Raw genomic sequence first — 54,670 nt, forward strand, 5'->3', positions numbered from 1 at the left:
TGAGCGACGTGTTGCGGCAACGCGCCTGGGAGATCGCCGAACGGCTCGCCGAGGCGGGCGGCGGGGAGGCCAGGCTGACCGTCATCCCGGACGGCTAACGCGTCGAACTACGGATCTTCCGGCCCGAGGACGGCTCCCCCAGCCCCGAGGACCACCTGGCCGTCCTCAAAGCCCTCGCCCTGGGCGACCGCTGGGGACACCGCTACTCCCCGCCCTCCCGCAACAACGGCACCGCCCGCGAACTCGTCTGGAGCGAAGTCCACACCCCGCCCGACCAGAACGACCGGGCGGACAGCTAGCACCGGGCCGGGCGGGCTCGGGTTCTGACGGTCCTCGCAACACAGCCTGGCGTGGGAGACCGTTGAGTTCCTGGGTGACGTGTTGCAGATCTGCGCTGCAGCAGCCGGGCAGGGCGCGTGGAGGGATGCGCCGACGGGCCCGGCACGCCCGGCCGGGTGACGGGAAGACGGTGGCGTTCGTGTCGGCGGCCGTTCGTGGTTGCACCGTGCTTAGCGTCGGGCCGGAACGGGTGCCTGGCGGAGGGCGGACGGCGATGCGGCGGAGCGTGGCGGCGGTCTGGGCGGTCCTGGTGCTGCTGGCCACCTGTTGGTCCTGGTCCTGGCCCGCGACGGCCGGGGCGGTGCCGCCGCAGGCGCCGTTCGCCGCCTACCAGTACGGCACCGACGGCTGCCTGGAAGTCGGCGCCCGGGACGGGCAGCCCAAACCGTACGCCGCGCCCGCCGGGTACGACCCGACAGCCGGCTACCCGGCGTTCGGCTACGACCCGGCCGCGCTCGGGTTCACCGCCACCGGCGGCACCAACGCCTGCCGGTACAAGTTCTACGACAAGAACCCGCGCACCGACCCGAGCGCCGTGGTCATCGCCACCGGCTACTGCGTGCAGTACGCCGCCGGGCAGCTCTCCGGCACCGGCTACGACCCGCAGGACGCCGCACCCGTCCGCGACGCCGGCTACGTCCGGCGGATCCTCGCCACCTACTGGCCCAACAGCGACCTGCCCACCGTGCCCGGCACCAACGCCACCGTGATCAACCGGCAGCGCTCCGGGGCCGTCGCGATGGCGATCCACTGGTTCACCGACGGCATCGCGATGCCGCCCGACTACCAGGTGCCCGCGCTGTACGACTCGGTCAAGCAGGTCGTCGACGGCGCCCTCGCCGCCGGGCCGCTCGACCCGCCCGCCGACCCGACGCCGACCATCGACGGACCCGGCGGCGGCGACGCGCAGACCCTGGTCGGGCCGTACACCGTCGGCGCGAACGCGCTCGGGCCGGTCACCGTCCGGATCGACGGCGCGGGCGTCGACGCGTACACCGACGCCGCCGGGACGGTGCCCTTCACCAGCGGCGACGCCCTCCCGCTCGGCGGGCGGCTGTGGCTGCGCGGGCCCGCCGGACAGGTCGTGCTGCACGCCGAGGGGCCCGTGCAGGCCGCCATCGGGACGTACATGGCGGGGGACCCGGCGGTACGGGTGCAGTCGATGATGCTCGCCACCGCCGTACCGCTGACGGGCAAGACCGAACGGACCCTGACCCTGGTACCCGGAGACCCGCCGCGCCTCACCAGCCAGGTCTCCACGGCCGTGCTCACCAGCGGCGCCCCCGTCTCCGACAGCTTCGACGTCACCGGCCTGCGCGGGCCCGCCACGCTCACCGCCACGCTGTACGGGCCGCTGCCCGTCCCCGGCTCCGGGGATTGCGGGCAGGCCGGGTGGGACGGTGCCGGGCTGCCCGTCGAGGCGGTCTACGACCCCGTCCCGCTCACCGGCGACGGCCGGGTCACCCTCCCCGACCGGACCACCGGCGAACCCGGCTGCTACTCCTTCGGGGCCCGGCTGCAACCCGAAGCCACCGACCCCGTCGACCTCCCGCCCGGCGACCCCGCCGAGACCCTCCGGGTCGACCCGCGCCCCGTGCCGCCCGTCCTGACCCTCACCACCCGGGCCTCGGCGAGCACCCTCCCGGCCGGCCGGGAGGCCACCGACACCCTCACCGTCACCGGCATCACCCCCGGCCGCACCGTCCACCTCGAACCCACCCTGTACGGCCCGCTGCCCCCCGCCGCCGACGGCGGCTGCGCCGGGCTCGACTGGACCGCCCCCGACCTCCCCGTCACCGCCCGGCTCGCTCCGCACGACCTCACCGCCGACGGCTCCGTCACCACCGAGGCGGTCCGGCTCGCGGCGGCCGGCTGCTACAGCTTCGGGACGGTGATGACGCACGACGTGCTGACGGGCGGCCAGGAACCGGTCGAACACGGGCTGGGCGACCCGGAGGAGACCCTCCTGGTGACGCCCTCGCCCTCCCCGTCCCCGTCCCCGTCCCCCTCCCCGTCCCCCTCCCCATCCCCCTCGCCGTCGCCCTCCCCGTCCGGAACGCCCACGCCCTCCCCCAGCGCGAGTGCGACGGCAAGGCCGGTGCCCCCACTGCCCGACACCGGGACGGACGAGACCGAAGCGGTGCTGGCCGGCGCGCTCGCGTTGCTGGTACTGGGCTCGGCCGCCCTGGCCGTCACCCGGCGCAAGTGATCACGCCGCCCCGCTCCCCACTGCCGCGACCCGGCCCACACGTCGATACGGCAGTGCGATGGTGAACCCCGACCTGCTGGGCGGCCTCCCGCCGTTCGGGCGCGGACCCGGCGGGTCGGCGAGCACAATGCCCGGGTGAAGCCCTGGAGAGACAGCCTCCCGCAGATCCCCTTCGCCTACCGGGCGCTCCCGCCGGACGGTGCCTGGATGACCCGGGAGGAGGCGGCTGCCTGCCTGGGGATCGGGGAGTTCCACTTCAACTCGCTGATGACCAACACCCATCGCATCGATCCGGTCCGCACCACCGACCGGCAACTGGCCGTCACCCGCGCCAGCGTGGAGGCGGAGCAGCACTGGCGCGCCACCGCTCCCCGCCGCCGCAAGGCCCTGCGCCTGCTCAAGGACATCGCCCGCTCGTTCTGACCTTCCCGCGCGGTGGAGCGCCCGGCCCGGTTCCGCGAGATTGGATACAGTGGGGGTGGCGCCGGGGATCGCGGATTCCCGGAAGTCGTGGAGCCAGGTGACCTGGGGCAGACCGGGAGCCTGGCTCGGCGCTTTTCCGGGCGCGGTCAGCAGTCCGTGACGACGTCCACTTCCACGGCCGAGTCCCCGAAGCGCTGCCAGTACTCGTCGCGCCCGAACTGCGCGAACCGCCGGGCACCGGCTACGACGTCGGCGATCCACAGCAGCGGCTCGTTCCCGCCGTGGACGTGTTCCACCCGGAAAGCGCTGCCCGTGGGCAGCGTGCGACGTGCTGCCATGACCGTCCGCACGTCGCGTTCGTTCAGCGACGGTTCCCGGGCCTCGACGTACAGACGGTCCACCCCTAACCCGTGCAGCCCGGCCACCAACTCGGCGAGGCACTTCGCCCGGGCCCGCTCCTGGCGCCGCACCGGGACCGGGGCGCCGAACGTCACCACGTGCAGTCCTTGCAGGGACGCCACCGCCCGGGCCGCGTCCGTTCGCTGGCGGTGGTCCATCTCCGTCCAGTGCAACTTGCGGTCCGCTCGACCGCCCCGGCACCGGAGGGCCCGCATCGTGTCGCGTGCCCCTTCTTCCGCGCCGGGCTCGATCACCGCAGCGGCGATGATGTAGAAGCCCGACGAGTTCTCCTCCTGGAACGACTCGTCGGACCACGCGGTCCGGTTCCGGGCGTCGGGGCTCATCACCGTCCCTCTCGGCGGGCCGGGGCGTCAGGCCGCCCGGGCGCGGTGGAGGGCCTCGCGGGCCAGGGCGGCGCCGGTGCCGGGGGTGACGGGGGCGGGTGGCGGGGCCTGGGTGCAGGGCGGGCAGATGCCGGGGCGGGGGACGGGGTCGTGGCAGGTGGCGCAGGTGGGGGCGGGGGCGGGTGGGGCGAAGGTGGCGGGGAGCTTGTCGGTCAGGCGGCGGCGCAGGAACCCGGCGGGGGAGTGGACGTGGTCCGGGAGGCCGGGGAGCAGTGCGGCGGCGAGGTCGGCGGGGGTGCTGCCCCGGTCGATCCAGTGGACGACCAGCGGGGCGAGGCGGGCGGCCTCGGCCTCGCCGATCCGCAGGCGGGGTTCGCGGCGGACGACGCGCAGCAGGGCGTCGGCGGCGGTGCGGGCCCGGCCGTCGAGGACGGGCGCGGGGGCGGGCGGGCGCGGTGCGGTCCGGGTGCGCTGGCGCGGGATCGCGGGCGGTTTGGCGGGCGGCGCCGCAGGCGGTTCGGGAGGGAGGGGAGGGAGGGGGGTTTCTTGCTCTTGTTTCTTTGTCTTTAGGGACCCCCCGTGACCGGATTCCGGTTTCCCCGCAGTCGGTGCGACCTGCAGCGATGGGAACTTCCAGGCGACGTCGGTGACGTGCTGCACGGAGATGATGCGGCCCTTGGCGATCCGGAGCGGGCGGACGACGTAGTAGCCGGCCTCGGTCAGCTCGCGCAGCCACTTGCGGACGGCGGTGGAGGTGTCGCCGGAGCGGCGGGCCATCTCCGGGGCGGGCATCCACTGGCCGTCGGGGAGGGAGAGCAGGAAGCAGAGCAGGCCCCGGGGTCCGTGGCGGAGGCCGGAGTTCTGCAGGATCTCGTTCGGGAGGATCGTGAAGTTGCCCGTGTGCGGGCTACGATTGATGCGCATGGGAGGTCTTGCTCCTGTGCCATGCCCCGGGGTGTTGGCGCACCGCCGGGGCGAAACTTTTCCTTCGACTGCTGCGGAACGTAACACGCCGACTACGCTCCGCGCCAAGCGATCGACGGGCAGTCACATTCCGACGATCTGATGCCCGAAAAGCCATCAACTCCGTTCAGGGTCAGCGCACAGCACGCACCAGCAGGGTCTCCGCGCTGCGGCCCCCGGGCACGGCGGGCGCGACCCGCTCGGTGCTGACGGCGCTGAACCCGGCCGCGTCCAGGGCCTTCGCCCAGACCTGCTCCTGGAGGACCCAGCGGCGCATCGTCGCGGCCGCACCCCCGGGCGTCCTGGCCGGAATGTCGGCGGGCACCACGTCCGCCTCCGCCGGGGCCCCGCCGAGGTAGTGGCCGAGCGTCGAGGCGACGAGCAGCCCACCGGGCCGCAGGGCGCTCGCGGCGGCCGGAAGCAGCTCGGCCGGGTCGGTGAAGTCGAGGCTGCCGAAGACGGAGTACAGCACGTCGTACGCGCCGGGGTGGCCCAGGAGGTGCCCGACGGCCTCGGAGCGGACCAGCCGCAGCCGGGGCGCGAGGAAGCCGTACAGGTCTTCGGCCATGGCGCACTGGGCGGGCGAGGCGTCCACGGCGTCGACCCGGGCCGGACGGTGGTGCACGACGAGGTGCGCGGCGTGCCGGCCGGAGCCGGAACCGAGGTCGCCGATCGTCAACCCGCCGAGGTCGCCCCCGAGGAGCTCCGCCCCGGGCCCGCAGTCCTGCCCCCACGTCCAGGCGAAGCCACCGGGAACGCCCCGATCGGTCCCGGCCCGGCCACGGCCGTAGTGGTGCCAGAGGTCTGCCGCCGCCCGGACGGCCGAGGTGTCGGTCACCCGCGCCATCCTCGCGCCCCACCGGCGCGGAGGCCCGTCGCCACGGCAACGCGGGGTGGCGGGGGCGGTCCCGATACGGTGTGGGGCATGGCGGACACCACCTGCGGCCTGCACCTGTTCTGGGACGAGGCAGAGACCGGATACGACTTCGGGCCGGGGCACCCGATGGACCCGACGCGGCTCGCGCTGACGATGCGGCTGGTCGAGTCGCTCGGGCTGACGAAGCGGCCGTCGGTGACGGTGCGTTCGGCGCCGCCGGCCGGGGAGTCGACGCTGCGGCTGGTGCACACCGCCGAGTACCTGGCGGCGGTGAAGCGGGCCGCCGCCGACCCGTCCGCCGTGGACGACGCGCACGGGCTGGGGACGGACGACAACTGGGCGTTCCCGGGGCTGCACACCGCCTCCGCGCTGATCGCCGGGCAGTCGGTGGCCGCCGCCGAGGCGGTGTGGCGCGGCGAGACGCCGCACGCCGTCAACTTCGCGGGCGGGCTGCACCACGCGCTGCCCGGCCGGGCGTCCGGGTTCTGCGTCTACAACGACCCGGCGCTGGCCATCGCCCGGCTGCTCGAACTCGGCGCCGAGCGGGTCGCCTACGTCGACGTGGACGTCCACCACGGCGACGGCGTGCAGCAGGCGTTCTGGAACGACCCCCGGGTGCTGACCGTCTCGCTGCACGAGAGCCCCGCCACGCTGTTCCCGCAGACCGGCTGGGCCACCGAGACCGGCGGCCCGGACGCCGAGGGCAGCGCCGCCAACCTGCCGCTGCCCGCCGGGACGGGCGACGCCGGGTGGCTGCGGGCCTTCCACGCCCTGGTGCCGGAACTGCTGGCAGCGTTCCGCCCGCAGGTGATCGTCAGCCAGCACGGCGCCGACACCCACGTCGAGGACCCGCTCGCGCACTTCGCCGTCACCGTCGACGCCCAGCGGATCATCGCCGAGGCCGTCCACCGCCTCGCCCACGAGCACGCCGACGGCCGCTGGATCGCCACCGGCGGCGGCGGGTACGCGGTGGTCGACGTGGTGCCCCGCACCTGGACGCACCTGGTCGCCACCGCCGCCGGACACCCCGTCGACCCGGCCACCGAGACCCCCGAGGAGTGGCGCGCCGAGACCTACCGGCTCACCCGCCGCCCCGCCCCGCTGCGGATGACCGACGGCGCCACCCCGCACTGGTCCGACTTCCACGACGGCGGCTACGACCCCGCCGACCGCCTCGACCAGGCGATCCTGGCCGCCCGCCGGGCCGTCCTGCCGCACCACGGGCTGATCCCGTGACCGCCCGGCCCGCCCGGATCGACCGCGGGGAACTGCGCGACTACCTGGTCAAGCACCGGCTGGCCGGACCCGAGGTCCCGACGCCCCGGCAGAACAACCTCCGGCACTACCGGCTGTTCGCCCAGGGCGACCCCAGGACGCTGATGGGCCTCGACCCGCTGCCCCGCCGCGACGAGGCCGCCGTGCTGGCGCTGATGGCCGACCGGGTCGGCGTGAACCCCGACCCGCGCCACCTCCAGGGCCCGGACTCGATCGACCCCGACCGCACCCTCGACGCCCTGGACCGGCTCGCCGCCCTGCTGCGCCGCACCGCCGACCGGCGCGGCAGCGTGCTGGCCGGCACCGGGCACCCCACCAAGCTGGCCGACTTCCACCGCGCGCTGTCCGAGGCGCTCGAAGCAGCCGGTTGCACCGTGCACACCCCCGCGCGGGGCACGCGCTTCCGCGAGCCCACCCCCGAGGGCGAGCGTCCCCGCCACATCGACGTGCTCGACGGCGTCCTGGTGGTGCGCGCCCTGGACGGCCCCGACGGCCCCGGCCGCCCCGGCCCCGGCGACCTCGCGCACACCCACTCCCCGCTGCCCGTCCGGCTCGCCCTGGCCGCCCTCGCCGACGCCGGCCACCGCCCGCCCGACCTGGTGCTGGGCGACCACGGCTGGCTGTGCGGCGCGGGCCGCCTCGGCATCCCCGCCGGGGGCGTCGCGGACTGCAACGACGTCGCCCCGTTCGCCGCCGAGGCGGACGGCCTGGTCGAGGTGGTCGTCCCGCTGGAGGACGGCTCCGCGCCCAGCTGCTACGTTCCGCTGAGCGACTACGTACTGCAACGGGCGGATCTCGCACCGTACAACAGGTGACGGCCCCCCTCTTCCCACCCGTACCACGCATAACTACTCTGGGGATACACGTGTGCCGGTGGAGTCACCGGAGGGGAAGCCGGTGCCTTGCACACGGGTAAGGGTCGGGTGATGGGTCATGAGTTCCGGCGAGCGTCCCCTGCAGGATGTCGTCTTCCTGACCGTGGCCGAGGTCGCCTCGGTGATGCGGGTGTCGAAGATGACGGTCTACCGCCTCGTGCACAGCGGAGAGCTTCCGGCCATCAGGGTCGGACGCTCCTTCCGGGTGCCCGAGCAGAAGGTGCACGAGTACCTCCAGGAGTCCTACGTGCGGCTCGAAAGCGCGTAGGCCGGAGCCCCACCGGGGCACCGATTACGGCAAACGCGAGGTGGACGGTAGGCTAGGGCCTCCGTCAGTCGTATGGACTCCCGGCTCTCACGGGCGCGGGTCCGAGTGAGCGAGGAAATTCCGTGGGCTCTGTCATCAAGAAGCGTCGCAAGCGTATGGCCAAGAAGAAGCACCGCAAGCTTCTGAAGAGGACCAGGGTCCAGCGTCGCAACAAGAAGTAACACCGGTCGGCGCCGTCCCCGCTCGCGCGGGGGTCAGCCACGGACTCGCTTTCAGCGTCGCAGGAAGAACTGGCGCCGGTGGTGTACCACTGCCCGTCCCAGGGAGAAATCCCCGGGGCGGGCAGTGGCGTTTCAGCCCCCGTCCGCTCCGCGCGGTACGGTGCACACCAGGGTGGGCATCCAGGGAGGTCGGGGCATCGTGGGCAAGGTCGTGCTCGTCACCGGCGTGGCGCGTCCGCTCGGCGCGCGGTTCGCCGAACGGATCTCCGAACACCCCGAGGTGGACCGGGTGGTGGGCGTCGACGCCGCCCCGCCGCCGGCCGACCTGCCGTTCGGCGTCCGCTACGCCCAGGTCGACCCGCGCCGCCCGGCGATCGCCCGGGTGATCGCCGAGCACGAGGTCGACACCGTCGTGCACCTCAACGTCACCGCGCTCGGCCACGGCGGCCGCACGGCGGTGAAGGAGAGCAACGTCATCGGCAGCATGCAGCTGCTCGGCGCCTGCCAGCAGGCCCCCGGACTGCGCCGCCTGGTCGTCAAGTCCACCACCGCCGTCTACGGCTCCGCGCCCCGCGACCCGGCCGTGTTCGGCGAACGCACCCAGCCCAAGGCGCTGCCCCCCGGCGGCTTCGCCCGGGACGCCGCCGAGGTCGAGGGCTACGTCCGCGGCTTCGCCCGCCGCCGCCCCGACGTCGCGGTCACCGTGCTGCGCTTCGCCAACATCCTCGGCCCGGACGGCGACACCCCGCTCGCCGCGTACTTCCGGCTCCCGGTGCTGCCCACCGCGTTCGGCCACGACCCCCGGCTGCAGTTCGTCCACGAGGAGGACGCCCTGGAGGTGCTCCGGCGCGCCGCCCTCGGCGCGCCCCCCGGCACCTACAACGTCGCCGGGGACGGCGTCCTGCTGCTCTCCCAGTGCGCCCGCCGGCTCGGCCGCCCCACCGTCCCGCTGCTGCGGCCCGCCCTCGGCCTGGTCGCCCGGCTGGCCCGCCGACTGGCCGCCCCCGCGGACCGGGCGTTCTCCCAGGAACAGCTCCAACTCCTCACCCACGGACGGGTGGTCGACACCGTCCGGCTCCGCGAGGAGTTCGGCCACACCCCGCGCTGGACCACCGCCGAGACCTTCGCCGACTTCGTCGCGCACACCTCCGCCGGCCCCCTGCCGCCCGAGCGGCTCACCGCCGTCACCGACCGGCTGGCCGGCCTGCTCGGCGACCACCCCCCGGCCGGCCACCGGCCCACCGGCCACCACCCCACCGAGAACCACGAATCGAGGCCGCGATGACAGCCGCCCGGGAACCCGCCGACCCGGCGGCCAAGGTCATCCCGATCGAATCCGCCCCCAGCTGGAACGGCCCCGAACCCCGTCCCGGCCTCGCCGACCGGATCGCCGACGGCGTCGGCGCCGCCCTCGCCGGACAGCTCGGCGCCACCGCCACCCGGGTCCTCGGCAAGGGCTGGGAGGAACGCGCCGCCCACGGCCTCGGCTTCCTGCGCCGCCGGCTCACCGGCGACTACGAGGTCGACGACTTCGGCTTCGACGAGGAACTCACCGAGGAGGTCTTCCTCGCCCTGCTGCGGCCGCTCGCCGAGAAGTACTTCCGGATCGAGGTCCGCGGCACCGAGCACATCCCCGCCGAGGGCGGCGTGCTGATCGTCGCCAACCACTCCGGCACCATCCCGCTGGACGCCCTGATGACCCAGGTCGCCGTCCACGACCACGCCGACCGGCACCTGCGGATGCTCGCCGCCGACCTGGTCTTCGTCCTGCCCGTGGTCAACGAACTCGCCCGCAAGGCCGGACACACCCTGGCCTGCAACGAGGACGCCCAGACCCTGCTGGAGCGCGGCGAGGTGGTCGGCGTCTGGCCCGAGGGCTTCAAGGGCATCGGCAAGCCCTTCTCCGAGCGCTACAAGCTCCAGCGCTTCGGCCGCGGCGGCTTCGTCGCCTCCGCGCTGCGGGCCGGCGTCCCGATCGTGCCCTGCTCGATCGTCGGCGCCGAGGAGACCTACCCGATGATCGGCAACTTCAAGACCCTGGCCCGGCTGCTCGGCCTGCCCTACGTCCCGATCACGCCCACCTTCCCCTGGCTCGGCCCGCTCGGCGCGATCCCGCTGCCCACCAAGTGGACCATCCAGTTCGGCGAGCCCATCCCGACCGACGGCTACCCCAAGGACGCGGCGGACGACCCGATGCTGGTCTTCAACCTCACCGACCAGGTCCGGGAGACCATCCAGCACACGCTGTACAAGCTGCTGGTGCAGCGGCGCTCGGTCTTCGGCTGAGACGGGACCAGGGGCGCGGTTCCCCGCGCCCCTGTCAGGACCGCTAGTTGAGCGTCAGCCCCGGCAGCAGGCCCGGGATGAGCGGCGGGATGGTGATGCCCTGGCCGCCGTCCGCCGGGGGTGCCGTCGGGGAGCCGGAGGGGGCGGGGGTGCCGCCCGTCGCCGGGGTGGCGGAGCCGGAGGGCGCGGGAGAGGCGCCGGAGCCGGTCAGGCCGGTCAGCAGGTCGCCGAGGCCGCCCGCGGTGGGGGCGCCGGGCGTCGCGCTGGCCCGGCCGGACGGCGCGGTGGCCGGGGCGTGGCCGCCGCCGGTGCCGGCCGAGCTGCCGGTGCCCGGGAGCAGCGGCTGCCGGCCGGTGCCCGGGTCCGTGCCGGTGGCCCCGCCCGAGGTGCCGGTCTCGCCGGTGGCCGCTCCGCTGCCGCCGCTACCGCTGTCGCCGCTGCCGCCCTGGCCGGTGACCTGCTCCAGCCGGAGCGGCGCGACGTCCTCGCTTATGTCGTCGAAGAGCCGGTCGACCTTGGACGCCTGGGTGCTCAGCCCGGACGGCAGCTTGGACTGCAGGGCCGACCAGCGCTGGTCCTCCCCGGCGAAGCCGGCGAGCTGGCGCATCGGGGTGAGCGAGCCGTTGGTGCGGTAGACGGCGCGCAGCAGGTCGCGGCCGCGCAGCGCCTCGGCGTGCATGTCGTCGAGCGCGCGGCGGACCTGGTCGACCGTGGCGGGGCTGAGCGAGGTCGGGCTGTCGGCGCGGCCGAGCAGGCTCTGCGCCTCGTCGAGGCGGGTGGACGCCTGCTGGAGGAGCAGCGCGCCGCGCTCGGTGTCGTTGTCGGCCCAGTCGAGCCGGAGCCCTTCGAGACCGCGCTTCATGCCGTACAGGGCGTCCCCGGGGAGGGCGTTGGTGGACGCGGCGGCCGCTCCGGCGAACCCGCCCACGGCCACGCCGGCGACCAGGCCGCCGATCGCCAGGCGGCGGCCCCAGCGGACCCGGCCGACCCGCCGGTCGCGCTGGACGGGGAGGACCGCGGTGGGTGCGCCGCCGGCCCACTCCTGCTCGAACGCGGCCATCAGTCGGGCGCGTTGGACCGTCCGCGTCTCGGCGGCGAGCTCGGGGGCGGGGGCCGCACCGAGGGCGTCGGCCATCGCGAGGAGCTCGGTCATGGCGGCGGAGCCGGCCCGGTGCGAGCCGCCGCTCCGGTGGTCACTCTGGTGGGCCTCCAGCGCCTCGGCGAAGGACTTCGCCCGCCGGTGCTCAAGCACGTTTGCCGTCACGGGCCACACCTCCCTTCGTCGTTTTCGACACCGTGGCCAGCCGGTTGGTTGTCCCGACAGGCCGAAACCACACCATCGGGTGACAGCTTGGGTTCCCACTTGACTGCGGGCCCGGTGGCGGATTGCACGCTGGCCAACGAGCGGTGTCGGGAGTCGGTTACGCACGACCCCCCTGGCGTATTAAGCAGAGCAGATGACCGCCCCGTCACCCGGACGTGGTCGCGCCCGGGGCGGGTTGACGGTCCGTCGGTCGCCGGGGGCGGCGACGACGGTCTGTGGGCTATCGCGTCCACGGCCGGCGGGTCACCTGGCGTCCGGCGGCAGCAGGCGGGCCAGCGTGCGCACCGCCCGGTACTGCAGCGTCTTGATGGCGCCCTCGTTCTTGCCCATGATCCGGGCCGTCTCGGCGACCGAGAGGCCCTGCAGGAAGCGCAGCGTCACGCACTCCTGCTGCTGCGGGTTGAGCCGGCGCACCGCGTCCAGCAGGGCGGCGTTGGAGAGCGACTCCAGCACCGACTCCTCGGGGCTGCGCTCGCACTCGTTGGAGTCCAGCATCTCGCCGGTGGTGACCTCCAGCCGGAACCGGCTGGACTTGAAGTGGTCGGCCACCAGGTTGCGGGCGATGGTCACCAGCCAGGCGCCGAAGTCGCGGCCCTGCCAGGTGAAGGTGCCGATCCGGCGCAGCGCGCGCAGGAAGGTCTCGCTGGTCAGGTCCTCGGCGGTGGCCCGGCTGCCGACCCGGTAGTAGATGTACCGGTACACGGTGTCGGCGTAGTGGTCGTAGAGCCGCCCGAAGGCTTCGCTCTCGCCGTTCTGGGCCCGCTCGACCAGCTCCACCACCGGGTTGTGCTCGGTGTCGTAGCCGGGGCCGGCGGGCGCGCTGCGGGACCGGCCGCGGGTGCCGGGGGCGGGCACGGTGCGGCCGCGGCCGCCGGTGGCCGGAGCGCCGCCCGCGGCGGGTCCGGTGGTCGGGCCGGCGGCGGAGCCGGTGGTGGTCGAGCGCAGCAGCGGCGCGGCGAAGGCCGCGGGGGCGGGGGCGGCGAACGCGGCCCCGGCCACTGCGGGCTGCGGCACGGGGACGATCAGTTCGAACTCGCGGATCGCGGCCCACAGCCGTTCCAGGCGCACACCGCGGCGCAGAGTGGCGGTCGACGGGCGGGAGGTGGCTGGCGCGTCGTTCCGGACGGGTGGGTACACGGGACTCCCAGAGGCAGAACTGTGGACGGATCACCTCCGCCTGTGCGGAGAGCACGCCGCACTGGCCACCCGTCACGGGGACGTTCGGGTGGGGTGCATCCAGGAGAGAATAACGCTTTGTGCAATGACAGCTACACCGCGTGGTCGAAGTGGTCGGTTGAGGTCCACTTCTTGCGCATATTCACCTGTCGGTGACCGGAGTTGGCGCCATCCGTCCGGCTCAATGTGACCACTTGTGCACGTCAGGTGACCGAACACCGGTGCGCGGGCCCGGTTTCCCCGCTAACCGCGGTCCCAACCCACGACTTTGCCCGACTGGCGAACGATCAGTTCCGGTCAGGGCCGGACGTTCTCGAACCGTCCGCCGTCCCGGGCGGGTTCACCCCCGCTGACGTGCCACGACCACCCGCCGGAGGGCGTGTCGGCGGTGCCGGGTTGACGGCCCCGCCCGGACGCGGGCGTCAGGCCCGCTGCCGCCGGTGCACCGCGACCGCCGCCGCGGCCGCCCCTGCCAGCACGCCCAGCCCGGCCGCCGCCGGGACGCCGATCCGGGCCGCCTTCCGCCCGGTCCGGAAGTCCCGCACCCGCCAGCCCATCGCTCGCGCGTGCCGGCGCAGCGCCCCGTCCGGGTTGATCACGTACGGGTGGCCGACCAGGCTCAGCATCGGGATGTCGTTGGCCGAGTCGCTGAACGCCGCGCAGCGCGCCAGGTCCAACTGCTCGCGCCGGGCGAGCGCCTGCACCGCGGCCGCCTTGGCCGGGCCGTGCAGCATCCCGCCGACCAGCCGGCCGGTGTACTCGCCGTCCCGGGTCTCCGCGACGGTGCCCAGCGCGCCGGTCATGCCCAGCCGGCGCGCGATCAGCCGGGCCACCTCCTGCGGCGCGGCCGTCACCAGCCACACCCGCTGCCCGGCGTCCAGGTGCATCTGCACCAGCGCCCGCGTCCCCGGCCAGACCTTCTCGGCCAGCACCGGCTCGAAGATCTCCTCGCAGATCCGCTCCAGGTCCGCGGTGCGCTTGCCCGCGACCAGGCCCAGCGCGCTGTCCCGGGCGTCGGCGATGTGGTCCGGGTTCTCCGAGCCGCGCAGCCGGAACGCGGCCTGCTGCCAGGCGAACCGGGCCAGGTCGCGGCGGGAGAAGAAGCGCCGCCGGTACAGCCCGACCCCGAGGTAGAAGATCGCCGCCCCGCGCAGGATGGTGTTGTCGCAGTCGAAGAACGCGGCCGCCCGGACGTCCCCGGGCACCGGCGTGTGGTCGCCCTCGGGCGCCTTCCGCTCCTCCGGCGGGAGCGCGCCCTCCGCGGCGTCGGCCGCGGCCTCGCCCGCCAGGGCGGTCCGATCGTCGGTGGAACGCCTTGACTGGGTGAGCCTTCGCAGCGCGGCCATGTGCCGAGCATAGTCAGCCCGGCCGACCGAACCCGTGTCGGCGGAGTGCCCCCGCAGTGAACGCGCGGCGGCACAATGAACCGGTGAGCCTGCTGCGACGCACCAAGAAGAACCCCGCCGAGACCACCGTCACCCTGATCGGCAAGCCCGGCTGCCACCTCTGCGAGGACGCCCGCGAGGTGGTGCTCAGGGTCACCGCCGAACTGGGCGCGGCCTTCGAGGAGAAGGACATCCTCCAGGACCCGGCCCTGTACGAGCAGTACGCCGAGCAGATCCCGGTGACCCTGATCGACGGCCGCCAGCACGACTTCTGGCGGGTGGACGAGACGCGGCTGCGCAAGGCGCTGGGCGCTTAAGCCTTCCAGGGGCCCGGGGAACTGTCGGCGGACGAGCAAGCACCACCAGGGGCCCGGGGAACGGCGGGGCCGTGCCGCTGGTGGCCGGAGCCCATCGAAGGTTCGTGCTGCTGCGTGCCGTGAACAGAACCGGAAGCCGATGCGCTGGGCGGCAGTGAACCTCGCGCAGACCCGTGCTCGCCGTTCCCCGAGCCCCTGGTTTCGCTCCCGCAGGGCATTGCTTCGTGAACGTTCGATGAAGATCGCCCTAGGAGTTCGCTCACTTCTCGGCTTACGATCGAACGGTTTTCCGTGTCCGCCGGGGGCTGTGCAGAGGAGGGCGCGATGAACGGCTACGCCGTCGTCGACGTCGAGGCCACCGGTCGTAGCCCCTGGCGGCACCGGGTGGTCGAGGTCGCCGTGGTGCAGTTGGACGCCGGGCTGCGGATCGAGCGCGAGTTCACCACGCTGGTGGACCCGGGCGGGCCGGTCGGGCCGACGCACGTGCACGGGATAGCGCAGGAGGACGTGCTCGGGGCGCCGCGGTTCCGGCAGATCGCGCCGTGGCTGCTGGAGCTGCTGGCCGGCCGGGTGCTGGTCGGCCACCACGTGACCTGTGACCGGGCGTTCCTGGAGCGGGAGTTCGCGCGGATCGGGGTGGCGCTGCCCCCGGTGCCGCTGCTGTGCACGATGCGGATGGCCCGCCGACTGCTGCCGGAGGCGGGCGGGTTCGGCCTGTCCGCGTGCGTGGACGCGGCCGGGCTGGGCTGGTTCCCGGCGCACACCGCGCTGGGGGACGCGCTGGCGACGGTGGAGCTGCTGCGGCACTGCCGGCGGACCGGCTGCACCGAGGTGCCGCTGCCGGTGCGGCCGGTGGTGCCGTGGCCGCGGCTGGGCCCGGCCCGGTCGGGGCGTTCCGGGGAGGGCGCCCCGCTGCTGCGCCGGGTGGCGCCGCTGGGGCCCTGGCCGGCCGGGGTGGAGGGCCCGCGGGCGCTGATCGGTTCGGCGGGATACGAGTGATGCGTGTCACTGTTCGGGGACAAATCGGACACCATCTTTGTGCACACGTTCACAAACGCATAGCCTGGCGGTTCAAGCCCAGCTTCACCCGCAGGAGCAACGTGGCAATCGGCCGACCCTCACCCAGCAGTTCGCAGACGCCCGACCCGGGTGCCGCGCGCAGGTCCTCGCGTGCGCGGGGCATCCCGGAGGCCACCGTCGCCCGCCTCCCGCTCTACCTGCGGGCGTTGACCGCGCTCTCCGAGCGCTCGGTCCCCACCGTCTCCTCCGAGGAGCTGGCCGCGGCCGCCGGGGTGAACTCCGCGAAGCTCCGCAAGGACTTCTCCTACCTCGGCTCCTACGGCACCCGCGGCGTCGGGTACGACGTGGAGTACCTCGTCTACCAGATCTCCCGCGAGCTGGGCCTCACCCAGGACTGGCCGGTCGTCATCGTCGGCATCGGCAACCTGGGCCACGCCCTCGCCAACTACGGCGGTTTCGCCTCCCGCGGCTTCCGGGTAGCCGCCCTGCTGGACGCCGACCCCAACGTGGTCGGCAGCACCGCCGCGGGCCTGCCCGTGCGGCACATGGACGAGCTGGAGGAGATCGTCGCCACCCAGCACGTCTCCATCGGCGTGATCACCACCCCGCCCGGTGCCGCCCAGCAGGTCTGCGACCGGCTGGTGGAGGCGGGCGTGACCAGCATCCTGAACTTCGCCCCGACCGTGCTGACCGTGCCGGACGGGGTCGACGTGCGCAAGGTCGACCTGTCGATAGAGCTGCAGATCCTCGCCTTCCACGAGCAGCGCAAGGCCGGCGACGAGCCGTCCGCGGGCGACTCGGTGCTCGACCGCGCCCCCGGGCCGGTCCGGGCCGCGGCCGCCAAGCTGCGCCGGGCCGCCGGCGGCAAGGCCGAGCCGGCGAAGGCCGCGCCGACCGCCAAGGGCGGCCCGGACGACGACCTGTCCGCGGTGATGCCGGCGTGAGCACGAACATCCGTCACGACGAGGTGGGGGCATGAGTCTTCTGGTAGTCGGTCTGAGCCACCGGACCGCGCCGGTCGGCGTGCTGGAGCGCGCCGCGCTCACCGGCGACAGCCCGACCAGGGTGCTGCACGACGCGGCCGCCTCGGCGACCGTCGGCGAGGCCGCGCTGGTCAACACCTGCAACCGGATCGAGCTGTACGCCGACGTGGACAAGTTCCACGCGGGCGTCGCCGAGCTGTCCCAGCTGCTCGCCGGGCACAGCGGCGTCGACCTGGACGAGCTCACCCCCCACCTGTACGTGCACTACGAGGACCGCGCCGTCCACCACCTGTTCTCGGTGGCCTGCGGCCTGGACTCGATGGTCGTCGGCGAGGGCCAGATCCTCGGCCAGCTGCGCGACGCACTGGCCAAGGCGCAGGAGGAGCACACCGCGGGCCGCGGCCTGAACGAGCTGTTCCAGCAGGCCCTGCGGGTCGGCAAGCGGGCCCACAGCGAGACCGGCATCGACAAGGCCGGCCAGTCGCTGGTCACCTTCGGCCTGGAGCAGGTCGCCGCCGGGGCCGGCCCGATCGCGGGCAAGCGCGCCCTGGTGGTCGGCGCGGGCTCGATGAGCTCGCTGGCCGCCGCCACCCTGGTCCGCTCCGGCGTCACCGACCTGCTGGTCGCCAACCGCACCCCGGCCCGCGCCGAGCGGCTGGCGGAGATCCTCGGCGGCACCGCCCGCACCCTGGACCTCGCCGCGGTCCCGCAGGCGCTCGCCGACGTCGACCTGGTGATCTCCTGCACCGGCGCGGCCGGCACCGTGATCGACGCCCCCGAGGTCGCCGCCGCGCTCGCCCTCCGCACCGCGTCCCAGCCCCTCGCCTTCCTCGACCTGGCCATGCCCCGGGACGTCGACCACGCCGTGCACGCCCTCGACGGCGCGCTGCTGGTCGACCTGGAGAGCCTCTCGCACGCGCACGCCGCCACCCCCGGCGCCGGCGACGTGGACGCCGTCTCCACCATCGTCGCGGACGAGGTCACCGCCTTCGGCCAGGCGCAGCGCGCCGCCCGGATCGCCCCGACCGTGGTCGCCCTGCGCGCCATGGCCTCCGAGGTGGTCAGCGGCGAGCTCGCCCGCCTCACCTCCCGGCTGCCGGACCTGGACGAGCGCTCCAGCGCGGAGATCTCGCAGACCGTGCGCCGGGTGGTCGACAAGCTGCTGCACGCCCCCACCGTCAAGGTCAAGCAGCTCGCCGCCGAACCCGGCGGGGCCTCCTACGCGGAGGCCCTGCGCGAACTGTTCGACTTGGACCCGGCGGCAGTGCACGCTGTCTCCGGCACCCCGATCGGCGCCCAGGCGGGGTCCTCGATCCCGCCGGGCGGCATCCCCGCCGCCCAGGCCGCCGTCACCCAGGCCCCCACCGACCGGGCCGCAGCAGTCCCGCCCGCCGGAGCAACCAGATGAACACCCCGTCAGCCCCCCAGCACGACCAGGACGATCACCTCATGAATGGTCAAGAGACAGTGACGCCGCTGCGCCTCGGCACCCGCCGCAGCGCTCTCGCCATGGCCCAGTCGGGCATGGTCGCGGAGGAGGTGGCCGAGGTCACCGGCCGCCGGGTCGAGCTGGTCGAGATCACCACGTACGGGGACGTCTCCCGCGAGTCGCTGGCCCAGATCGGCGGCACCGGGGTGTTCGTCTCCGCCCTGCGCGACGCCCTGCTGGAGGGCCGGATCGACCTGGCCGTCCACTCGCTCAAGGACCTGCCCACCGCCGCCCCCGCCGGGCTGCTGCTGGCCGCCGTCCCCGAGCGCGAGGACGTCCGGGACGCGCTGGTCGCCCGCGACGGCCTGACCCTGGCCGAGCTGGTCGACAAGTCCGCCGGCCGCACCGTCAGGGTCGGCACCGGCTCCCCGCGCCGGATGGCCCAGCTGAACGCCTGGGCCCGCGCCCGCGGCGCCGACCTGGAGACCGTGCCGATCCGCGGCAACGTCGACACCCGGATCAACCACGTCACCTCCGGCGAACTCGACGCCGTGGTGCTGGCCACCGCCGGACTCAACCGGCTCGGCCGCTCCGCCGAGATCACCGAGCACCTCGACACCGCGCTGATGCTGCCCGCCCCCGGGCAGGGCGCGCTCGCCGTCGAGTGCGTCGACCCGACCCTGGCCGCCGTCCTGGCCCGGCTCGACCACCGCCCCACCCGGGCCGCCGTGGTCGCCGAACGCGCCCTGCTCGCCACCCTGGAGGCCGGCTGCTCCGCCCCGGTCGCCGCGCTGGCGACCTGGGCCGGCACCGAACTGCGCCTGGACGGCGTGGTCGGCACCACCGACGGCGTCGAACTGCTCAACATGACCGCCACCGGCCCGCTCGTCCCCGACGAGACCGCCGAGGAGCAGGCCGCGGCCCTGGGCCGCGCCCTGGCCACCAGGCTGCTCGACACCGGAGCGGCCGACCTGATGGGGGAGCGCGCCCGATGACCGCCGCCGGATTCCACCCGCCCGCAGGGCGCTGCACCTTCCTCGGCGCCGGCCCCGGCGACCCCGGACTGCTCACCCTGCGCGCCGTCGACGTGCTCGGCACCGCCGACGTACTGATCGCCGACCCGCTGACCGCCGCCGCGGTCCGCACCCACTGTCCCCACGGCGTCCAGGTCATCGACCCGGCCGACGCGGGCAAGGAGCTCGCCGACCTGGCCGCCGACGCGGTCAAGGCCGGCCGCCACCTGGTCCGCACCGTCGACGGCGACCCCGGCCTGGACGGCTGCGCCGCCCAGGAGATGCTGCGCTGCGCCCAGGCCGGCGTGCCGTTCGAGGTCGTCCCGGGCGTCGCCCAGTCGGTGGGCGTGCCCGCCTACGCGGGCGTGCCGCTGCGCGGCGGCCAGGGCGCGGACGTCCGTTTCGTGGACGCCGAGGCGCTGCTGGCCGGCCAGGTCGTCGACCTGGGCGCGCCGGAGACCACCCTGGTGGTGCGCACCACCCTGGGCCAGCTGCCCGCGACCGCCAACTCGCTGGTGGCGCACGGCCGCAAGCCCGACGCGGCGCTCTCCGCGACGCTCTCGGGCACCACCACCCGGCAGCGCACCTTCACCTCCACGCTGTCCGCCATCGCCGCCGACCTGAAGGCCGCCCGGGTGCTGCCCTCGCCGGTCTCCGCCCCGGTGGACCCGGCGACCTCGGTGATAGCCGTGGTGGGCGAGCAGGTCGCCCACCGCGCCTCGCACTCGTGGTTCGAGACCAAGCCGCTGTTCGGCTGGAACGTCCTCGTGCCGCGCACCAAGGAGCAGGCCCACGGCCTGTCCGAGCAGCTGCGCTCGTACGGCGCGGTGCCGCAGGAGGTGCCGACCATCGCGGTCGAGCCGCCGCGCACCCCGCAGCAGATGGAGCGGGCGATCAAGGGCCTGGTCACCGGCCGCTACGAGTGGATCGCCTTCACCTCGGTCAACGCCGTCAAGGCCGTCCGGGAGAAGTTCGAGGAGTACGGCCTGGACGCCCGGGCGTTCGCCGGGATCAAGGTCGCGGCGGTCGGCGAGACCACCGCGCAGGCCCTGGTCGACTTCGGCGTCAAGCCCGACCTGGTGCCCTCCGGCGAGCAGTCCGCCGCCGGGCTGCTGGAGGACTGGCCGCCGTACGACCCGGTGTTCGACCCGATCGACCGGGTGCTGCTGCCGCGCGCCGACATCGCCACCGAGACCCTGGTGGCCGGCCTGGTCGAGCTCGGCTGGGAGGTCGACGACGTGACCGCGTACCGCACGGTGCGCGCCTCGCCGCCGCCGGCCGAGACCCGGGAGGCGATCAAGGGCGGCGGCTTCGACGCGGTGCTCTTCACCTCGTCCTCGACCGTCCGCAACCTGGTCGGCATCGCGGGCAAGCCGCACAACGTGACCGTCATCGCCTGCATCGGCCCGGCCACCGCCAAGACGGCGGAGGAGCACGGTCTGCGGGTCGACGTGATGGCCCCGGCCCCGTCCGCGTCGGCGCTCGCCCAGGCGCTCGCCGACTTCGGGGCCACCCGCCGGGACGCCGCCACCGCGGCGGGCGAGCCGGTCTACCGGCCGAGCGAACGCCGCCCCGGCTCGCGCCGCAAGGCGCGCTGACCCTCAGGTCGGGGGGAGGCCGACGGGCCTCCCCCCGACGCGTTCCTCCGCGACCCAGGGAGCCTTCGAAGTGTCCGCCGAATTCCCGTCCGTCCGCCCGCGCCGGCTGCGCTCCACCCCGGCGATGCGCCGCCTGGTCGCCGAGACCCGGCTGCACCCGGCCGAGCTGATCCTGCCCGTGTTCGTCCGCGAGGGCATCACCGAGCCGAAGCCGATCACCTCGATGCCGGGCGTGGTCCAGCACACCCGGGACACCCTGCGCCGGGCCGCCGTCGAGGCCGCCGAGGCCGGGATCGGCGGCCTCATGCTGTTCGGCGTCCCCGAGGTCCAGGACGCGGTCGGCTCCGAGGGCACCAACCCCGAGGGCATCCTGCAGCTCGCCATCCGCGACGTGGTCTCCGAGGTCGGCGACCAGCTGGTGGTGATGTCCGACCTGTGCCTGGACGAGTTCACCGACCACGGCCACTGCGGGGTGCTCGCCGCCGACGGCTCGGTCGACAACGACGCCACCCTGGAGCGCTACGCCGAGATGGCCGTGGTCCAGGCCGACGCGGGCGTCCACCTGGTCGGCCCGTCCGGGATGATGGACGGCCAGGTCGCGGTGATCCGCAAGGCGCTGGACGCGGCCGGGCACCAGGACACCGGCATCCTCGCCTACACCGCCAAGTACGCCTCGGCGTTCTACGGCCCGTTCCGGGAGGCGGTCGGCTCCTCGCTCAAGGGCGACCGCAGGACCTACCAGCAGGACCCGGCCAACGCCCGCGAGTCGCTGCGCGAACTGGCCCAGGACGTCGCCGAGGGCGCCGACCTGGTGATGGTCAAGCCCGCGATGTCCTACCTGGACGTCCTGCGCCAGGTCGCCGACGCCTCCCCGGTGCCGGTCGTCGCCTACCAGGTCTCCGGCGAGTACGCGATGGTCGAGGCCGCCGCGGCCAACGGCTGGATCGACCGGGAGCGCACCGTCCTGGAGACGCTCACCTCGATCCGCCGGGCCGGCGCCGAGCAGATCCTCACCTACTGGGCGGTCGAGGTCGCGGGCAAGCTGCGCTGACGGCGCGCCGGACGCGCCGGGATCAGGCGGACTTCGGGAAGTCCTTCCGCTTGATCTTGGCGCGCCGCCCGTCCGGGTGGTGGAAGACGATGCCCTCGGCGAGCGCGCCCGGCGCGAACCGGCTCTCCAGCTCCGCCAGGTGCTCCCGCAGGCCCCGGTAGCTGCGCGGGACCCCCTCGTACACCGGCGCCTCGCGGTCGAACGGCAGGCACAGGTGCCGGTCGAGCCCCAGCGGGTTGCCCTGGATCCGCGGCCCCAGCGCCTCGCACGGGTGCTCCCCGTCCGGCCAGCCGTCGACCTCGGTGCCGCGGGCGGCGGCCAGGACCCACTTGTCCTCGGCGGCGCCCTCCGCGGTGTCGACGTACCAGCCGTCGACGATCCCCAGCGCCTTCTGCGCGGCGCTCGGGTTGCGGCGCTTCTCCACCCGCACCAACCGCCCCGAGCGGACGGTCAGTCGGACGTTCGTGCCGTCCAGCTTCTCGGTCGCCGTGCCCTCCCCGGCGAACACCCAGGCGCACTCGGCGCGCGGGCGGTCCACCACCCGGAAACCGGCGTCCCGCTCGAACAGCGTCGGGATCTTCTCCATGGCCGCCATCCCCCTCCGTACCTGACCGACGAGCTCCTCGGGCGTGACCGTCCCCGCGGCCAGGCCGGCGGCCAGCGCGCGGACCAGGTCCGCGACCGACACCTCCGCCTCCACGGCGACCCGCTTCAGCGCCTTCTTCTCCTCCGGCGACACCCAGGCCACCAGCCGGGACCAGCCCTCCGGCGGCACCCAGCGGGCCAGCTTCTCCGGGTCCTTCCTGGGCCTGCCGCGGCCGCGCTTCTCCTCCACGGGCCCTGACGCTAGGTCAGCTTTTCCCTGGTGTCAATTGGCATAACGGAAAATCGGCGCGGGGCACGACGGAGGGCGCGGCAGCCGTGAACGGCCGCCGCGCCCTCCGTCGTTGACGTCGGATCAGCCGATGTCGACGATGCCGCCCTCGCCGCCGCCGACGGCGGTGTCGGTGGCCCAGCCGTAGCCGCCGCCCGCGGTGAAGATGTGCGAGGTCTCGGCGAAGCCCGCCCAGTGGCCGGCGACGAAGGGCTCGTCGGCGGTGGCCACGCCCTCCTGGCCGCCGCCGACGGCGACGTGCGCGTACGCGGGCGCGGCGATGCCGGCCAGCGCCAGGGCGGCGACGGTGGTGACGACGGCCTTGCCCAGCTTGCTGTTCATGGGGGTTCCTCTCTGCGTCGGGTGGTGCGTCTCATACGTCAGCACAGCGGTGCGGCTGGAGCGGCGCTGCACGCGCCCACCGGTGCTCCGATCACCCGATCGCGCCGCGGACGAACGGGTTCGGGGAGCGGCCGGAGACATGGAACCGCCGGGCCCGCGGGGATCGCTCCCCGCGGACCCGGCGCCCGATCGCGACCGGGAAGGTCAGCCGATCAGGTGGGAGACGCCGCCGTCGCCGCTGCCCACGGTGTTCTGGCCCACGACGCAGGTCTGCGACGGCTGGTTGTTCAGGACACCGGCCTCGACCGGCACCGCGACGCCGATGACGGCGACGGCGATGTTGTGCACCTCGGGGAGGCAGAGGTTCGGGTTGTCCAGGGTGTGGAAGTTCGGGCTGTGGTTGCCCGAGGTGCCGGTGGCGTTGGTGCCGCCGTTGCCCTGCACCGAGGTGGCGGCGCCGTCCGCGTCGCCGATGGCCATCGCCGGGGAGGCGATCGAGGCGAGACCGGCGGCGGCGAGGCCGGCGGCGGCGAGAGCCTTCTTGATCATTGGGTTTTCCTTTTCGGATCTGATGGAGTGGAGCGGCGGACCGGTGCGTGGCTCGCGCCGGGTCCTACCGCCGGGCCGGGGGAGCGGACCCGGCGGGTGGTGCCGCGCGGAGCGTGGGGCTCCGCGCCGGGGGCAGTGACGGTGGGTCAGCCGACCAGGTGGGAGACGCCGCCGTCACCGCTGCCGAGGGTGCCCTGGCCGACCACGCAGGTCTGCTTGGGCTGGTTGTTGAGCGCGTCGACCTCGACCGGAACGGCCACGCCGAGCACGGCGACGCCGATGTTGTGGATCTCCGGGAGGCAGAGGTTCGGGTTGTCGGCGAAGTGGAAGTTCGGGCTGTTGTTGCCCCAGGTGCCGGTGGCGTTGGTGCCGCCGTTCCCCTGGATCGCGCCGGCCGAACCGTCCGCGTTGCCGATGGCGACGGCGGGGGTGGACACCGCGGCCAGCGCTGCGGCGGCCAGGCCGACGGTAGCGAAAGTCTTCTTGAGCATGGTGGAGATACCTCTCTGAAATGCCGTTCGAGGGGTGCTGCCCCGTCGTCGTCGGGATCAAAGAATGGCGAACGGGAAAGTTACGGGGTCTTCCGGAAATTCGTCAGCGATCACCGTTTCGCCCGCGCGCCGGTCGGATTGTCGACGATGCGGAGATCGGATTATTCAGCCGTTCCGGTTAACTGCCGCTATCCGCCGGGGAACTGGATCGTTCGCCAGGGTGCCCACCAAGGGCGCGAAGCACTCGAACCAGTTTCCCGAACGAACGGCGAACACCATGAAGCTCTCCAAGCGGGCGACCGGCGCCCTGCTGCTGGCGGTCGGCGCCGGCGTGGCGGCGACCCAGGGCGCGGCCCAGGCGGCGGCCCCGAAGACCCCGGCCGAGGTGGCCGCGATCGAGAACGGCCTGGCCACCCAGGAGGTGCCGTTCAGCATCCCGCTCAGCGCGGCGACCGCACCGCTCCCGCTGCTGCCGGACGGCGGCGAGGTCCACGGCGGGATCCCGACCTCGCCGCTCATGCCGCCCACCGAGACCGGCCAGAGCCCCACCCGGCCGATCCCGGACCACGTGCTGCCCGCCCTCAACGGCGGCAAGGTCGGCCCCTCGCTGGGCGCCGTGCTGCCGCTGCCCGAGGTCGACCGGAGCGCCGAGCTCGGCACCCTCGGGCTGGACGCCCCGGCCGCCCCGCTCAGCCTGGGCGGCCCGGCGGTGGGCCTGGGACAGCCGGTCTCCTTCGTGGAGGGCCAGAGCGGCCGGCTCACCGACGCCGCGCTGACCCTGGACAAGGTCGACCCGCACCTGGTGACCGCGCCGGTGCAGGCCGTCCCCGGGGCGAGCGCCTCGCTCGGCGGCGAGCAGGACCAGATCTCGGTCACCGACTCGGTGAGGAACCTGACCGCCACCACCACCGCCACCACCGGCGAGATGCTGAACCAGGCCGACCCGGTGGGCGTCCTCGCCAGAGGGCTGGACCAGAGCCGGATCTGACGGACCTTCCGGCGCGACGGAGCGTCCGACACGACGGACCGTCCTGACGGCACGGAGCGGCCCGGCCCCCGCGGGGGACCGGGCCGCTCCGTCGTGTCCGGTCCGCGCTCAGCCCGGCAGCACGCCGAGCAGCGGGCCGGCCAGCGGGAGGTCCTTCGCCCCGCCGCCGCCGGACAGCGGCGCGGTGAGCGGCGCGGTGCCGACCGGGGCGACGCCGTTGTCGGGGACGACCGCGACGCCGTTGTTCAGCACGTCCGCGCCGGAACCGGCCCACGGGTCGAGCCGCAACTCCTTCAACGGGGCGACCGCGTAGCCCAGCGCGCCGGTGGTGCCGCCGACGGCCTGCTGGGCGTCGGTGTTCTGCAGGTGGGTGGTGGGCACGGGCAGCCCGCCGAGCGTGTCGGCCTCGGCGTGCGCGGCCTGGGCGGTGACGCCGCCGAGCAGCATCGCGGCGCCGAGCGCGGCCACGGCTCCGGTGGTCTTCCGGGACATCGGCCAATCCTTCGGGGTGAGCGGAGCGGTGCTCCGGGGAGGAACGCGAGCGGCCCCCCGGCCGCGGGGCCGGGGGGCGGTCTGCACGGGGTTGCCGATCAGCCGGGGGCTGTTCAGCAGTCGTCGCCGACCGGCGGCGCCGGGGGCTCCTCGACGACCGGGGCGTCGATGTTGGCGCAGGAGTTGCCGAACGCCGGGTTCAGCAGGCCGATGACGTTGATCGAGTTGCCGCAGACGTTCACCGGGACGTGCACCGGCACCTGCACCGCGTTGCCGGAGAGCACGCCGGGGGAGTTGGCGGCGACGCCCTCGGCGCCCGCGGAGGCGTTGGCCAGACCGGCCGAGCCGAGCACCAGGCCGGCGGCGGCGGCCGACAGGACGGCGGCCTTCTTCACGTTCTGCATGGGGGTTGATCTCCTAGATCACACAGAGGAGTTGGTGCGCCGCGTCGCACCCGGGGGTGCGACGCGGCGCGGGCGCTGCGTCAGGCAGTTCAGCCGACGTTGGCGCAGTGGTTGCCGAACGCCGGGTTCAGCAGGCCGATGACGTTGACGGTGTTGCCGCAGACGTTGACCGGGACGTGCACCGGGACCTGGATCAGGTTGCCGGAGAGCACGCCGGGGGAGCCGGCGGCGACGCCCTCGGCGCCCGCGGAGGCGTTGGCCAGACCGGCCGAGCCGAGGACCAGACCGGCGGCGGCGACGGACAGGACCGCGGCCTTCTTGAAGTTGCGCATAGCTTTCTTCCTCACGTTCTGCCCGACTTTGGATGGTCGGGTGCCGGGCGATCGCATCATCGCCCGGGGTTTTCCGGATGCGCCGTGAATGTCACTCACGCGGCCCAACACCCTCGTGTCGCCCGTGGCTTGGGCGATACGTGCCGCGTCGTGGTGCGCCCGCGACCACTCGCTCACGGCGGGGAGCGGTCGCTTCGCGGCGCTTCCAGGGCGGCACGGGGCTGCCTGTGGAGCGGTGTTCGTGAGGAAGAACGAGCCGACGCGGCGGGGGAAACGGGCGGATCCGCCGATCACCCGAATGCGGCGTATTACGCCGAGTGGGTGATTGTTCGCGGGCGTGCGCAACCGTCCCCGGGCGGCTTCGTTGGCCTGGTGCACGTCCCGTGTGCTTCCTACCGGCAGCCCCCGGCGCGGCAATTGGAAGATCTGATTTATCGAGGAGACTCAGAATGAGCATCAAGAAGGCCGCCGCCGTCGGCGCCGCTGTCGTGGGCATCGTCGCCGCCGGTGCGGGCTCCGCCATGGCGAGCAGCGGCGCCGAGGGCGTCGCCGCCGGCTCCCCCGGCGTTGCCTCCGGCAACGAGATCCAGGTCCCGGTGCACGTCCCGGTCAACCTGTGCGGCAACTCGATCGACGTCATCGGCGCCCTGAACCCGGCGTTCGGCAACTCCTGCGCCAACGTCGGCTGACGCGAGCCCCCCTGGCCGGCCGAGCCGCCGCCCGCACCCTCCTGACGAGGTGCGGCCGGCGGCTCGGCCGCGTTCCGAACGGCGGTCGACCGGGCCCGGCACCCTCCACCCGCACGGCTGGGACCGCCGGATCAGGACACCCCCAACCGGACGGCCGCACCCGGAGGCACCGGGTACGGCCGCTCCGGCGGCAGCAGCCCCGGGTCCCGCGTCGCGTGCAACTCCCGGGCCAACGGCGTCAGGTCCTCGATCCGCACCAGCCACTCGTCGACGTAGCGCCGCACCAGCTCCCCGCGCAGGCCCAACTGCAGCGAACGGTGCGCCAGCGGCTGCAGCCGGAGGTCCCGCTCCGGGTCCCACTGCACCCGGGCCGCGCTGCGCCGCAGCTCCCGCTGCCACTGCGCCCGCGAGTCGTGCACCCCCCGCTCGTACGCACTCAGCACCGCCGCCTCCAGCGCGGCGTCGAACCCCGCCCGCCGGATCACCACCCCCAGCACCCGCTCCTGCCCCTCGCTCCGCGCCCAGTCGCTGCGGTACATCAGCCAGCGGAACGAGGGCTTCACCCACGTCATCCGCCCCAGGTCGAACGCGGCCGGGAACCGCCCCTCCGCCGCCGCCGGCTCCGCGATCTCCGGCCGGAACGCCTGGTAGACCGTCACCGTCTCGTCGTCGTACCGGGCTCGGACCTGCCGCTTCGGTATCTGCTCCACCCGGCCATGTTCCCACCGGCGAAGGGGAACAGTCAGGGGCTCGGGGAACGGCGAGGCCGTGGCTGCGGTCGGTTCACTGCCGTTGCGCGCGTCTGCTTCCGGTTCTGTTTACGGCACGCAGCAGCACGGACCTTCGATGGGCTCCGGCCACCAGCAGCATCGACCCGCCGTTCCCCGGGCCCCTGACGGGGCCGCATAGCATGGCGGCCTCTCTGCCTGGAGGTTCGTGGTGACCGGTACGGCCTTGGTGCTCGGGTTGGACGTCGGGGGGACCAGTACGCGGGTGCTGGTCGCTGGGGTGGACGGGCGGGTGGTCGGGCGGGGGCGCGGGGGTGGGGGGAATCCGGTCGCGCACGGGGTGGAGGCCGCGGCGGCGGAGATCGGGGGTGCGGTGCGGGCCGCGCTGGCCGGGGTGGATCCGGGGCGGGTGGCGGCGGGGGTGCTCGGGCTCGCGGGCGGGCTGGTGGTGCGGCCGGAGTTCGGCCCGCTGTGGGACTCGCTCGGGCTGGGCGCGCACCCGGTGCTGGTGAGCGACGTCCTGCTGGCGCACGCCGCGGGCAGTTCCGGGCCGGACGGGAACGTGGTGCTCAGCGGGACGGGCGGGATGGCCGCCGAGGTCCTCGGCCACGAGCTGCGCCGCACCGCGGACGGGCACGGCTGGCTGCTGGGCGACCGTGGCTCGGGGGTCTGGCTCGGCCGCGAGGCCGTGGTCGGCGCCCTCGCCACCATCGACCTGGACGTGCCGCTGACCGGCCTGGACGCGGCGGTCGCCGAGGCGCTGACCGGCCCGGACGGCCTGGGCGAGGACCCCCGTTCGACGTTGATCGCCGCCGTCCACGCGCAGGCCCCGGCCCGGCTGGCCCGGCTCGCCCCCGTCGTCCTGGAGCGGGCCGCGGCGGGCGACCCCGCGGCGCTCGCCCTGGTGGACCGGGCCGCCGACCACCTGCTCGACACCCTCGCGCTGCTCCGCCCGCCCGGTTCCACGCTGCCCGTCGTGCTGGCCGGCGGCCTGCTCACCGCCGACACCCCGCTGGCCGCCCGGCTGCGCCCGCTGCTGGCCGAGCGCTGGCCCGCCGCCCCGCTGCGCACGGCCGGGGACGGCGCGGGCGCGGCCGCCTGGCTGGCGGCGCGGTCGCTGGGCGCCGGGACGGCGGAGCTGCACCGGGCGCTGACGGCCTGACGGCCCGTTCTACTGGCAGGTCATCGCCCGGGGGGTGACCCCGCCGTGCGGGGCCTGCCGTGGCGGGTGGTCCCCGGGGGCGGGGCGGGCGGCGGCGCCGGGGAGGGCGATCTCGGCCCAGACCCACTTGCCGCCGCGCTTGCGCACCACGCCGTGGGCGAGGGCGAGTTCGGCGATCAGCAGCAGGCCGCGGCCGGACTCGGCGTCCTCGTCGGGGTGGGCCGGGGTGGTGGGGAGGACGGGGGAGGAGTCGTAGACCTCGATGACGGCGCGGTGGTGCAGCGGGTCGGCGTGCACGCCGACGGTGACGGCGTCCCCGCTGGCGTGGCGGACGGCGTTGCCGAGGAGTTCGGAGGTGACGAGGTCGAGGGTGAAGCGGGTGTCCTCGTCGAGCGGGGTGTTCCAGGTGGTGAGGAGGTCGCGGACCCGGCGGCGTCCGGCGGCGACGGTGGCGGGCTCGCGGGGCAGTGAGAACCATCGACGGTGGACGGACATGGCGGGCTCCTCACGCGGTTTCGCCCGATGGGCGGAGACTCGGCAGCCGATATGAGGGTATGTCAGATCCCAACATCTCTAGACAAGCTGAAATCTCTAGAGATGTCAATGCGTCAGGCTCCGCTCCTGCGTAGCATGTCTAGAGAAGAGGGGAAGGAAGTCCGCCACCATGACCAGTCACCCACGCGCCGCGCAGCCCAAGTACCAGCGGATCGCCGAGGACCTCAAGCGCGAGATCGACGCCGGCCGCTACGGCCCCGGCGACCGGCTCCCCGGCGAGAACGACCTGATGGCGACGTACGGCGTGGCCAGGATGACGGCCCGCCAGGCGCTCGGCGTGCTCCAGTCCGAGGGCACGGCGGAGGCCCGCCGGGGCGTGGGCGTGTTCGTCCGGGAGTTCCGGCCGATACGGCGCCGGGGCATCCAGCGGCTCTCCGACCGGACGTGGGGCGGCGGGGCCTCGGTCTGGTCGGCCGACATAGCGTCCCGCGAGCTGACGGTGGACCAGCTGTCCGTCGCCGAGCGGGAGGCGCCCGAGCAGATCGCCGCCGTGCTGGGCCTCAAGGGCGGCGAGCCGGCCTGCGTGCGCAGCCGCCGCTTCGTGCTGGACGGCAAGCCGGTGCTGCTCTCCGACTCGTACCTGCCGGCCGCGCTGGTGGCGGGCAGCCGGATCACCGACCCGGACACCGGGCCCGGCGGCACGTACGCCCGGCTCGCCGAGCTCGGCCACAAGCCGGTGCACTTCCAGGAGCGGATCCGCTCCCGGATGCCCGCCGGGGACGAGGCGGAGCGGCTGGCGCTGGCGCCCGGCACGCCGGTGTTCCTGCTGCACCGGATCGCGTTCGCCGAGGACGGGCAGGCGGTCGAGGTCAACGAGATGGTGCTCGACTCGTCCTCGTACATCCTGGAGTACGACTTCGACGCCTGAGCCGCCGGGCCCCCGGGGCGCCCGGGTTTTCCACAGACCTGTGGAAAACCCGCCGCGCGCCGGGCCCGCCCACCGGCCGTTCACCGGTTCGGAGCAGCAGCCCGGGCCGGGCCGGTGCGCGGCGGCGGAGGGTGGGGGAGGGTCCGTCCCGCGAGCGGCGCGGGGGCGGCCCGCGAACCGGGAGGCGTACGGTGACCCACCACGACCAGCTGGACTACTCCGACCGCACCGACTTCGAGGACGCGGACCGCGGCCTGGTCGCCCCGCCCGGGACCGACACCGTCACCACCCCGGACGGCCGGGTCGCCTGGGACTTCCGGGCCACCGACTTCCTGACCGGCGAGTGCCCCGACACCGTCCACCCCAGTCTCTGGCGGCAGTCCCAACTGACCGCCCGCGCGGGCCTGTTCGAGGTCACCGAGGGCGTCTACCAGATCCGCGGCTTCGACCTGTCGAACATGACGCTGATCGAGGGCGAGCGCGGGGTGGTGGTGGTCGACCCGCTGGTGTCCGCCGAGTGCGCGGCGGCCGGCCTGGCGCTGTACCGGGAGCACCGCGGCGAACGCCCGGTCACGGCCGTGCTGTTCACCCACTCGCACATCGACCACTTCGGCGGCGTGGACGGCGTCCTGGCGGAGGGTGCGGACGTCCCGATCGTCGCCCCGTCCGGGTTCATGGAGCACTCCGTCGCCGAGAACGTGTACGCGGGCACCGCGATGCTGCGGCGCGGCGACTACTACTCCGGCGGCGACCTGCCGGCCGGCCCGACCGGCCTGGTCGGCATGGGCCTCGGCCACACCGCCTCGCACGGCACCCCCAGCCTGCGGCCCGCCACCCTCGACGTCACCCGCACCGGGCAGGAGGAGCGGCTCGACGGCGTCCTGTTCCGCTTCCAGCTGACGCCCGGCACCGAGGCGCCGTCCGAGCTGAACTTCTTCCTGCCCGAGCGCCGCGCCCTGTGCATGGCCGAGAACGCCACCCACAACCTGCACAACATCCTGACCCTGCGCGGCGCGGTCGTCCGCGACGCCCGGATCTGGTCGCGCTACCTCACCGAGGCGATCGAGCTGTTCGCCGCCGACTCCGACGTGGTGTTCGCCTCGCACCACTGGCCGACCTGGGGCACCGAGCGGCTCACCCGCTTCCTCTCCGAGCAGCGCGACCTGTACGGCTACCTGCACGACCAGACCCTGCGCCTGCTCAACCAGGGCCTCACCGGCCCGGAGATCGCCGAGCAGCTGGAACTCCCGCCCGCGCTGGCCTCCGCCTGGCACGCCCGCGGCTACTACGGCTCGGTCAGCCACAACGTGAAGGCCATCTACCAGCGCTACATGGGCTGGTACGACGGCAACCCGGCCTCGCTGTGGGAGCACCCGCCGACCGAGAGCGCCAAGCGCTACGTCGACTGCATCGGCGGCCGGGACGCCGTCCTCGCCAAGGCCCGGGAGTACGCCGACGCCGGCGACCTGCGGTTCGCCGCCCAGCTGCTCAAGCACGCGGTGTTCGCCGCCCCGGAGGACGGGGACGCCAAGGAGCAGCTGGCCCGGGTCTTCGAACGGCTCGGCTACGGCGCGGAGAACGCCACCTGGCGCAACTGCTACCTGATGGGCGCGTGGGAGCTGCGCCACCCCCCGAAGGCGATGCCGTTCGGGGCGAGCAGCATGGCCGGAGCGCTCAGCGTCGACCAGGTCTTCGACTCGATGGCGATCCGGGTCAACGGCCCCGCCGCCTGGGGCGAACGGCTCGCCACCGTCTGGAAGTTCACCGACCTCGGCAGCACCCACCGGGTGACCCTGCGCAACGGCGTCCTGGTGCACGCCGAGACCGCCGCCGACCCCGGCCCGGCCGACCTGACCGTCACGCTCACCAAGCCCCAGCTGTTCGGCCTGCTGGCCGGCCGGGGCCGGAGCGGGATCGACCTCAGCGGCGACCCGGCCGTCCTGGACCGGCTGTTCGCGGCCCTGGACGAGTCCGACCCGGCGTTCCCGGTCGTCACTCCCTGACGGTCCCCGCCGTCCCCGCACCGGCGGGCCGGACGGCCCGGGTCAGTCCTGCGCGGCCGGGGTCTCGTACTCGGCGACCAGGACGGCCCGGGCCAGGGCCAGGAAGCCGAGGGCGCCGCTGACCACGGCCGCCGGGGTGTCCGCGGCCAGCCCGAGGGACTCCACCGGCAGCCGGTCGGCGCGTCCGGGTCGAAGCAGGTCACCGCGAAGCCCTTCGTCTCCGGCGGGAAACCGGACCACCCGAGCTGCGGCGAACGGTTCCCACCCGCGTACGCCTGCTCCTCGCCGAGTCGGCCGCCGTCGGCGACGTCGGTGCTGAGCAGCGTGAAGGACGGGACGGGCCGCATGAAGTCGAACGGCAGCGGCGCCATTGAGAACGGCGGGAGCAGCACCAGGGGCTCGGGGAACGGCGAGTCCGTGCTGCTGGTGGCCGGAGCCCGTCGAAGGTTCGTGCTGCTGCGTGCCGTGAACAGAACCAGAAGCTCACGCGCTGGGCGGCAGTGAACCGCCGCAGCCACGGCCTCGCCGTTCCCCGAGCACCTGAACGCGCGCACCGCCGGGCCCGGCGGGGGTCGCCTATCCTGGCGCGGTGCGCTTGCGGGGGAGGGTCTCGGTACGGGTGCGGGCCGCGCTCGGGGCGGCGGCGGCGTCGGTGCTGGCCCTGTCGCTGGCCACCGTCTGGGTCGGCGACGCGGCCTACCAGCAGTGGATGCCGAACGCGGAGGACAAGGCGCTGCGCGAGGCCACCCTGCTGAACGAGGCGATCAGGCCCCGGGAGGACCGCCCCGCCGCCCCGACCGACCCCGACGCCCCGCCCTGGGAGGCATGGCTCGATCGTCTGATCGAGGGCGGCTACCAGCAGTCGGCGTACGCCCTCGTGCTGGAGGACGGCAGCTGGGCCGTCCACGACCGGATCGACCCGGGGAAGGTCGACTACCTCCCACCGCTGACCACCCGCATAGCGGGCAACGCCGACCTGGTGCGGATCCACCTCCCGGACGGCGTCGGCTACGACATCGGCATGCCCGTCGGCCCCAACCCCACCGACCGCACCGTCACCTTCCTGCGCCGCACCGAACCGAACCGCGGCCAGGACCTGAACGCGCTCACCGGCCGGACCGACCTGGCCGACCAGTGGGTCACCACCTACATCATGGTCAACCCGGTCGAGGCGAAGGCCGCCCGGGCCGAGGTCCGCTCCATCCTGGGCTGGTACGTGGTGCCGTACGGGTCGCTGTTCGTGGCGCTGGTGGCCTGGGCGGTCACCGGCCTGGCGCTGCGGCCGGTGGAGGCGATCCGCCGCCGGATGGAGCGGATCGGGGCGGGCGCCTTCCACGAGCGGGTGCCGGTCCCGGCGGCCCGGGACGAGATCGCCGGGCTGGCGGTCACCACCAACCGCACCCTCGACCGGCTGGAGCGCTCGCTGATCGAGCAGCGCCGCCTGGTCACCGACGCCGCCCACGAACTGCGCACCCCCGTCGCCGTGTTGCGCAGCACGCTGGAGGTGGCGCTGGCCCACCCCGAGCGGGCCGACTGGCGCGAGGTGGTGGAGCGCAGCCTGGCCGACACCGCCCGGCTGCACCGGCTCACCGACGACCTGCTGCTGCTCTCCCGGGGCGAGGAGCGGCCCCGGCAGGCGGGCACCGTCGACTGGGGCGACCTGCTGGGGGAGCAGCTCGCCGAACGGGCCTTCGGCGGGGAGCGGCGGATCCGGGTCCTCGAACTCCGGCCCGTCACCGTCCCGGGCACCGAGCAACTGCTCGGCCGGGTGGTCGACAACCTGCTGGACAACGCCTGCCGGCACGCCGCCGAGCGGGTCACCGTGTCGCTCCGGGCCTCCGACGGCTGGGCGGTGCTGACCGTCGCCGACGACGGCCCGGGCATCCCGGCCGCCGACCGGGAGCGGGTCTTCGAGCGGTTCGTCCGGCTCGACGAGGCCAGGTCCCGGACGGACGGCGGTACGGGGCTGGGCCTGTCGCTGGTGCGGGGCATCGCCGAGGGGCTGGGCGGCTCGGCCGAGGCCGTCGAGCCGTCCGCGGGCGCGGGCGCGGAACTGGTCGTCCGGCTGCCCCTCGACACCTCGGAACCGGCCCCCGCTCAGTCGGACGACCACCGGTACACCGCGACCCCGCCCCCGGCGGCCACCTCGCGGTAGCCCTGGTCGGCCAGTTCGGCGCGGGCCCGGACCATCTCGGCCTCGGGGAGCGGGAAGTCGTCCGGCCGGTCCAGGACCGCCACCCACTCCGCGGTCGGCCGGCCCCAGGGGGCGTCCCGGCCGGGGCGGGTGAGGTAGGGGAACAGCGAGACGGTGCACCGCCCGGTCAGCTGCGGTGCCAACCGGTTCGCGGCGGCGACCCGGGCGCCGTCCGGGACGGTGGCCAAAACGGCCCGGGCATCGGCCAGTCGCGGGGGAGCGGAGCCGACCAGGGAGGTCGGGAACAGCAGCAGGGCCAGTACGGGCACCAGCGCCGGCACCAGCAGCGCCACCCGCCGGGGCAGCGTCCGCTCCCGGCCGGGCGCCTCGCCGCGCACCCGGCCCAGGCCGTCGGCCAGCGCCAGGAACAGGATCGGCATCAGCACCGCGTTGTAGTGCTGCCGGACGTCCCAGTAGGCGGGGTCGGCGGACCAGAAGCGGGCCGCCAGCGGGGGCACGGCCAGCAGCACCAGCGGCGAGCGCAGGGCCAGGAACGCGGTCGGCAGCAGCAGCACCAGCACCGTCAGCCACTTCTGCCCCGGCAGCAGCAGCTGGGTCAGCGGGTCGCCGCCCCGCCAACTCCCGCTCGCCGCATAGGTGTACACGCCGCCCGGGTTGTGCGCGGGGATGACCAGGAGCACCGCCAGCGCCGTCCCGCCCGCCGCGGCCAGCACCGTCGCCGTCCCCAGCACCCGCCGTCCGCGCGCGAACACGTACGCCCCGACCGCCGACACCAGCAGGCCCTGGTCCTCCTTGACCAGCAGCAGCGGCAGCGCCCACCCCACCGCGGCCCGCCACCGCCCGCGGGCCAGTGCCTCGACGGCGAAGGCGGCGAGCGGCACCGCGAACGCGATCTCGTGGAAGTCGAACCCCACCGCCGTCCACAGCCCCCAGGACAGCCCGTACCCGCAGCTCACCGCGGCCCCACGGGCCGGGCCGAGCCGGTCCACGGCCAGCCGGGCCACCGGCAGCGCGGACAGCGCGAACAGCGCCGCCTGCGCGAGCAGCAGGGTCCGGGCGTCCGGGAAGAGCCGGTAGAGCGGTGCCAGGACGGCCAGCACCGGGCTGAAGTGGTCGCCGAGCAGGTTGAACCCGCTGCCCTTCAGGGCGGACACCGGCGCACCCAGCCCGGCGTAGCCGCGCACCCCCTGCTCGAAGATCCCCAGGTCGAAGCCGGAGGTCTCCATCCGCTGCTGGCGCAGCACCGCCACCGTGCCGTAGGCGCCGAACAGGGCGAGCGGGAGCAGGACTTGGAACCATCGTCGGAACAGCATGGGCGCGAACGTAGGAAGGCCGCGCTGAGGGGAGTCTGAACGAAGCTGAAGAACCTTTCAGCCCCGGACCGCCCCGCCGGGCCCTTGTCTAGGCTGACCGGCATGAGGCTCCTACTGGTCGAGGACGAGGCGCGGTTGGCCGAGTCGCTCGCCGCCGGGCTGCGCGCCGACGGGTACGCGGTCGACGTGGCGGGCGACGGCGTGAGCGGCCTGAACCAGGCGGGGGCCGTCCCGTACGCGGCGGTGGTGCTCGACCTGATGCTCCCCGGGCTCAACGGCTACCGGGTCTGCCGGGCCCTGCGGCAGGCCGAGAACCCGGTGCCGGTGCTGATCCTCACCGCGAAGAGCGGCGAGTACGACGAGGCCGAGGCACTGGACTGCGGGGCGGACGACTTCCTCCGCAAGCCCTTCTCGTACGTGGTGCTGGCCGCCCGGCTGCGCGCCCTGATCCGGCGCGGCGCGGTGGGCCGCGCCGCGGTGCTGGCGGTCGGCGACCTGACCGTGGACCCGGCGGCCCGGCGCTGCGCCGTCGGCGGCGCGGTGCTGCGGCTGACCGCCAAGGAGTTCGGCGTCCTGGAGTGCCTGGCCCGGCGGCCCGGCCAGGCCGTCCCCAAGCCGGAGATCCTCGACTCGGTCTGGGACACCGCCTTCCGCGGCGACCTCAACATCGTCGAGGTGTACGTGGCCGCGCTGCGCCGCAAGCTCGCGGCCGCCCGGGCCCGCTGCGTGATCGAGACCGTCCGCGGGGTCGGCTACCGGCTGGTGCCCTGAACCCTCACGGCCAGACCAGGCAGTACAGCTGGTGCCCGGCCTCGTGCAGGCGGCTGGCGAAGTCCTGCCACTCGTGCAGCATCTGGTAGATGACGAAGGCGTCCCGCGGGCCGCGGCGGTCGGGGACGGTGGACCAGATGAAGGCGGCGGCGCCGAGCTCGGTCTCGTCGGCCTTGCGGAGCGGCTCGACCACGGTGTGCGGGAGCTGGACCACCGCGTAGTCCGGGTGCAGGACGACCAGTTCGAGCGGCGGGACGTGGTGCAGCGGGACGCCCTGGATGCCGGTGAGCACCATGGCGCTCATCGTCTCGGGCTTGATCTTGGTGGAGAGGTGGCCGCCCGCGGAGCCGCTGGTCTCCATCAGGTCGCCGAGCCGGCCGAGGGCGCCGAGTTCACCGGCGTCGAGACCGAGACCGCCGGGACCGAGCGCGGTGGGAACCCTGGCGGCGGTGGCGCGGTCCGGAGCGCCGAAGTACTTGTAGGTGACCCCCACTCTGCCCTCGCCCCTCCTTCCCCTGCCGGTTCCCGTTCCCCCGCCGGTCTCGCCGGGCCTGCGGCTGCGCCCCGCGGCCTCGTCGAAACCGTCCTGCCTCTCGGACACTCGGACCATCCTCACCGGAACTCACCGGAACCGACAGACCCTCGCACGTTCGGTGTCCCTCCGAACATGCCCCTTACCCGCCTGTCGCCGTGCTACACGAGCGCGCGTCACCCGACCTTACCTTTGGCACAGCCCGTGAGGGGAGCAGCACACGGATCATCGTTCCAGATGATCGGGCCCGACATGCAGAACGCCAGGACACGATTTGAGACCATGTGCGGGTAAGAGCGGTTCCCGGCCGTTCCCAGCACCCAACGGATGAGCGAGCAGATGAGCTACCCGTACGAAGCCCCCCAGTCCCAGTCGCTGTTCGACCGCGCGCTGGCCGTCACCCCCGGCGGCGTCAACTCGCCGGTGCGCGCCTTCCGCGCGGTCGGCGGCACGCCCCGCTTCATGGTGTCCGGTTCCGGCCCGTACCTGACCGACGCGGACGGCCGCGAGTACGTGGACCTGGTCTGCTCCTGGGGCCCGATGCTGCTCGGCCACGCCCACCCGGCGGTGGTCGAGGCGGTGCGGCGGGCGGTGGCCCTGGGCACCTCGTTCGGGACGCCGGGGCAGGGCGAGGTGGAACTGGCCGAGGAGATCGTCTCCCGGATCGCGCCGGTCGAGCAGGTGCGCCTGGTCTCCAGCGGCACCGAGGCGACCATGTCGGCGATCCGGTTGGCCCGCGGCTTCACCGGCCGCGCCAAGGTGGTGAAGTTCGCCGGGTGTTACCACGGTCACGTGGACGCGCTGCTGGCCGCCGCCGGCTCCGGCGTCGCCACCTTCGGCCTGCCGGACACCCCGGGCGTGACCGGCGCCCAGGCCGGCGACACCATCGTGCTGCCGTACAACGACCTGGACGCCGTCCGGGCCGCCTTCGCCGCGCACCCCGGCGAGATCGCCTGCGTGATCACCGAGGCGTCGCCCGGCAACATGGGCGTCGTCCCGCCGCTGCCCGGCTTCAACCGCGGCCTGGCCGAGCTCTGCCGGGCCGACGGCGCGCTGTTCGTCTCGGACGAGGTGATGACCGGCTTCCGGGTCTCCAAGGCGGGCTGGTACGGCCTGGAGGCCGCGCACGAGGGCTGGGCGCCGGACCTGCTGACCTTCGGCAAGGTGATGGGCGGCGGCTTCCCGGCCGCCGCGTTCGGCGGCCGCGCCGACGTGATGGCGCAGCTCGCCCCGGCCGGCCCGGTCTACCAGGCCGGCACGCTCTCCGGGAACCCGATCGCCACCGCCGCGGGCCTGGCCCAGCTGCGGCACTGCACCGACGAGGCGTACGCGGCCGTGGACCGGGCCGCCGCCGAGGTGTCCGGCCTGGTCACCGCGGCGCTCGCCAAGGAGGGCGTGGCGCACCGGGTGCAGACCGCGGGCAACATGTTCTCGGTCTTCTTCACCGAGCGGCAGGTCACCAACTACGACGAGGCGCGCACCCAGCAGGCGTTCCGCTTCAACTCCTTCTTCCACTCGATGCTGAGCCAGGGCGTCTACCTGCCGCCGTCGGCCTTCGAGTCCTGGTTCGTCTCGGCCGCGCACGACGGGCGCGCGATCGAGCGGATCGCCGCCGCCCTGCCCGCCGCCGCCCGTGCCGCCGCCGAGGCCACCGAGGAGACCGCCAAGTGAGCGAGAACAGCCAGGAGATCACCGTCGTCCACGTGATGCGGCACGGTGAGGTGCACAACCCGGAGGGCGTGCTCTACGGCCGCCTGCCCGGCTACCACCTGTCCGACCTGGGCCGGGAGATGGCCGAGCGGGTCGGCGAGCACCTCAAGGACCGGGACATCACGCACGTGGTGGCCTCGCCGCTGGAGCGGGCGCAGGAGACCGCCCAGCCGATCGCCAAGGCGCACGGCCTCGAAGTGGCGGCCGACGAGCGGCTGATCGAGGCGGAGAACATCTTCGAGGGCAAGACCTTCGGGGTCGGCGACGGCTCGCTGCGCAACCCGGCGTACTGGAAGTACCTGACCAACCCGTTCAAGCCGTCCTGGGGCGAGCCGTACATCGACCAGGTGGTGCGGATGATGGGCGCCATCGCGTCGGCCCGGGACGCGGCGCGCGGGCACGAGGCGGTGTGCGTCAGCCACCAGCTGCCGATCTGGATCCTGCGCTCGTTCGCGGAGCGGCGCCGGCTGTGGCACGACCCGCGCCGCCGGCAGTGCTCGCTGGCCTCGCTGACCAGCTTCACCTACCAGGGCGACCGGATCGTCTCGATCGGCTACCGCGAGCCGGCCCGGGACCTGCTGCCGGCCCACCTGGTGGGCAAGGGCAAGAAGGGCGACAAGCCGGTGGGCAAGAGCTTCGGGGCGTAGCTCACACCGGGCCCCGCCCGGGTAAGCCCAGCGGGCGGCGATATGCCCGAATTAAGACGATCATAAGAGGCAAACGCGCAGGTCAAGGGGGGTCCGGTCGACAAGGCCGGACCCCCCTAAAACGGGCCGAAGAGCCATGCGAAACTTTTCACATGTCACGGACGACCAGCCGCACCCGCCTCACCGCCGCCCTCGGCGCGGCCACCGCCCTGGCCCTCGCCGGGTGCTCCAGCTCCGGCTCCGGCAGCAGTGGCAGCGGGGTCGGCTTCGTCACCGGCAAGGGCGGCGTCGCCACCGCGGCCCCCGCCGACCGGGTCGCCGCCCCCGACATCACCGGCACCTCGCTGGACGGCAACGGCAGCCTCAAGCTCTCCGACTACCGCGGCAAGGTGGTCGTCCTCAACATCTGGGGCTCCTGGTGCAGCCCGTGCCGGGCCGAGGCCAAGGGCCTGCAGGAGACCAGCCAGAAGTACGGCGACCGGGTCCAGTTCCTCGGCATCAACACCCGGGACACCGACCCCGCCAACGCCGTCGCGTTCGAGAAGAACTTCGGGGTGACCTACCCGAGCATCTACGACCCGGACGGCGCCGAGATCCTCAAGTTCCCCAAGGGCAGCCTCAACCCGCAGTCCATCCCGACCACCATCGTGATCGACCAGGACGGCCGGCTGGCCGCCCGCGCGATGCGCGCGATGTCCGCCGAGGACCTGCAGAAGATGGTCGACCCGGTGCTGGCGGAGTCGAAGTGAGCACCCCGCTGGCAGCCGCCGACATCGGGTACAACGAGACGGTCGGCAGCGGCGCGCTGGTGCTCGCCCTGCCGATCGCGCTGGCCGCCGGGCTGGTCTCGTTCTTCTCGCCGTGCGTGCTGCCGCTGGTGCCCGGCTACCTCAGCTACGTCACCGGCTTCTCCGCCGCCGACCTCTCCGACGCCAGGGGCGCCCGGCGCGGCCGGATGCTGGCCGGCTCGCTGCTGTTCGTGCTCGGCTTCGCCGCGGTGTTCGTCTCCGGCGGCGCGCTGTTCGGCTCCTTCGGGCAGACCCTGCAGGACCACAAGCGGATCATCTCGATCGTGATGGGCGTGCTCACCGTGCTGATGGGCCTGTCCTTCATGGGCCTGCTGCCCGGCTTCACGATGCGCGAACTGCGCTCGCACCGCCGCCCCGCGATCGGCCTGGCCGGCGCCCCGCTGCTCGGCCTGGTGTTCGGCATCGGCTGGACGCCCTGCATCGGCCCGACCCTGGCGGCGATCCAGGGCCTGGCCTTCAACCAGGCCAGCGCCGGGCGTGGCGCGCTGCTGATGGCCGTCTACTGCGTGGGCCTCGGCGTACCGTTCGTCCTGGCCGCCCTGGCGTTCCGGAGGGCACTGGGCGCGTTCGGCTGGGTCAAGCGGCACTACCAGTGGGTGATGCGGATCGGCGGCGGCATGCTCGTCGCCGTCGGCCTGGCCCTGGTGACGGGGGTGTGGGACGCGCTGGTCAACCAGCTCCAGTACCTCACCGCGAACTTCTCGATCGGAATCTGACCGTGAGCGACACCAAGACCAGCCCCCAGCCGGCCGACGCCGCGGAGGACCCCGACGTCGAACGGCTCAGCACCGCGCCCGAGGAGAACGACTCGGTGCCGCCCGGCATGGGCGCGTTCGGCTGGCTGCGCTGGTTCTGGCGCCAGCTCACCTCGATGCGGGTCGCCCTGCTGCTGCTGTTCCTGCTGTCGCTGGCGGCCATCCCCGGCTCGCTGGTGCCGCAGAACACCAACGCCTTCAAGGTCGCGGAGTGGAAGAACGCCCACAAGGGCCTCGCCCCGATCTACGAGAAGCTCCAACTCTTCGACGTCTACAGCTCGGTGTGGTTCTCCGCGATCTACATCCTGCTGTTCGTCTCGCTGGCCGGCTGCATCCTGCCGCGCACCTGGCAGTTCGTCGGCGTGCTGCGCGCCCAGCCCCCGGCCGCCCCGCGCAACCTGGCCCGGATGCCGGTCTACGCGGCCTGGCACACCGACGCCGCCCCGGAGAAGGTCAACGCGGCCGCCCACCGGCTGCTGCGCAAGCGCGGCTTCCGGGCCGCCGCCGACCCCGGCTCGGTGGCCGCCGAGAAGGGCTACCTGCGCGAGGTCGGCAACCTGCTGTTCCACTTCGCGCTGTTCGCCCTGCTGGCCGGCTTCGCCTGGGCCAGCCTGTTCAGCGGTTCCGGCACCAAGATCGTGCTGGAGGGCCAGGGCTACTCCAACACCACCACCCAGCTCGACGACTTCACCGGCTCCGCGTTCTACGGCGTCGACGACCTGGACGCCTTCGGCTTCAAGCTGGACGGCTTCACCGCCGACTACCAGACCGAGGGGCCGACGGCCGGCACCGCCAAGGAGTTCGTCGCCAACGTCCGCTACTGGGACGGCGCCGACACCGGCAAGCAGAAGAACGCCAGGATCGAGGTCAACCACCCGCTGGAGGTGGGCGGCTCCAAGGTCTTCCTGACCGCGCACGGCTTCGCCCCGGTGGTGACCGTCCGCAACGCGCGGAACGAGGTCGTCTACCGCGGCCCGACGGTGTTCCTGCCCCGGGACTCCAACGTCACCTCGCCCGGCGTGATCAAGGTCAACGACTACGGCACCGGCCCCGACGGCCAGAAGACCCAGATGGCCTTCCAGGGCTTCTTCCTGCCCACCGCCGCCGCCGACTTCACCCACACCGGCCCGATCTCGGTCTTCCCGGCCGCCGCCGACCCGAGGCTGGTGCTCAGCGTCTACGTCGGCGACCTGCGCACCGACAGCGGCCTGCCGCAGAACGTGTACGAGCTCGACAACAAGGCGATGACCCAGCTCAAGGTCAACGACGCGCCCGCCACCGCGATCCTCAAGGTCGGCGAGGGCTGGGAACTGCCCGACGGCTACGGCACCGTCACCTTCGACGGCTACCAGCAGTGGGCCAACTTCACCGTCTCGCACCGCCCCGGCAACACGGTCGCGCTGATCGGCGCGGTCGCCGCGGTCCTCGGCCTGATCGGCTCGCTGTTCGTCCAGCGCCGCCGGATCTGGGTCCGCGCGGTCGCCGCCCCCGACGGCCGCACCCTGGTCGAGGTGGCCGGCCTGGGCCGCAGCGAGTCGGCCCGCACCGCCGAGGAGCTCGCCGCGATCGCCGTCGAGCTCCAGGACGACGCACCGGCCGCCGACGAGCCGCCCGCCGACGGCCCCCCGGGGCCCGACGTCCCCGCGGACGACGCACCCCCCGCAGACAACGCACCCGCCGCAGCCGACTCCCCGGCCGCTGCCGTCCCCACCGCCCCGGAAACCAAGGAGTAGACGGTGCTGCTCGCGCAGGTCGACACCCAGTTGGCCAACATCTCCAACTACCTCATCTACTCGGCGATGACCGTCTACACCCTGGCGATGTTCGCCCAGATCTTCGAGTGGACGTTCGGCGCCAAGGGCGGCGTCGCCGTCCGCTCCGCGCAGCAGAGCACCCTGGCCGAGTCCGTCGCCGACTCGGCGGAGGCGGCCAAGGGCGTCCGCAAGGTCACCGTCACCGTCGCCTCCCAGGGCGGCGGCACCACCACGCTCACCCGCACCGCGCTCGCCGACGCCGGTGCCACCACCGTCACCAGCGGCCGCGGCGACGGGGGCCCGGCCGACGGCGTCGGCCCGGCCGGCACCAGCGAGAAGGCCGACCTGGTCGGCCGGATGGCCGTCTCGCTGACCGTCCTCGGCCTGCTGCTGCACGCCGCCAGCGTGGCCACCCGCGGCCTGTCGGTGATGCGCTGGCCGTGGGGCAACATGTACGAGTTCTCGTGCGCCTTCGCCCTGATGATGGTCGGCGCGTACGTGATCCTGCTCGCCACCAAGAAGAACGTGCGCTGGCTCGGCCTGCCGGTGACCGTGGTCGCGCTGCTGATCCTCGGCGTCGCCGTCGCGGTGCTCTACACCGACTCCGAGCAGCTCGTCCCCGCCCTGCACTCCTACTGGCTCGGCATCCACGTCTCCGCCGCCACCGTCTGCGGCGGCGCCTTCTTCGCCGCGTTCGTCACCACCGTGGCCTACCTGCTCAAGGACCGCTACGAGCACCGCATCGCGGCCGGGCTCACCGTCCGCGCCGCCAACCTGATGGAGCGGCTGCCCGCCTCCGGCACCCTGGACAAGCTCTCCTACCGGATCAACGCGATCATCTTCCCGCTCTGGACGTTCACCATCATCGCGGGCGCGATCTGGGCCGAGGTCGCCTGGGGCAAGTACTGGGAGTGGGACCCGAAGGAGACCTGGTCCTTCATCACCTGGGTCGCCTACGCCGCGTACCTGCACGCCCGGGCCACCGCCGGCTGGCGCGGCCGCAAGGCCGCCTACCTGGCGCTGCTCGCCTTCGCCTGCTGGCTGTTCAACTTCTACGGCGTCAACATCTTCATCACCGGCAAGCACTCCTACGCCGGCGTCTGACGCCCCCGCACCACCACCCCACCACCCACGCACCACGAAGCCGCGAGGAGGGCCGCACCATGGAGTGCGACGAGGTCATCATGACCGTCCGAATCACCGCAGCGGAACGCACGCTGCTGCGACGGCTCGCCCAGGGCCACCACAGCGACGTCTCCGAAGTCGTCGCCGACGGGCTGCTGGACGTCCTGCCCACCCTGCACTGCCCGGCGGACGCCTACCGGCTGCTCGCCGCCATCACCACCCCCGCGCCCTGCGCGCTCACCGTCTGGCTCCCCACCGAGCTGGCCGACCTGCTCACCATCGCCACCGCGCGGATCGCCCAGTCCACCGGCGTCCGGCTCGGCTCCTCCTGCATCATGCTCGGGGCCGCGGTGCGCCTGTGGCTGGCCCAGGACCCGCAGCGCCTGGCCGCCAACCTCACCACCATGCACGCCGGCCGTCCGGCCGCCCTGGCCGCCGCCTAGCGGCCCGGGGACACCGACGGGCGGGGGGGCGGAGCGAACCTCGCTCCGGGCCCCCGGCCGTCGCCGTCACGCCGCCTGCTGCCAGCTGACGGGGGAGAAGTAGGCCGGGCGGCGCTCGACGCGCGACCAGGTGGCGATCGGCTCCACCGCCGGGGCGGCGGCGGTGGCGGCGGCCACCGCCGCCCGCGCGGCCAGCACCGCGGTCAGCGCGGCCAGTTCCTCGGCGGTCAGCGAGCCGCGGACGACGCGGACGAGAGGTTCGTTCATGGTTCCCGTTCTCCCCCAAGCTTGATTCTGAAAGGTTTCGGCGAGCGCGACCGCTGGTTACATCGGCGGGTTGCCGTGCTTGCGGCTGGGCAGGTCGGCGTGCTTGGTGCGGAGCATGGCGAGGGCGGAGGCGAGCACCGAGCGGGTCTCGGCGGGGTCGATGACGTCGTCGACGAGGCCGCGTTCGGCCGCGTAGTACGGGTGCATCAGCTCGCTCTTGTACTCCTTGATCTTCTGGGCGCGCATGTCGTCGGGGTCCTCGGCGGCGTTGATGTCGCGGCGGAAGATGACGTTGGCGGCGCCCTCGGCGCCCATGACGGCGATCTCGTTGGTGGGCCAGGCGTAGGAGAGGTCGGCGCCGATGGAGCGGGAGTCCATCACGATGTAGGCGCCGCCGTACGCCTTGCGCAGGATCAGCTGGATGCGCGGCACGGTGGCGTTGCAGTAGGCGTACAGCAGCTTGGCGCCGTGGCGGATGATGCCGTCGTGCTCCTGGTCGACGCCGGGCAGGAAGCCGGGGACGTCGAGCATGGTGACCAGCGGGATGTTGAAGGCGTCGCACATCTGCACGAAGCGGGCGGCCTTCTCGCTGGCGTTGATGTCCAGGACGCCGGCCAGCGACTGCGGCTGGTTGGCGATGAGGCCGACCACGTGGCCGTCGATGCGGGCCAGCGCGCAGATCACGTTGGTCGCCCAGCGCTCGTGGACCTCCAGGAACTCGCCGTGGTCGACGACCTCCTCGATGACCTTGCGCATGTCGTACGGGCGGTTGCCGTCGGCCGGGACGAGGTCGAGCAGGCTCTCGTTGCGGCGGTCCACCGGGTCCTCCGCGGCCACCGAGGGCGGCATCTCCCGGTTGTTCTGCGGCAGCAGCGACAGGAGGTAGCGGACCTCCTCGATGCAGGACTGCTCGTCGTCGTAGACGAAGTGCGACACGCCGGAGACCGCGGAGTGGACGTCGGCGCCGCCGAGGCCGTTCTGGGTGATCTTCTCGCCGGTGACGGCCTGGACCACGTCGGGGCCGGTGATGAACATCTGCGAGGTCTCGCGGACCATGAACACGAAGTCCGTCAGGGCCGGGGAGTAGGCGGCGCCGCCGGCGCAGGGGCCGAGCATGACGGAGATCTGCGGGATGACGCCGGAGGCGCGGGTGTTGCGCTGGAAGATGCCGCCGTAGCCGGCCAGCGCGGTGACGCCCTCCTGGATCCGGGCGCCGGCGCCGTCGTTCAGCGACACCAGCGGCGCGCCGGCCGCGATGGCCATGTCCATGATCTTGTGGATCTTCTGCGCGTGGGCCTCGCCCAGCGCGCCGCCGAAGATCCGGAAGTCGTGCGCGTAGGTGAACACGGTGCGCCCGTGCACGGTGCCCCAGCCGACGATGACGCCGTCGGTGTGCGGCTTCTTCGCCTCCAGGCCGAAGCCCTGCGCGCGGTGCCGGCGCAGCGGCTCCACCTCGTGGAAGGAGCCCTCGTCCAGCAGCAGGTCGATCCGCTCGCGGGCGGTCAGCTTGCCCTTGGCGTGCTGCGCCTCGGTCGCCTTCTCGCTGGGACCGCGACGGACCTGCTCGCGCAGCTCGTGCAACTCGGCGACCCGACTGCGGGCGTCGCCCGGAGTCTCGCCGCCGACCGGCGCATCGTGCAGGACCGTCATCTCGAACCACTCCAAGCTCGCGTGGGGCAGCGAACACCTCTACTGCTACGACAGTACGAGTCAGTGCGCCCCGCCCTCGGCGTCGAATCCGTACAAGGTCGGGACCCGATCGCTGTACAGGCTCCACATAGGGGGGCGCACGGCCCCAGCGCGGGGCCGTTTCCGGAGGGGGTCCGCGCCCCTCCCGGGCAGGGGGTGCCGGAACGGTCGAATTGGCAGGTCAGCGGCAAGATGGCGGGTGCGCGCAGGCCGCCGTCCGGCGCCGCGCCGGCGGGGGCGCACACGGGCTGGCGGCCCGGTGCGGGGGCTCCGGTACGGGCCCGGATGGTAGGGATGCGCCAAAAGGCGTGATCAGCCCTTGGGGTGGTCGCCGTCCCCCGGACGGTCCTCGTCCCCGCGCAGCTCCTCCTCGCGGCGGCGCAGGTCCGCCTCCCACTGCTTGAGCAGGTCCTCGTGCTGCTCGTTGCCGCGCTTCAGCGAGGCCAGGAACTCCGGGTCGTCGTCCGGGGCCAGCGGCCGCCCCTGCCCGGGGCGCCCGGCGGTCGGGCCGAACGGCCGGGCCGCCCGGCCGCGGGCACCGGTGCGGTCGCGGCCGGCCACCAGCCAGGCGATCGAGCCGACCAGCGGGAAGAACAGCACCACGATCACCCAGGCCACCTTCGGCAGGTGGCGGACCTCGTCCTCCGGGGTGGTCAGGCAGTCGATGAACGCCCACACCCACAGGGCCAGCAGCGCCACCACGGGCACGACTCTCAGCACAGCGCAGAACTCCCGGAAAGGTTCGAACAGGACCCTTGGCGGGCTCAGGGTAGCCCGTACCGGATACTGACAGGTATGGCATACGACGATCTCCGTTCCTTCCTCCGGGCGCTGGAGCGGGAGGGCGACCTCAAACGGATCAAGGTCGAGGTCGACCCCTACCTGGAGGTCGGCGAGATCGTCGACCGGGTGCAGAAGGCCAAGGGCCCCGCGCTGCTGTTCGAGAACGTCAAGGGCTCGGCGATGCCGCTGGCCATGAACGTCTTCGGCACCGAGCGGCGGCTGTCCAAGGCGCTCGGCCTCAAGTCGCCCGACGACATCGCCGAGAAGATCGGCGGCCTGCTCAAGCCCGAGCTGCCGCAGGGCTTCACCGGCTTCCGGGAGGCGTTCGGCAAGCTCGCCTCGATGGCGCACGTCCCGCCGCGGAACGTGAAGTCCGCCGACGCGCCGGTCCACGAGGTGGTGCTCACCGGCGAGGACGTCGACCTGGAGCAGCTGCCCGCGCTGTTCACCTGGCCGCTGGACGGCGGCTCCTTCTTCAACCTCGGGCTCACCCACACCAAGGACCCGGACTCCGGCGTCCGCAACCTCGGCCTCTACCGGCTGCAGCGGCACGACAAGCGCACCATCGGCATGCACTGGCAGATCCACAAGGACAGCCGCAACCACGCCGCGGTGGCCGCCAAGCGCGGCGAGAAGCTGCCCGTCGCGATCGCCTTCGGCTGCCCGCCCGCCGTCACCTACGCCGCCACCGCGCCGCTGCCCGGCGACATCGACGAGTACCTGTTCGCCGGGTTCGTCGCGGGCGAGCGGGTCCGGATGGTCGACTGCAAGACCGTCCCGCTGCAGGTCCCGGCGGACGCCGAGGTGGTGCTGGAGGGCTGGCTGGAGCCCGGCGAACTGCTGCCCGAGGGCCCGTTCGGCGACCACACCGGCTTCTACACCCCGCAGGAGCCGTTCCCGGCGCTGACCATCGACTGCGTCACGATGCGCCGCCGCCCGCTGCTGCAGTCCATCGTGGTCGGCCGCCCGCCGACCGAGGACGGGCCGCTGGGCAAGTTCACCGAGCGCTTCTTCCTGCCGCTGCTCAAGGTGATCATCCCGGACATCGTCGACTACGACCTGCCCGAGGCCGGCGGCTTCCACAACTGCGTGATCGTCTCGATCGACAAGAAGTACCCCAAGCACGCGCAGAAGGTCATGCACGCCATCTGGGGCGCCCACATGATGTCGCTGACCAAGCTGATCGTCGTGGTGGACGCCGACTGCGACGTGCACGACTACCAGGAGGTCGCCTGGCGGGCCCTGGGCAACGTCGACTACAGCCGGGACCTCTCGGTCGTCGAGGGCCCGGTCGACCACCTCGACCACGCCTCCTACCAGCAGTTCTGGGGCGGCAAGGCGGGCATCGACGCCACCCGCAAGCTCCCCGAGGAGGGCTACACCCGCGACGGCGGCTGGCCCGAGATGGTCACCTCCGACCCGGAGACCGCGGCCCGGGTCACCCGCCGCTGGAAGGAGTACGGACTCTGATGACCACCGCCGACGCGTTCGAGGCCCCGCCGAGCCGGACCCGGGCCTTCCTGCGCCTGGTCGCGATCGAGCACTCGGTGTTCGCGCTGCCCTTCGCCTACACCGCCGCGCTCACCGCGATGTTCCTCGCCGACGGGTCGGTGCACTGGCGCGAACTGCTGCTGGTCACCGTCTGCATGGTCGGCCTGCGCACCTTCGCGATGGCCGCCAACCGGATCATCGACCGCGAGATCGACGCCCGGAACCCGCGCACCGCGGGCCGCGAACTCGTCACCGGCGCGGTCTCGCTGCGCACCGCGTACGTCGGCTCGGCGATCTCCCTGGTGGTCTTCCTCGGCTCGGCCGCGCTGCTGAACACGCTGTGCCTGCTGCTGGCGCCGGTCGCGGTCGTCCCGATGGTGGTCTACCCCTACGGCAAGCGGTTCACCGACTTCCCGCAGGCCATCCTCGGCCTGGCCCAGGCGATGGGCCCGATCGGCGCCTGGCTGGCCGTCACCGGCAGCTGGTCCTGGGACGCGGTGGTGCTCGGCCTCGCGGTCGGCATCTGGATCGGCGGCTTCGACCTGATCTACGCCTGCCAGGACGTCGCGGCCGACCGCGGCATGGGCGTGCGCTCCGTCCCGGCCCGGTTCGGCATCCCCGCCGCGATCACCGGCGCCCGGGTCTGCCACGCGATCACCACCGCGCTGCTGGCCTGGTACGCGGTGCTGACCGACGCGGGCGCGTTCTTCTGGTGCGGGCTCGCCGTGGTGGCCGGGGCGTTCGTCTACGAGCACACCATCGTCAAGCCGCACGACCTGTCCCGGCTGAACCGGGCGTTCTTCTCCACCAACGGGTTCGTGGGCATCTCGCTGTTCGCCTTCGCCCTGATCGACCTGATCAGCCGGGGTCTGACGGTCTGACAGAGAGCCCCCGACAGGGGCTCGGGGAACGGCGAGGCCGAGTCTGCGCGAGGTTCACTGCCGTTGCGCGCATCGGCTTCCGGTTCCGTTACTACACGCAGCAGCACGAACCTCCGATGGGCTCCGGCCGTCAGCAGCATCGACCCGCCGTTCCCCGGGCCCCTGGTGGTGCATGCCGTTCCCCGAGCCCCTGATTTCGCAGGCTCCTACGCTCCCTCCAGCGCCATTCGCGCGTACGCCCGGACGTCCGCGTCGCCGTCCGCCAGCCGTTCCCGCAGCGCCGCGGCGACGTCCGTCCCGGTGGCGCCCGCGGCCATCGCCCGGACGGCGGCCTTGCGGACGTCCGCGTTCCCGTCCGTCGCCAGTCCGGTCAGCGCCTTCCAGCGGCCGGCCGCGCCGAGTACGCCCGCCGCGGCCTTCCGCACCTGCCAGGCCGGGTCCGGGCGTTCCGCCAGTTCCGCCAGTTCCGCGAGGGCCCCGCCCAGGCTCGCCGCCCCGGTGAAGGCCCCGGCGCGCACCAGCGGGTCCGGGTCGTCGGCGAGCAGGGCCAGGACGTCCGCCGAGGCGGGGTCGCCGATCACCCCGAGCCCTTCGCCGACGGCGACCCGGACCTCCCGGGCGGTGTCCGTCGCTCCGGCGGCCAGCGCTTCCGCCGCGTCCAGCGAGACCAGCCCGCGGACGGCCTGCAGCCGCACCGGGGCCTCCGGGTCGCGCAGCCCGGCCGCGAACAGTTCGACCGATCCGCCGCGCAGGACGCGGGCGAGTTCCTGGACGCCCGCCCGCACCACCGGGTCGGCGGAGTCGGCCGCGGCGGCCAGCGCCGTCCCCAGCGCGGGGTCGAGGACCTCGGCCAGTTCCCGCAGGCCCGCGACGGCCGCGCCGCGGACCCGCCCGTCCGGGTCGCCGAGCGCGGCGACCAGCGCGCGGCCGGTGCCGTCCGGGGTGTGTTCGGTGAGCGCGGCGACGGCGGCCAGTCGGACGTCCGGGTCGGGGTCGGTCAGGTAGTCGACGACCGCGGCGCCCTCGGCCCGCAGCACCTCCAGCACCCGGCCCTGCGGCTTCGCCGTGCCGGTGGTCGCCGTCCCGCCCGGCAGCGCGGCGCTCACCCCGGTGCGGCCGACCGCCATCGCCTCGACGGTGCCGAGCAGTTCGACCTCCCCGGCGGGGGGTTCCAGGCCGTCGACCGGGACGAGGTAGGGCGCGACCGGGCGGGTCAGGAACTCCATCGCGCCGTCGGCGCGCTTGCGCAGGTTGAGGTGCCGGAACCAGCGGGCGTCGTCCTGCGCGGGCCGGTCGAGGCGCTGGTGGTAGAGGCCCCAGCGGGACTCCTCGCGGGCCAGCGAGGCCCGGGCGGCCATCTCGGCGCAGTCCCGGATGAAGTCGACCTCGACCGCCCGCATCAGTTCGTGCGGGGTGCGGGCGCCGATCGAGGCGACCTCGCCGCGCATCCGCTCGAAGTGGTCGAGCGCGACGGACAGCCGGGCGCCGGTCTTCGGCGGGGCGATGTAGTCGTTGACGAAGCGCCGCAGCTTGTACTCGACCTGCTGTTGCGGCGGCCCGTCGGGGTGCTCCAGCGCCCGGTAGACCAGCCGGTGCGCGTCGGCCACCTGATCCGCGGGCAACTCCGGCCGTACGGCGGGAAGTTGGCCGGCCGCGTGGGTGCCGGCCAGCTCGCCGAAGACGAACGCCCCGATCATGTAGTTGTGCGGCACGCAGGCCAGGTCCCCGGCCGCGTACAGCCCGGGGACGGTGGTCGCGGCGTTCTCGTCGACCCAGACGCCGCTGGCGCTGTGGCCGCCGCACAGGCCGATCTCGGAGATGTGCATCTCGACGTCGTGGGTGCGGTAGTCGTGGCCGCGCCCGGCGTGGAAGGTGCCCCGGCTGGGGCGCTCGGTGGTGTGCAGGATGGACTCCAGGGCCTGCACGGTCTCCTCCGGCAGGTGGGTGGTCCGCAGGTACACCGGGCCGCGGTCGGAGGCGAGTTCGACCGCGAACTCGGCCATCATCTGCCCGGACCAGTAGTCGGAGTCGACGAACCGCTCGCCGTGCCGGTTCACCTGGTAGCCGCCGAACGGGTTGGCGACGTACGCGCAGGCGGGGCCGTTGTAGTCCTTGATCAGCGGGTTGATCTGGAAGCACTCGATGCCGGAGAGTTCGGCGCCCGCGTGGTACGCCATCGCGTAGCCGTCGCCCGCGTTGGTCGGGTTCTCGTAGGTGCCGTACAGGTAGCCGCTGGCCGGCAGCCCGAGCCGCCCGCACGGCCCGGTGGCCAGCACCACCGCCCCGGCCGAGACCAGCACGAACTCGCCGCTGCGGGTGTCGAACCCGGCCGCGCCGACCGCCCGGCCGCCGTCGGTGAGCACCCGCACCGGCATCACCCGGTTCTCGATGGTGACCTTCTCGCGCATCCGGCGCTCGCGCAGCACGCGGTACAGCACCTTCTTGACGTCCTTGCCCTCCGGCATCGGCAGCACGTACGACCCGGAGCGGTGCACCTGCCGCACCGCGTACTCACCGTGCTCGTCCTTCTCGAACTTGACGCCGTAGCGCTCCAGCCGCTGCACCATGGCGAAGCCGCGCCGGGCGGTCTGCCGGACGGTGGCCTGGTTGACCACGCCGTCGTTGGCCCGGGTGATCTCGGCGACGTACGCGTCCGGGTCGGCCCGGCCCGGAACGATCGCGTTGTTGACGCCGTCCATGCCCATCGCCAGCGCCCCGGAGTGGCGCACGTGCGCCTTCTCCAGCAGCAGGACGCGCGCCCCGGCCTCGGCGGCGGCGATCGCGGCCATCGACCCGGCGGTGCCGCCGCCGACCACCAGGACGTCGCACTCCAGCCGGCGCGCCTCGCTGATCTCGGGTGTGCGCATCTGCGGTGCCTCTCAGGTGGGTTCGGTTCAGGTGTACTGGGTGAGGAGCAGCGCCCGCAGCGCGCTCCGGTCGGCGGCGGGGTCGCGCGGCTCGGGCACCTGGTGCAGGGCGGCCAGGGTGCCGCCGGAGAGCACGGCGACCCGGTCGCCGAGCAGCAGCGCCTCGTCCACGTCGTGGGTGACGAAGACCACCGTGCAGCGCTCCTTCTCCCAGACGGCGAGCAGGAGTTGCTGCATCGTGGCGCGGGTCTGCGGGTCGAGCGCGCCGAACGGCTCGTCCATCAGCACCGCCTGCGGCGCGCCGACCAGCGCCCGGGCCAGCTGGACGCGTTGGCGCTGGCCGCCGGACAACTCCCTCGGCAGTCGGTCGCCGTGGTCGTCCAGGCCGACCCGGCCCAGCCAGTCGGTGACCGGCGCGTGCCGCTCGGTGCGCTTCAACCCGGCGATGGCCAGCGGGAGTTCGACGTTGCGCCGGACGCTGCGCCAGGGCAGCAGCCCGTCCTCCTGGAACACCAGCGTCCGGTCGGCGCCGGGCCCGGTCAACGGCCGCCCGCCGGCCAGCAGTTCGCCGTCGGTGGGCCGCAGCAGCCCGGCCAGTGCCCGCAGCAGGGTGGACTTGCCGCAGCCGGACGGGCCGAGCACGGTCAGCACCTCGCCCGGTGCCACGTCCAACTCGACGTCGCGCAGGACGGGTTGCCCCGGGTGGCCGACGCTCAGGCCGCGCGCGGTCAGTCGCAGGCTCATCCCCGCACCCCCGCCGGGGCGGTGGGCAGCCAGCGGGTCAGCCGCCGCCCGAGCAGTTCGACCGCGCCGGAGGTGGCCCAGCCGAGCAGCCCGATGGTGACCATGCCGACGAACACCCCCGGATAGTCCAGCACGGTGTACGCGGACCAGGTCCGGTAGCCGACGCCGTACTGACCGGAGACCATCTCGGCGGAGATCACGCAGATCCACGAGACGCCCAGGCCGACCGAGAGCCCGCCGACCACCCCGGGCAGCGCGCCCGGCAGCACCACGCCGAACAGCACCCGGCCCGTCCCGCCGCCCATCGTGCGCACCGCCTCCTCCCAGCGCGGCGGCACCGCCCGCACCGCGTGCCGGGTGGCCACCGTGACCGGGAAGAACGCGGCGGCGCAGGTGATGAAGACGATGCCCTGCTCGTTCTCCGGGAACAGCATGATCGCCACCGGGACCAGCGCGATCGCCGGGATCGGCCGGATCAGCTCCAGCACCGGACCGACCAGGTCGGCGGCGGTGCGCGAGCGGGCGGTCAGCACCCCGGCGGTGACGCCGAGCACGGCGGCCAGCGCGAAGCCGGTGCAGATCCGCCGCAGGCTCTCGGCCAGGTCCTGCCAGTACACGGCGGTGCCGAGCTGCGTCCGCAGCGCGTCGGCGACCTGGAGCACCGTCGGCAGGTGGTCGAAGCGCACCCAGGCTTCCACCTTGTACGCGGTGAGCGCCTGCCACAGCCCGAGGAAGGCGAGCAGCGCCGCCGCCCGCAGCAGTCTGCGCCGCGCGCTCACGCGGCGTCCAGCGCTTGCCGGTAGGTCAGCCGGACGGCGGACGGGTGGGCGGCCAGGTAGGCCGCGGCGCCGTCCTCGGTGGTGAAGGGCCTGAACGCGTCGCCGTCCCGGACCCACCAGTCCTGGTCGGCGAACCAGCGGGTGCCGGTGGCCGCGTCGGGCACGTACGCGGCCCGCAGCTTGCCGCCCGCGGCCCCGGCCGCCTTCACGGCCTTGAGCAGGCAGGTCGGGTCGGCGGCCGGCCGGGTGGCCTGCTCGCCCTCGTACCAGAGCTCCCCGGCCAGCGCGGGGTCGGTGACCGGGCGGTCGCAGACCGGGTCGGTGCCGGTGATCCGGGCGGGTTCGCCGTCGGTGACGCCGGAGTCCCTCAGGTAGGACGGGTCGGTGAAGCGGTCCAGGTCGAGCGCCTTGAGCACGCCGACCGAGGCCAGGAACGGGACGTCGCTGCGCATCGCGTCCAGCAGCCGCGGGTCGAGGGCGGTGGCGAAGGTGGCGATGCCGTTCGGGCCGTTGTAGAGGTACACCACCTCGGGCGGCAGGCCGGTGGCCTCGGCGACGGTCTGCGCGGCGGCCAGCGGGTGCTGGTTGAGGTCGCGGGTGGCGGCGTCCTGGGCGCGCAGGAAGGCCCGGACCACGTCGGGGTGCGCGGTGCCGAACTTCTGCCGCACCACCACGCCGTGCAGGGTGGGCCGACCGAGCGCGGCGCCGTCGTACAGCAGCCGCCCGTCCCCGGCGAACACCACGGCGGCCGGCCAGGCCACGAACTGGGCCAGCGCGTCCACGCTGTGCGCCTTCAACGCGGAGGCGCCGACGGCGGGCTGCTGGTTCTGCTTCTGGATCTCGGACTCGGCCACGCCCGCCTTGGCCAGGGCCTGCACCAGGGTGCCGTCGGAGGCCGAGCCG

56 protein-coding genes and 1 pseudogene (1 of these 57 cut by a window edge) are annotated in these 54,670 nt (G+C 73.8%); 31 read left to right on the forward strand and 26 right to left on the reverse strand.

Annotated elements, in window-relative coordinates; all coding sequences use genetic code 11:
• Nucleotides 1-553 precede the first annotated feature (553 nt).
• Together ABD345_RS19030 and ABD345_RS19035 are read left to right on the forward strand one after the other, a co-directional pair.
• Nucleotides 554-2,548, forward strand: a complete 1,995-nt coding sequence (locus ABD345_RS19030; RefSeq protein ID WP_344553492.1) for an LPXTG cell wall anchor domain-containing protein — start codon at nucleotides 554-556, stop codon at nucleotides 2,546-2,548.
• A gap of 135 nt (nucleotides 2,549-2,683) precedes the next feature.
• Nucleotides 2,684-2,971, forward strand: coding sequence for a DNA-binding protein (locus ABD345_RS19035; RefSeq protein WP_344553494.1), 288 nt, complete (start codon nucleotides 2,684-2,686; stop codon nucleotides 2,969-2,971).
• Nucleotides 2,972-3,117: 146 nt separating this feature from the next.
• Here ABD345_RS19035 and ABD345_RS19040 read toward each other — a convergent pair whose 3' ends face one another.
• From ABD345_RS19040 to ABD345_RS19050, 3 genes are all read right to left on the reverse strand, one after another.
• Nucleotides 3,118-3,714, reverse strand: coding sequence for a hypothetical protein (locus tag ABD345_RS19040; protein ID WP_344553496.1), 597 nt, complete (start codon nucleotides 3,712-3,714; stop codon nucleotides 3,118-3,120).
• A 27-nt stretch (nucleotides 3,715-3,741) separates the two neighbouring features.
• Nucleotides 3,742-4,638, reverse strand: coding sequence for a helix-turn-helix domain-containing protein (locus ABD345_RS19045; protein WP_344553497.1), 897 nt, complete (start codon nucleotides 4,636-4,638; stop codon nucleotides 3,742-3,744).
• Nucleotides 4,639-4,810: 172 nt separating this feature from the next.
• The gene (locus ABD345_RS19050; protein WP_344553499.1) at nucleotides 4,811-5,515 is read right to left on the reverse strand and encodes a class I SAM-dependent methyltransferase; all 705 of its coding nucleotides are present in this window, start codon (nucleotides 5,513-5,515) and stop codon (nucleotides 4,811-4,813) included.
• Between the two features lie 87 nt (nucleotides 5,516-5,602).
• Here ABD345_RS19050 and ABD345_RS19055 point away from each other — a divergent pair, with 87 nt between their 5' ends.
• The 6 genes from ABD345_RS19055 (at nucleotide 5,603) to ABD345_RS19080 (ending at nucleotide 10,479) form a co-directional block, all read left to right on the forward strand.
• The gene (locus tag ABD345_RS19055; RefSeq protein WP_344553500.1) at nucleotides 5,603-6,790 is read left to right on the forward strand and encodes an acetoin utilization protein AcuC; all 1,188 of its coding nucleotides are present in this window, start codon (nucleotides 5,603-5,605) and stop codon (nucleotides 6,788-6,790) included.
• On the forward strand, nucleotides 6,787-7,644 hold the full coding sequence (locus ABD345_RS19060; protein WP_344553501.1) for a phosphatase: 858 nt from the start codon (nucleotides 6,787-6,789) through the stop codon (nucleotides 7,642-7,644). Before ABD345_RS19055 ends, ABD345_RS19060 begins: the two co-directional genes overlap by 4 nt.
• A gap of 118 nt (nucleotides 7,645-7,762) precedes the next feature.
• Nucleotides 7,763-7,972, forward strand: a complete 210-nt coding sequence (locus ABD345_RS19065; protein ID WP_014136488.1) for a helix-turn-helix domain-containing protein — start codon at nucleotides 7,763-7,765, stop codon at nucleotides 7,970-7,972.
• A gap of 122 nt (nucleotides 7,973-8,094) precedes the next feature.
• Nucleotides 8,095-8,193: a 30S ribosomal protein bS22 gene (locus ABD345_RS19070; RefSeq protein ID WP_003948845.1), complete on the forward strand. Its 99-nt coding sequence runs from the start codon at nucleotides 8,095-8,097 to the stop codon at nucleotides 8,191-8,193.
• A gap of 199 nt (nucleotides 8,194-8,392) precedes the next feature.
• The gene (locus tag ABD345_RS19075) at nucleotides 8,393-9,478 is read left to right on the forward strand and encodes an NAD-dependent epimerase/dehydratase family protein (RefSeq protein ID WP_344553502.1); all 1,086 of its coding nucleotides are present in this window, start codon (nucleotides 8,393-8,395) and stop codon (nucleotides 9,476-9,478) included.
• On the forward strand, nucleotides 9,475-10,479 hold the full coding sequence (locus tag ABD345_RS19080; RefSeq protein WP_344553504.1) for a lysophospholipid acyltransferase family protein: 1,005 nt from the start codon (nucleotides 9,475-9,477) through the stop codon (nucleotides 10,477-10,479). The genes ABD345_RS19075 and ABD345_RS19080 overlap by 4 nt, the downstream gene beginning before the upstream one ends.
• Before the next feature lie 43 nt (nucleotides 10,480-10,522).
• On the opposite strand, the gene ABD345_RS19085 is transcribed toward ABD345_RS19080, so the two are convergent.
• The 3 genes from ABD345_RS19085 to ABD345_RS19095 form a co-directional block, all read right to left on the reverse strand.
• Complete coding sequence (locus ABD345_RS19085; RefSeq protein ID WP_344553506.1) at nucleotides 10,523-11,743, reverse strand: DUF5667 domain-containing protein; 1,221 nt, start codon at nucleotides 11,741-11,743, stop codon at nucleotides 10,523-10,525.
• A gap of 303 nt (nucleotides 11,744-12,046) precedes the next feature.
• Nucleotides 12,047-12,940, reverse strand: coding sequence for an ECF subfamily RNA polymerase sigma factor, BldN family (locus ABD345_RS19090; RefSeq protein ID WP_425556850.1), 894 nt, complete (start codon nucleotides 12,938-12,940; stop codon nucleotides 12,047-12,049).
• Nucleotides 12,941-13,401: 461 nt separating this feature from the next.
• On the reverse strand, nucleotides 13,402-14,325 hold the full coding sequence (locus ABD345_RS19095; protein ID WP_344553507.1) for an HAD family hydrolase: 924 nt from the start codon (nucleotides 14,323-14,325) through the stop codon (nucleotides 13,402-13,404).
• Nucleotides 14,326-14,414: 89 nt separating this feature from the next.
• On the opposite strand from ABD345_RS19095, the gene ABD345_RS19100 reads away from it, so the two are divergent.
• The 7 genes from ABD345_RS19100 (at nucleotide 14,415) to hemB (ending at nucleotide 21,775) form a co-directional block, all read left to right on the forward strand.
• A complete protein-coding gene (locus ABD345_RS19100; protein WP_344553639.1) occupies nucleotides 14,415-14,681 on the forward strand; it encodes a glutaredoxin family protein in 267 nt (88 codons plus the stop codon).
• 324 nt (nucleotides 14,682-15,005) lie between these two features.
• On the forward strand, nucleotides 15,006-15,680 hold the full coding sequence (locus ABD345_RS19105; RefSeq protein WP_344553508.1) for a 3'-5' exonuclease: 675 nt from the start codon (nucleotides 15,006-15,008) through the stop codon (nucleotides 15,678-15,680).
• A gap of 107 nt (nucleotides 15,681-15,787) precedes the next feature.
• Entirely contained in the window at nucleotides 15,788-16,645 is an 858-nt protein-coding gene (locus tag ABD345_RS19110; RefSeq protein ID WP_344553641.1) for a redox-sensing transcriptional repressor Rex, read from the forward strand.
• A gap of 31 nt (nucleotides 16,646-16,676) precedes the next feature.
• On the forward strand, nucleotides 16,677-18,092 hold the full coding sequence (locus ABD345_RS19115) for a glutamyl-tRNA reductase (protein WP_344553509.1): 1,416 nt from the start codon (nucleotides 16,677-16,679) through the stop codon (nucleotides 18,090-18,092).
• Between the two features lie 41 nt (nucleotides 18,093-18,133).
• A complete protein-coding gene (gene hemC / locus ABD345_RS19120) occupies nucleotides 18,134-19,108 on the forward strand; it encodes a hydroxymethylbilane synthase (protein ID WP_344553510.1) in 975 nt (324 codons plus the stop codon).
• On the forward strand, nucleotides 19,105-20,724 hold the full coding sequence (locus ABD345_RS19125; RefSeq protein WP_344553511.1) for a bifunctional uroporphyrinogen-III C-methyltransferase/uroporphyrinogen-III synthase: 1,620 nt from the start codon (nucleotides 19,105-19,107) through the stop codon (nucleotides 20,722-20,724). Before hemC ends, ABD345_RS19125 begins: the two co-directional genes overlap by 4 nt.
• A 70-nt stretch (nucleotides 20,725-20,794) precedes the next feature.
• Nucleotides 20,795-21,775 carry a porphobilinogen synthase gene (gene hemB / locus ABD345_RS19130; RefSeq protein WP_344553512.1) on the forward strand — a complete coding sequence of 327 codons (981 nt, stop codon included), beginning with the start codon at nucleotides 20,795-20,797 and terminating at the stop codon, nucleotides 21,773-21,775.
• 22 nt (nucleotides 21,776-21,797) lie between these two features.
• Here hemB and ABD345_RS19135 read toward each other — a convergent pair whose 3' ends face one another.
• The 4 genes from ABD345_RS19135 to ABD345_RS19150 all read right to left on the reverse strand — a co-directional run bounded on the left by ABD345_RS19135 (nucleotide 21,798) and on the right by ABD345_RS19150 (nucleotide 24,031).
• Entirely contained in the window at nucleotides 21,798-22,610 is an 813-nt protein-coding gene (locus ABD345_RS19135; protein ID WP_344553513.1) for a hypothetical protein, read from the reverse strand.
• A gap of 123 nt (nucleotides 22,611-22,733) precedes the next feature.
• Complete coding sequence (locus ABD345_RS19140; protein WP_344553514.1) at nucleotides 22,734-22,991, reverse strand: hypothetical protein; 258 nt, start codon at nucleotides 22,989-22,991, stop codon at nucleotides 22,734-22,736.
• Nucleotides 22,992-23,195: 204 nt separating this feature from the next.
• Nucleotides 23,196-23,540, reverse strand: a complete 345-nt coding sequence (locus tag ABD345_RS19145; protein ID WP_344553515.1) for a rodlet layer protein — start codon at nucleotides 23,538-23,540, stop codon at nucleotides 23,196-23,198.
• Between the two features lie 146 nt (nucleotides 23,541-23,686).
• Nucleotides 23,687-24,031 (reverse strand): rodlet layer protein, encoded by a 345-nt coding sequence (locus tag ABD345_RS19150; protein ID WP_344553516.1) that lies wholly within the window; start codon nucleotides 24,029-24,031, stop codon nucleotides 23,687-23,689.
• A 277-nt stretch (nucleotides 24,032-24,308) separates the two neighbouring features.
• Between ABD345_RS19150 and ABD345_RS19155 the strand changes: the two genes are divergently transcribed.
• On the forward strand, nucleotides 24,309-25,019 hold the full coding sequence (locus ABD345_RS19155; protein ID WP_344553517.1) for a hypothetical protein: 711 nt from the start codon (nucleotides 24,309-24,311) through the stop codon (nucleotides 25,017-25,019).
• Between the two features lie 108 nt (nucleotides 25,020-25,127).
• Here the strand turns inward: ABD345_RS19155 and ABD345_RS19160 are convergent, their stop codons facing one another.
• The 3 genes from ABD345_RS19160 to ABD345_RS19170 form a co-directional block, all read right to left on the reverse strand.
• Nucleotides 25,128-25,511, reverse strand: coding sequence for a hypothetical protein (locus tag ABD345_RS19160; protein WP_344553518.1), 384 nt, complete (start codon nucleotides 25,509-25,511; stop codon nucleotides 25,128-25,130).
• Nucleotides 25,512-25,624: 113 nt separating this feature from the next.
• The gene (locus ABD345_RS19165) at nucleotides 25,625-25,915 is read right to left on the reverse strand and encodes a chaplin (protein WP_033252292.1); all 291 of its coding nucleotides are present in this window, start codon (nucleotides 25,913-25,915) and stop codon (nucleotides 25,625-25,627) included.
• An 89-nt stretch (nucleotides 25,916-26,004) separates the two neighbouring features.
• Nucleotides 26,005-26,247, reverse strand: a complete 243-nt coding sequence (locus tag ABD345_RS19170) for a chaplin (RefSeq protein ID WP_033252291.1) — start codon at nucleotides 26,245-26,247, stop codon at nucleotides 26,005-26,007.
• Between the two features lie 449 nt (nucleotides 26,248-26,696).
• On the opposite strand from ABD345_RS19170, the gene ABD345_RS19175 reads away from it, so the two are divergent.
• Nucleotides 26,697-26,936, forward strand: coding sequence for a chaplin (locus ABD345_RS19175; protein WP_344553519.1), 240 nt, complete (start codon nucleotides 26,697-26,699; stop codon nucleotides 26,934-26,936).
• 131 nt (nucleotides 26,937-27,067) lie between these two features.
• On the opposite strand, the gene ABD345_RS19180 is transcribed toward ABD345_RS19175, so the two are convergent.
• A complete protein-coding gene (locus ABD345_RS19180; RefSeq protein ID WP_344553520.1) occupies nucleotides 27,068-27,646 on the reverse strand; it encodes a DUF4291 domain-containing protein in 579 nt (192 codons plus the stop codon).
• A 229-nt stretch (nucleotides 27,647-27,875) separates the two neighbouring features.
• On the opposite strand from ABD345_RS19180, the gene ABD345_RS19185 reads away from it, so the two are divergent.
• Nucleotides 27,876-28,826 (forward strand): N-acetylglucosamine kinase, encoded by a 951-nt coding sequence (locus ABD345_RS19185; protein ID WP_344553521.1) that lies wholly within the window; start codon nucleotides 27,876-27,878, stop codon nucleotides 28,824-28,826.
• Between the two features lie 9 nt (nucleotides 28,827-28,835).
• Here ABD345_RS19185 and ABD345_RS19190 read toward each other — a convergent pair whose 3' ends face one another.
• The gene (locus tag ABD345_RS19190) at nucleotides 28,836-29,321 is read right to left on the reverse strand and encodes an ATP-binding protein (RefSeq protein WP_344553522.1); all 486 of its coding nucleotides are present in this window, start codon (nucleotides 29,319-29,321) and stop codon (nucleotides 28,836-28,838) included.
• 169 nt (nucleotides 29,322-29,490) lie between these two features.
• Here ABD345_RS19190 and ABD345_RS19195 point away from each other — a divergent pair, with 169 nt between their 5' ends.
• Nucleotides 29,491-30,249, forward strand: a complete 759-nt coding sequence (locus tag ABD345_RS19195; protein ID WP_344553523.1) for a GntR family transcriptional regulator — start codon at nucleotides 29,491-29,493, stop codon at nucleotides 30,247-30,249.
• Between the two features lie 191 nt (nucleotides 30,250-30,440).
• On the forward strand, nucleotides 30,441-32,252 hold the full coding sequence (locus ABD345_RS19200) for an alkyl/aryl-sulfatase (protein ID WP_344553524.1): 1,812 nt from the start codon (nucleotides 30,441-30,443) through the stop codon (nucleotides 32,250-32,252).
• 42 nt (nucleotides 32,253-32,294) lie between these two features.
• Here ABD345_RS19200 and ABD345_RS19205 read toward each other — a convergent pair whose 3' ends face one another.
• Both ABD345_RS19205 and ABD345_RS19210 read right to left on the reverse strand, forming a co-directional pair.
• Nucleotides 32,295-32,417, reverse strand: coding sequence for a hypothetical protein (locus ABD345_RS19205; protein ID WP_344553525.1), 123 nt, complete (start codon nucleotides 32,415-32,417; stop codon nucleotides 32,295-32,297).
• 5 nt (nucleotides 32,418-32,422) lie between these two features.
• Nucleotides 32,423-32,623, reverse strand: a pseudogene (locus tag ABD345_RS19210) (YbhB/YbcL family Raf kinase inhibitor-like protein); the annotation flags it as partial.
• Between the two features lie 218 nt (nucleotides 32,624-32,841).
• Between ABD345_RS19210 and ABD345_RS19215 the strand changes: the two are divergent.
• Nucleotides 32,842-34,407 (forward strand): sensor histidine kinase, encoded by a 1,566-nt coding sequence (locus ABD345_RS19215; protein ID WP_344553526.1) that lies wholly within the window; start codon nucleotides 32,842-32,844, stop codon nucleotides 34,405-34,407.
• On the opposite strand, the gene ABD345_RS19220 is transcribed toward ABD345_RS19215, so the two are convergent.
• On the reverse strand, nucleotides 34,350-35,720 hold the full coding sequence (locus ABD345_RS19220) for a DUF2079 domain-containing protein (protein WP_344553527.1): 1,371 nt from the start codon (nucleotides 35,718-35,720) through the stop codon (nucleotides 34,350-34,352). The genes ABD345_RS19215 and ABD345_RS19220 overlap by 58 nt on opposite strands.
• A 102-nt stretch (nucleotides 35,721-35,822) precedes the next feature.
• Here ABD345_RS19220 and ABD345_RS19225 point away from each other — a divergent pair, with 102 nt between their 5' ends.
• Nucleotides 35,823-36,491, forward strand: coding sequence for a response regulator transcription factor (locus ABD345_RS19225; RefSeq protein WP_344553528.1), 669 nt, complete (start codon nucleotides 35,823-35,825; stop codon nucleotides 36,489-36,491).
• Nucleotides 36,492-36,495: 4 nt separating this feature from the next.
• Here the strand turns inward: ABD345_RS19225 and ABD345_RS19230 are convergent, their stop codons facing one another.
• Nucleotides 36,496-36,984, reverse strand: coding sequence for a hypothetical protein (locus ABD345_RS19230; RefSeq protein WP_030908511.1), 489 nt, complete (start codon nucleotides 36,982-36,984; stop codon nucleotides 36,496-36,498).
• Between the two features lie 366 nt (nucleotides 36,985-37,350).
• On the opposite strand from ABD345_RS19230, the gene hemL reads away from it, so the two are divergent.
• The 7 genes from hemL (at nucleotide 37,351) to ABD345_RS19265 (ending at nucleotide 44,266) form a co-directional block, all read left to right on the forward strand.
• The gene (gene hemL, locus ABD345_RS19235; protein WP_344553530.1) at nucleotides 37,351-38,694 is read left to right on the forward strand and encodes a glutamate-1-semialdehyde 2,1-aminomutase; all 1,344 of its coding nucleotides are present in this window, start codon (nucleotides 37,351-37,353) and stop codon (nucleotides 38,692-38,694) included.
• Entirely contained in the window at nucleotides 38,691-39,380 is a 690-nt protein-coding gene (locus ABD345_RS19240) for a histidine phosphatase family protein (protein WP_380273629.1), read from the forward strand. Before hemL ends, ABD345_RS19240 begins: the two co-directional genes overlap by 4 nt.
• 152 nt (nucleotides 39,381-39,532) lie before the next feature.
• Complete coding sequence (locus tag ABD345_RS19245; protein WP_344553532.1) at nucleotides 39,533-40,129, forward strand: TlpA family protein disulfide reductase; 597 nt, start codon at nucleotides 39,533-39,535, stop codon at nucleotides 40,127-40,129.
• Nucleotides 40,126-40,905, forward strand: coding sequence for a cytochrome c biogenesis CcdA family protein (locus tag ABD345_RS19250; RefSeq protein WP_344553533.1), 780 nt, complete (start codon nucleotides 40,126-40,128; stop codon nucleotides 40,903-40,905). Before ABD345_RS19245 ends, ABD345_RS19250 begins: the two co-directional genes overlap by 4 nt.
• A gap of 2 nt (nucleotides 40,906-40,907) precedes the next feature.
• Nucleotides 40,908-42,677: a cytochrome c biogenesis protein ResB gene (resB, locus tag ABD345_RS19255; RefSeq protein ID WP_344553535.1), complete on the forward strand. Its 1,770-nt coding sequence runs from the start codon at nucleotides 40,908-40,910 to the stop codon at nucleotides 42,675-42,677.
• 3 nt (nucleotides 42,678-42,680) lie between these two features.
• On the forward strand, nucleotides 42,681-43,802 hold the full coding sequence (ccsB, locus tag ABD345_RS19260) for a c-type cytochrome biogenesis protein CcsB (protein WP_344553537.1): 1,122 nt from the start codon (nucleotides 42,681-42,683) through the stop codon (nucleotides 43,800-43,802).
• Between the two features lie 59 nt (nucleotides 43,803-43,861).
• The gene (locus ABD345_RS19265) at nucleotides 43,862-44,266 is read left to right on the forward strand and encodes a hypothetical protein (RefSeq protein ID WP_344553538.1); all 405 of its coding nucleotides are present in this window, start codon (nucleotides 43,862-43,864) and stop codon (nucleotides 44,264-44,266) included.
• A 66-nt stretch (nucleotides 44,267-44,332) separates the two neighbouring features.
• Here the strand turns inward: ABD345_RS19265 and ABD345_RS19270 are convergent, their stop codons facing one another.
• The 3 genes from ABD345_RS19270 to ABD345_RS19280 form a co-directional block, all read right to left on the reverse strand.
• Nucleotides 44,333-44,533: an acyl-CoA carboxylase epsilon subunit gene (locus ABD345_RS19270; RefSeq protein ID WP_344553539.1), complete on the reverse strand. Its 201-nt coding sequence runs from the start codon at nucleotides 44,531-44,533 to the stop codon at nucleotides 44,333-44,335.
• A 57-nt stretch (nucleotides 44,534-44,590) separates the two neighbouring features.
• Entirely contained in the window at nucleotides 44,591-46,183 is a 1,593-nt protein-coding gene (locus ABD345_RS19275) for an acyl-CoA carboxylase subunit beta (RefSeq protein WP_344553540.1), read from the reverse strand.
• A 351-nt stretch (nucleotides 46,184-46,534) separates the two neighbouring features.
• Nucleotides 46,535-46,942 carry a PLD nuclease N-terminal domain-containing protein gene (locus ABD345_RS19280; protein WP_344553542.1) on the reverse strand — a complete coding sequence of 136 codons (408 nt, stop codon included), beginning with the start codon at nucleotides 46,940-46,942 and terminating at the stop codon, nucleotides 46,535-46,537.
• 75 nt (nucleotides 46,943-47,017) lie between these two features.
• On the opposite strand from ABD345_RS19280, the gene ABD345_RS19285 reads away from it, so the two are divergent.
• Entirely contained in the window at nucleotides 47,018-48,475 is a 1,458-nt protein-coding gene (locus ABD345_RS19285; protein ID WP_344553544.1) for a menaquinone biosynthesis decarboxylase, read from the forward strand.
• Entirely contained in the window at nucleotides 48,475-49,377 is a 903-nt protein-coding gene (gene mqnP, locus ABD345_RS19290; RefSeq protein ID WP_344553546.1) for a menaquinone biosynthesis prenyltransferase MqnP, read from the forward strand. The genes ABD345_RS19285 and mqnP overlap by 1 nt, the downstream gene beginning before the upstream one ends.
• A 206-nt stretch (nucleotides 49,378-49,583) precedes the next feature.
• Here the strand turns inward: mqnP and ABD345_RS19295 are convergent, their stop codons facing one another.
• The 4 genes in view from ABD345_RS19295 to ABD345_RS19310 are tightly spaced (at most 27 nt apart) and all read right to left on the reverse strand, a layout consistent with a single transcriptional unit that may run on beyond the window.
• Nucleotides 49,584-52,244, reverse strand: a complete 2,661-nt coding sequence (locus ABD345_RS19295) for a fumarate reductase/succinate dehydrogenase flavoprotein subunit (RefSeq protein ID WP_344553547.1) — start codon at nucleotides 52,242-52,244, stop codon at nucleotides 49,584-49,586.
• 27 nt (nucleotides 52,245-52,271) lie between these two features.
• Nucleotides 52,272-52,988: an ABC transporter ATP-binding protein gene (locus ABD345_RS19300; RefSeq protein WP_344553549.1), complete on the reverse strand. Its 717-nt coding sequence runs from the start codon at nucleotides 52,986-52,988 to the stop codon at nucleotides 52,272-52,274.
• Nucleotides 52,985-53,767 (reverse strand): ABC transporter permease, encoded by a 783-nt coding sequence (locus tag ABD345_RS19305; RefSeq protein WP_344553550.1) that lies wholly within the window; start codon nucleotides 53,765-53,767, stop codon nucleotides 52,985-52,987. Before ABD345_RS19305 ends, ABD345_RS19300 begins: the two co-directional genes overlap by 4 nt.
• Nucleotides 53,764-54,670 carry the 3' portion of an ABC transporter substrate-binding protein gene (locus ABD345_RS19310; protein WP_344553552.1) on the reverse strand. Its footprint extends 482 nt past the window's final position, so 907 of the gene's 1,389 nt are visible here — the last part of the coding sequence; its start codon lies off the right edge, out of view; the stop codon is at nucleotides 53,764-53,766. Before ABD345_RS19310 ends, ABD345_RS19305 begins: the two co-directional genes overlap by 4 nt.

Origin of the sequence: Kitasatospora saccharophila, assembly GCF_039529925.1 — a bacterium.
Lineage (GTDB): Bacteria > Actinomycetota > Actinomycetes > Streptomycetales > Streptomycetaceae > Kitasatospora > Kitasatospora saccharophila.

Excerpts from the sequence above, each read along its gene's own strand:
- ABD345_RS19285 (WP_344553544.1), top strand. The coding sequence starts at position 47,018 with ATGGCATACGACGATCTCCGTTCCTTCCTCCGGGCGCTGGAGCGGGAG.
- ABD345_RS19095 (WP_344553507.1), bottom strand. The coding sequence starts at position 14,325 with ATGGCCGCGCTGCGAAGGCTCACCCAGTCAAGGCGTTCCACCGACGAT.
- ABD345_RS19155 (WP_344553517.1), top strand. The coding sequence starts at position 24,309 with ATGAAGCTCTCCAAGCGGGCGACCGGCGCCCTGCTGCTGGCGGTCGGC.
- ABD345_RS19115 (WP_344553509.1), top strand. The coding sequence starts at position 16,677 with ATGAGTCTTCTGGTAGTCGGTCTGAGCCACCGGACCGCGCCGGTCGGC.
- ABD345_RS19105 (WP_344553508.1), top strand. The coding sequence starts at position 15,006 with ATGAACGGCTACGCCGTCGTCGACGTCGAGGCCACCGGTCGTAGCCCC.
- hemC (WP_344553510.1), top strand. The coding sequence starts at position 18,134 with ATGAATGGTCAAGAGACAGTGACGCCGCTGCGCCTCGGCACCCGCCGC.
- ABD345_RS19270 (WP_344553539.1), bottom strand. The coding sequence starts at position 44,533 with ATGAACGAACCTCTCGTCCGCGTCGTCCGCGGCTCGCTGACCGCCGAG.
- ABD345_RS19295 (WP_344553547.1), bottom strand. The coding sequence starts at position 52,244 with ATGCGCACACCCGAGATCAGCGAGGCGCGCCGGCTGGAGTGCGACGTC.
- mqnP (WP_344553546.1), top strand. The coding sequence starts at position 48,475 with ATGACCACCGCCGACGCGTTCGAGGCCCCGCCGAGCCGGACCCGGGCC.
- ABD345_RS19300 (WP_344553549.1), bottom strand. The coding sequence starts at position 52,988 with ATGAGCCTGCGACTGACCGCGCGCGGCCTGAGCGTCGGCCACCCGGGG.
- ABD345_RS19195 (WP_344553523.1), top strand. The coding sequence starts at position 29,491 with ATGACCAGTCACCCACGCGCCGCGCAGCCCAAGTACCAGCGGATCGCC.
- ABD345_RS19190 (WP_344553522.1), bottom strand. The coding sequence starts at position 29,321 with ATGTCCGTCCACCGTCGATGGTTCTCACTGCCCCGCGAGCCCGCCACC.
- ABD345_RS19170 (WP_033252291.1), bottom strand. The coding sequence starts at position 26,247 with ATGCGCAACTTCAAGAAGGCCGCGGTCCTGTCCGTCGCCGCCGCCGGT.
- ABD345_RS19165 (WP_033252292.1), bottom strand. The coding sequence starts at position 25,915 with ATGCAGAACGTGAAGAAGGCCGCCGTCCTGTCGGCCGCCGCCGCCGGC.
- ABD345_RS19150 (WP_344553516.1), bottom strand. The coding sequence starts at position 24,031 with ATGCTCAAGAAGACTTTCGCTACCGTCGGCCTGGCCGCCGCAGCGCTG.
- ABD345_RS19245 (WP_344553532.1), top strand. The coding sequence starts at position 39,533 with ATGTCACGGACGACCAGCCGCACCCGCCTCACCGCCGCCCTCGGCGCG.
- ABD345_RS19140 (WP_344553514.1), bottom strand. The coding sequence starts at position 22,991 with ATGAACAGCAAGCTGGGCAAGGCCGTCGTCACCACCGTCGCCGCCCTG.
- ABD345_RS19045 (WP_344553497.1), bottom strand. The coding sequence starts at position 4,638 with ATGCGCATCAATCGTAGCCCGCACACGGGCAACTTCACGATCCTCCCG.
- ABD345_RS19040 (WP_344553496.1), bottom strand. The coding sequence starts at position 3,714 with ATGAGCCCCGACGCCCGGAACCGGACCGCGTGGTCCGACGAGTCGTTC.
- ABD345_RS19125 (WP_344553511.1), top strand. The coding sequence starts at position 19,105 with ATGACCGCCGCCGGATTCCACCCGCCCGCAGGGCGCTGCACCTTCCTC.
- ABD345_RS19055 (WP_344553500.1), top strand. The coding sequence starts at position 5,603 with ATGGCGGACACCACCTGCGGCCTGCACCTGTTCTGGGACGAGGCAGAG.
- ABD345_RS19220 (WP_344553527.1), bottom strand. The coding sequence starts at position 35,720 with ATGCTGTTCCGACGATGGTTCCAAGTCCTGCTCCCGCTCGCCCTGTTC.
- ABD345_RS19065 (WP_014136488.1), top strand. The coding sequence starts at position 7,763 with ATGAGTTCCGGCGAGCGTCCCCTGCAGGATGTCGTCTTCCTGACCGTG.
- ABD345_RS19080 (WP_344553504.1), top strand. The coding sequence starts at position 9,475 with ATGACAGCCGCCCGGGAACCCGCCGACCCGGCGGCCAAGGTCATCCCG.
- ABD345_RS19225 (WP_344553528.1), top strand. The coding sequence starts at position 35,823 with ATGAGGCTCCTACTGGTCGAGGACGAGGCGCGGTTGGCCGAGTCGCTC.
- ABD345_RS19030 (WP_344553492.1), top strand. The coding sequence starts at position 554 with ATGCGGCGGAGCGTGGCGGCGGTCTGGGCGGTCCTGGTGCTGCTGGCC.
- ABD345_RS19175 (WP_344553519.1), top strand. The coding sequence starts at position 26,697 with ATGAGCATCAAGAAGGCCGCCGCCGTCGGCGCCGCTGTCGTGGGCATC.
- hemL (WP_344553530.1), top strand. The coding sequence starts at position 37,351 with ATGAGCGAGCAGATGAGCTACCCGTACGAAGCCCCCCAGTCCCAGTCG.
- ABD345_RS19275 (WP_344553540.1), bottom strand. The coding sequence starts at position 46,183 with ATGACGGTCCTGCACGATGCGCCGGTCGGCGGCGAGACTCCGGGCGAC.
- ABD345_RS19145 (WP_344553515.1), bottom strand. The coding sequence starts at position 23,540 with ATGATCAAGAAGGCTCTCGCCGCCGCCGGCCTCGCCGCCGCCGGTCTC.
- ABD345_RS19265 (WP_344553538.1), top strand. The coding sequence starts at position 43,862 with ATGGAGTGCGACGAGGTCATCATGACCGTCCGAATCACCGCAGCGGAA.
- ABD345_RS19160 (WP_344553518.1), bottom strand. The coding sequence starts at position 25,511 with ATGTCCCGGAAGACCACCGGAGCCGTGGCCGCGCTCGGCGCCGCGATG.